We start from the raw sequence: 57671 nt of genomic DNA on the forward strand, positions 1-57671 counted from the left end.
TCATCGGATCGGCCCGCGGTGGAATTCGGCGCGCCAGCGGCGTACCCCGCTCTGGTCCTGGATCTCCTCGACCCGCAGCGGCGCGAGCCCGGCACCGCCGAACGCGTCGATCTCGGCGCGGGTCAACGGCCACGGCGGCGCGACCGGCGTGGGCTCGTCGTCGGCGCGGCCGGCGGCGATCACCAGCAGCGTGCCGCCCGGCGCGACCAGCTCGCCCACCGCGTCGATCGCGGCGGCCCGGATCTCCGCGGGCAACGCCTGCACGGTCATGCTCTCCACCACCAGGTCGAACGACCGTCGCCAAGCCTCCGGCGGGGCCAGCAGGTCGGCGGCGCGGTAGTCGACCGCCGAGACGGGGTGCCGGTCCCGGGCGGCGGCCACCGCGGTGGGCGAGATGTCGAAGGCCACCGTGGCGAAGCCCAGCCCGGCGACGTGCTCGGCGTCCCGTCCGTACCCGCAGCCGACCACGACCGCCCGTCGGCCGGCCCCAATCGGGCCTCGCTCGGCGGTCCACTCGGCGAGCAGGCCGTGCGGGGCGTCCCGGTCCCACGGGACGACCGCCTCGCCGCGCCCCGCCTCGGTGTAGAGCCGTTCGAACCAGCCCGTCGGGTCGCCGGCGGCCAGCGACGCGGCGGCCAACCGCCCGGTCGCCTCGTCCTCGTCCATGACGCTCCCGCCCCGCGCCGGCGCGTGCCGGCCGCGATCGCCGGTAGCGTAGCGGCTGAACGTCCCGTCCGTGGCCCCGTGATCACCGCCGGCCGTCCCGTCGGGGCTGGCGACGGGCTGTTCGCTGGCTCACGACGCACGGCGGGTCGCGTAGGTCCTCCGGGAGTTGTCTCAGCCTCGGGCTAGGCTCGCTGCGGCGCGCCACGCCGGCTGATGTCGCCGGTGACCGGTAGCACACCGCCGAGACCGGGGAGTACGACCAGTTGACCGCAGAGCCTGACACCCTGTACGGGGCCGATGACCTCACCCACCTTGAGGGGCTGGACGCTGTCCGCAAGCGGCCCGGCATGTACATCGGTTCCACCGACAGCCGTGGCGTGGGTCACCTCGTCAACGAGATCCTCGACAACTCCACCGACGAGGGTGTCGCCGGTCACGCCACCAACGTCGAGGTCACGCTGCACGCCGACGGTTCAGTGCAGGTCGACGACGACGGCCGGGGCATCCCCACCGACGTGCACGCCAAGTCCGGCATCTCCGGCGTCGAGCTGGTGCTCACCCGGCTGCACGCGGGCGGCAAGTTCGGCGGCTCCGGCTACAAGACCTCCGGCGGCCTGCACGGCGTCGGCGCGTCCGCGGTCAACGCGCTGTCCCGCCGGTTCGACGTGACCGTCCGCCGGGCCGGCAAGATCCACTCGATGTCCTTCCGGCACGGCGTGCCGGGGATCTTCGACGGCGACGGGCCGGACGCGCCGTTCACCGCCGGCCCCGGGCTCCAGGTCGTCGGCGCGATGAAGCGCAGGCAGTCCACCGGCACCTCGATCCGCTGGTGGCACGACGCCCGCTACTTCGAAACCGGCGCGGCACTCGACGTCGACGCGGTCCGGATGAAGCTGCGCAACACCGCCTTCCTGGTCCCCGGTGTGCAGTACCTGCTGCGCGACCTGACCGGCGAGGCGCCCGCCGAGGAGAAGTTCCACTACCCCAACGGGCTCGGCGACATGGTGGAGTTCCTGGCACCGGCCGGCGACCGGCCGGTCTCCGGCACCCTGCTGGTCACCGGCGAGGGGACGTACCGGGAGAACGCCGCCGACGCCAACGGCGTCATGCAGTCCAACGTGCAGCGCCGCGCCGAAGTCGAGGTGGCGTTCCGCTGGGGCACCGGCTACGAGCGCACCGTCGAGTGCTTCACCAACACCATCCGCAACGCGCACGGCGGCACCCACCGCAAGGGCTTCGAGCGGGCCCTGGCACGCACCCTCGCCGATGCCATCCGCAACACCCGTGGGTTGCTCAAGGCCAAGGAGGAGCCGCCCACCCTCGACGACGTCCTGGAGGGGATGACCGCCGTGGTGCACGTGCGGATCCCCGAGCCGCAGTTCACCTCCCAGACCAAGGACGAGCTCTCCACCACCGGCATCACCAAGGTGATCCACACCCTGGTCGAGGCGCACATCAAGTCTTGGCTGGAGGACCGGCGCACCAAGGCCGAGGCGCGCACCGTGCTCCAGAAGATCGTCGACGCGGCGCGGGTGCGGCTCACCCAGAAGCAGCAGAAGGACGCCGCCCGACGCAAAACCGCCCTGGAGGGCGCGTCGATGCCACCGAAGCTGGTCGACTGCCGCGCCACCGGCATCGACCGCAGCGAGCTGTTCATCGTCGAGGGCGACAGCGCCCTCGGCACGAGCCGCATGGCCCGCTCCTCGGAATACCAGGCGCTGCTGCCGATCCGAGGCAAGATCCTCAATGTGCAGAAGGCCAACCTCCAGCAGGTGCTGGACAACGCCGAGTGCGCGGCGATCGTCCAGGTCCTCGGCGCCGGCTCGGGGCGCACCTTCGACCTCTCCGCACTGCGCTACGGCCGCGTGCTGATCATGGCCGACGCCGACGTGGACGGCGCGCACATCCGCACTCTGCTCATCACCCTCTTCGCCCGGTACATGCGCCCGCTGATCGAGGCCGGCCGGCTCTACGCCGCGATGCCACCCCTGCACAAGATCACCACCAAGGGGCGCAACCCGCAGACCACCTACACCTACACCCAGGCCGAAATGGAGGCGACGGTCCGCAAGCTGGAGAAGTCCGGCAAGCAGATCGTCACCCCGATCCCGCGCTTCAAGGGTCTCGGTGAAATGGATGCCGACGAGTTGTGGGACACCACGATGAACCCAGCCACCCGCGCCGTCCGCCGGATCACCCTCGACGACGTGGACGCCGCCGAGCGGATCCTCGAACTGCTGATGGGGGAGAAGGTCGAGCCGCGCCGCAACTGGCTGATCGACTCCGCCGACCGCGTCGACCGCGAGGCGATCGACGCATGAGCACGCGTACCGTCCGAGGGGAAAGCTGAGTCATGGCACGCCGCAAGGAAAACAAGGTCGATCTCTCCTCGTTCGACCAGGCCGGCGCGCGGGTCTTCGACAACCCGCTGGTCACCGAGGTCTCCGACTCCTACCTGGAGTACGCGTTCTCGGTCATCCACTCCCGCGCCCTGCCCGACGCCCGCGACGGCCTCAAGCCCGTGCACCGGCGCATCCTCTGGTCCATGTACGAGCAGGGCCACCGCCCCGACCGTGGGCACGTGAAGTCCGCCCGCATCGTCGGGGACTGCTTCGTCGCCGGCACCCTCGTCTCAACGCCCGAGGGTCTGCGGGCCATCGAGGAGATCGAAGTAGGTGACCGTGTGCTGGACGGCGCGGGAGCCGCCGTGCCGGTAACCACCGTGTATCGCAACCCGGTGTCCGATCTGGTACGCGTGACCTGGAGCAATGGGCACACGATGCTCGTCACCCCAGGGCAGCGCTTCCGTGTCGTCGCCGATGACCTCTCCGTCCGCTGGGTCGCAGCTCGGGATCTCCCAGGGCAGCTCACGTTGGCGTATGGCAGTCGCCGTCGAGCGGTTTCGGCACCCGCTGGTGACGTCTACGACTACGTCCGCGGGCTGGTCGTGGCCGAGGGGTTCGCCGTGGACCGGTCGCGGGATGCGGACGGTCGAGTACGGATCCACATGTGTGACGTCGAGCCGCTGGATATCGCCCATGGCTGGGCGATCGCCAATGATCTCAACGTTTCCCGAGGTAAGCGCGAGGCTCGTAACCCTCGCCATCGGGACCAGCACATCCTGACCTTCAGTCGACATGACGGGCTTCTGAAGGCCGGTCAGCCGCTCAGTCGCGACAAGCATGTGCCGAGCGACGTCATCAGGAACCGGTCAGCGTGGGCGCCGTTCCTCGCCGGCTTCTTCGACGGCGATGGCTACATCCGCAAGCGCTTTAGAGAGATTGTCTTCGTCAGCACCAGTGACGTGTTGGTGCGGCAGATCTACGCCATGCTTGCCGATCTCGGACTGCACGGGCATCACTGGACCAGCGGCCGCAACTCCAGGCACCGCCTGCTTCGGGGCCTCTCTATCTCCGGGCGAGATGCTGCCGAGCTTGCCCGGCTGCTGCTGCCGTGGGTGAGGATCGGGTACAAGCACGATGACTTGCAGCGGGTTGCCGAGATTGGCTACCAGTACGGCGGCAAGCAGGGCAATGATCGTTTGCCGTGCGGCCCGGTAATGGCGGAGTTCACTGCCGCACATCAGGGCGGCGGTTGGTTCCGGGACAAGGAAGGACGAGCCTTCCGCGACTCGCTCTCGGCCAACGGTGGTCCGAAGGTGCGATACGGCAAGGACCGCAATGGCGTCCTGCTCGCGGAACGGTCGTTCCAGTTGGAGCGCGCGGTCCGTGACGGCTGGATCCGCAAGCTTCACCGCCTCGACTCACCACTCGCTGCTCGGCTGGACGCGTTGGTCGGTGCTTCTTTCCTGAGGGTTACCTCGGTTGAGGCGGTGTCGCCCGACGTCACGTACGACATTCAGGTCGGCAGTGACGAGCACGCATTCGTCGCCGAGGGCTATGTCGTGCACAACTGCATGGGTAAGTACCACCCGCACGGCGACACGGCGATCTACGACGCCATGGTCCGCCTCGCGCAGGACTTCTCGCTCAACGTGCCGCTCATCGACGGGCATGGAAATTTTGGATCCTCAGACGATGGACCGGCAGCGGCGCGCTACACCGAAGCGCGGATGTCGCGCGAGGCGATGCTGCTCGTCGGTGAGCTTGGCGAGGACACCGTCGACGTCGAGCCCAACTACGACGGCTCGCTGATCCAGCCGACCGTGCTGCCGGCCGCCTTCCCGAACCTGCTGGTCAACGGCGCGTCCGGGATCGCGGTCGGGATGGCCACCAACATGATCCCGCATAACCTGGCCGAGGTGGTCTCCGCCGCCCGCTGGCTGATCAACCACCCGGACGCCACTCTGGACAAGCTCATGGAGTTCGTCCCCGGCCCCGACCTGCCCACCGGCGGTGTGCTGCTCGGCTTGGACGAGGTGCGCCGGGCGTACGAGACCGGGCGCGGTGTGGTGCGGATGCGCGGCAAGGTGGAGATCGGCCCGCTCGAGGGCAGCCGGGGGCGCCAGGCGATCACCGTGGTCGAGTTGCCGTACGGCGTCGGCGCGGAGAAGGTCATCGCGGCGATCACCAACGAGGTCACCAAGACCAAGCGGCTGACCGGCATCGCCGACGTCAAGGACCTCACCGACCGGGAGAGCGGCACGCGGCTGGTCATCGAGTGCAAGGTTGGCGTCAACCCGCAGGCCCTGCTCGCGGACCTCTACCGGCTTACCCCGCTGGAGCAGTCGTTCGGCGTCAACAACCTGGTGCTGGTGGACGGGCAGCCCCGCACGCTCGGGCTGAAGGCGCTGCTGGAGGTCTTCCTGGCTCATCGGTACGAGGTGGTCACCCGGCGCAGTTCGTACCGCCGTCGCAAGCGTCAGGAGCGGCTGCACCTGGTCGACGGTCTGCTGATCGCCCTGCTGGACATCGACCGGGTGGTCCGGCTGATCCGGGGCAGCGACGACGCGCAGGCGGCCAAGGACGGGCTGATGAGCCAGTTCGGCCTGTCCGACATCCAGGCCACCTACATCCTGGACACTCCGCTGCGCCGCCTGACCAAGTACGACCGGATTGAGCTGGAGGCCGAGGAGGAGCGGCTGCGCGGCGAGATCGCCGAGCTGTCCACCATTTTGGACGACGACAAGGTGCTCAAGAAGCTGGTCTCCGACGAGCTGGCGGCCGTGGTCAAGCAGTTCGGCACCGAACGGCGCACCACGTTGGTCGACGGTGACCTCAAGGAGGTGCTGGCCGCGTCCGTGCCGGCCGGGCCGTTGGAGGTCGCCGACGACCCGTGTCAGGTGATCCTCTCCGCGACCGGGCTGGTTGCCCGGACGGCGGCCGAGTCGGAGGAGAGCGCTGAGGGGCGTCGTCGCAACGGCCGGGTCAAGCACGACACGGTGCGTGCGATCGTGCACTCGACCGCCCGTGGTCGGGTGCTGCTGGTGACCAGCGCCGGCCGGGCCTTCAAGATCGACGTGCTGCCGTTGCCGGTGCTGCCCGAGCAGGCCGGCACGGTGTCGCTGCGGGGCGGCATGTCCGCCGCCGAGTTGGTGCCGCTGGAGGCGGGGGAGACGGTGGTCGGCGTGGCTCCGCTGGGCGGGCCGGCGGACGGTTCGCCGGGGCTTGCGCTCGGTACCCGGCAGGGCGTGGTGAAGATTTGCGCGCCGGAGTGGCCGGTGCGCTCGGACGAGTTCGAGGTGATCGGCCTGCGGGACGGCGACGAGGTGGTTGGGGCGACCTGGCTGACCGACGGCGCCGAGACGCTGACCTTCGTCACCTCGGAGGCGTCGCTGCTGCGTTTCGCCGCTGGGCTGGTCCGGCCGCAGGGTCTCAAGGGTGGCGGCATGGCCGGCATCAATCTGCCGGCCGGAGCGCGGGTGGTCTTCTTCGGCGCGGTGCGTACCGACGACCCGGGGCACGGCGAGCCGATGGTGGTCACCTCCACCGGGGCGACGGTCAAGGTGACGCCGTTCAAGGCGTACCCGGCGAAGGGGCGGGCGACCGGCGGTGTGCGTGCGCACCGCTTCCTCAAGGACGAGACGGATGTGGTCGTGGCCTGGGTGGGGCCGCGGCCGGTGGGCGCTACCGGCACCGGCGAACCGGTCGAGCTGCCCGCCGCCGACCCGCGCCGTGACGGCTCCGGCTTCGCGGTGATGCTGGGCCCAACCGTGGTAGGTCACGTCATCGAACGCGACTGACCCCCGACCCGTCCCGCCCGGCCCCGCCTGCCCTCGTTGATCATGAAGTTGTTGCGGCGACACGCCGACGTTGTCGCAACAACTTCGTGATTGAGCTGGCTCGGGCGCGGGTGGGGCGCGGTATGGTGAGCGCTCTGTTGTCGGTGAGGGCCCGGGTGCGCCGCTAAGCACCTCTCACATGATCTTTCTTCTGTCCGGCGGAGTCGCTGGCGCGGCGTGAGCGCCGCCATCCGGGTTCGGCCGCCGCGGGAGTTGCGCGCTGCTCGTCGGTCCCGGCCGCACCGCTGCTGGGGTCATCTGATCGCCGCCCCGCTCTGGCCGCTGCATGGCGCGAACCTGGGTACCCTGCTGCGCACCTGCGACGCGGTCGGCGCCTGCCTCGCCGTGCCGCCGTTCCGCTGGGTGGACGAGGCCGTCGCTCGGGGCAACACCCTGCGCCGGGCGGGTTGCGTGCACCGGGTCGGCAGTCCGCTGCGCTGGCTGGCCGCCGAACGGGCCGCCGGTGCCCGGATCCTCGGGGTGGAGCTGGCCGACGAGGCCGTCCGGCTCGGTGATCTGCCCGCCGCTCGGGGTCGCACCGTGGTGCTGCTCGGGCATGAGGCGACCGGCATCCCGTCCGAGGCGCTCGACCACCTGGACGCGGCCGTGGAGATTCCGATGGTCGGGCACGGCCACAGCCTGAACGTCGCCGTCGCCGGGTCGCTGGTCCTCTACAAACTCGCCGGCTTCCTCTAGGGCGTCGGGCGGGGGTGGGGAGGGGTGGGGGTCAGGCGACGTTGATGGGGCGGAACTGGACGCTGACCCGGGGGCCGACGGGGCGGGTGGTCTTCGGGATGGCGTGTTCCCAGGTGCGCTGGCAGGAGCCGCCCATCACGATCAGGTCGCCGTGGCCGACGGGGAAGCGCAGGCTGTCGCCGCCGCCCCGGGGGCGCAGCAGCAGCGGCCGGGGTGACCCGAACGAGACGATCGCGACGACGGTGTCGGTGTGCGCCGAGCGGCCGATGGTGTCGCCGTGCCAGGCCACGCTGTCGCGCCCGGAGCGGTAGAGGCACATGCCGGCGGTGACGAACGGCTCGCGCAGCTCGGGGGCGTAGTGCCGGGTCAGCGCCGCCCGTGCCGCCGTGAGCACCGGATGCGGCAGTTGCCGGTCGCCGTCGTACCAGCAGAGCAGGCGGGGCACGTCGACTTCGCTGTCGTACATGGTGCGCCGCTCGGCCCGCCAGGGCACCTCGGTGAGCAGGGTGTCGAGGACCGCGTCGGAGCCCCGGACCCAGCCGGGGAGGTGGTCGACCCAGGCGCCCCGGGTGAGGTGGTGCCGGCGGATCTGGCCGGGCAGCGGCCCCAGGGTCGGCCCGGCGTCGGCCAGGTCGAGCATCGACGGCTGGTAGGCGGCCTGCGTCATGGGGCCACCCTAGCAGCACTTTCGTACACCCGTGCCAATTGGTGTTCGCGGTCCGGATGGGCCAAGATCAAGCGGTGAGCATTCGTGATCTCCTGCGCGGCCTACCGGTCTTTGCCCGGCCGCTACCGCAGTTCGCCCCCGGTGACGCCCCGGATCATCCCGACGACCTGTTCGTGTCGTGGCTCGGCGAGGCCATTGCCGCCGGGGTGGTGGAACCGCACGCGATGACGTTGAGCACGCTCGACGTTGACGGGGTTCCCGACACTCGTGTCCTTCTGCTGAAGGATGTCGATGACAGGGGCTGGCAGTTCGCCACCGACGCCGGCAGCGCGAAAGGCCGACAGGTTGCGGGCCGACCCGATGCCGCCCTGGGGTTCTACTGGCGTGAGCAGGGCCGACAGGTCCGCGTCCAGGGGAGTGTCAGCCCGCTCGATCCGCAGACCTCGGCCAGCGACTTCCTCGCCCGGCCCGTCGGCTCCCGGGTGGCGAGCCTGGCCAGCAGGCAGAGCGAGGTGTTGAGTGATCCGACGGACCTCGAACACGCCCTCGCCGCGGCGGAGGACGCTGTCCGGGAGAACCCCGACTTGCTCTCTGCGAGCCACACGGTCTACGCGGTGACGCCCAGGACGGTGGAGTTCTGGCAGGGCCATGCCGAGCGACGGCACGTGCGTCTGCGGTACCGCCGAGTCGGCGACGCCTGGATCAAGGAACTGCTCTGGCCGTAGGGCGGGCGGTCAGTCGGTGGCCGGGCGTACGGCGTCGAGCACCGCGTCCACGACCCGTGCCCGGCCCCGCCCGTCGACGGTGGACCAGGCCCGCGCGGCAAGTGCCGTCCTCCGCTGCGGTGAATTGAGCAGCCCGTGCAGCGTCCGCGCGGCCGTCGCGCGGGCGGCCCGCCCGGCGACCCCGGCGCCGGTCAGCTCCGGCAGTTCGCCGAGGCCGGCGGCCACACCGTGCCGCACCACCCGGGCGTACGACTCGCGCTGGTTGTCCACCACGCAGACCAGCGCTGCGGGTGCGCCGAGGCAGCAGAGCTCCCAGGTGGACGTGCCGGCGGCGCTGACCACCAGGTCGGCCGCGGTGATCAGCGTCGGCAGCGAGCCGGTGGGCGGGACCGGTCGGAGGATCTGCCCCCGCCCGGGGGTGATCTCCTCCAGCTCCGTCTCGATCTCCGGCCGGCCGACGATGACCGTGAGGTCCATCGGATGTCCGGTGGCCAGCAGCACCCGGGTCAGCACCGGGGCCGCGCCGACGGCGTCGGTGCCGCCGAAGAAGGCCAGCACCCGGGGCCGGCTGACCGCGGTGGCGGGCCGGGGCGCCGCCGGTCGGGCGGCCACCACCGAGTCGCGCAGCAGGGCGTACCCGCTGCCGGCGAGCAGCTGTCCGGGCAGCGCCGGAGCCTGCGCCCCGAAGTTCTGATCGAGGTAGAGGTCGGCGTCCTGGCCACGGCTGTCGCCGTCGATCACGGCGAGGGTGAACACGCCGGCGGCGCGGAGCGCGCCAGCCCCGGCCGGGTCCAGCTCGTACGAGTCGAGGATCAGCACGTCCAGCTCGTGGCGGCGGGCCGCCTCGACCAGCCCGGCCGGCGAATCCGGGCCCGGATGCAGGGGGATTCCCCGCGCGGCCAGCTCCGCGGTGGCCCAGGCCAGCCGTTCGACCGCGCCGAACACCGCGACCTGGGCGCCCCGAGCCTGGAACTCCTCGGCCAGCGCCAGGCAGCGGACGAGGTGGCCGACGCCGCGCCGCGGCCCGGCGTCGCAGCGCAGTCCGACCCGTAGCGTGCTCAGGACTCCTCCAGCCGCTTCTGCCGTACGTCGGCGTTGAGCGCGCGCAGCCGCGGCTGCCCGTCGAGCCAGTCGGCGAGCTTCGCCAGCGGCACGCTGACGTCGCCGAAGTGGTCGGTCACCGCGCGGACCAGCGCCCAGTCCTGCTCGGTGTCGAGGGTCAGCCGCAGCGGGGAGCGGTTCGGCGTGAGTGTCACCCCGAGCACCCGGAACAGCTCCGGATGGGTGTACGCGTACGAGGTCACGTGCACCCGGTGGTGACCGGTGGCGAGCCGGTCCAGGGTACGCAGCGTCTCCGCGCGGATGATCTCGACGTCCAACCCCCGGGGCAGGGTGCGGGCGATCGACGTGCTCGCGTAGTCCAGCCCCGGCACCGCCCGGTACACCGAGGCGACCAGCGTGATGATCTCCGGGTCGAGCAGTGGGCAGTCGGCGGTGAACCGCATGACCGCGTCGCCCGGGTGTGCGGCCAGCGCGCCCACGAACCGGCCCAGCACGTCGTCGACCGGCCCGCGGTGGCAGGGCACGCCCAGCCGTGCGCACTCGGCCACGACCGCGTCGTCGGCCGCGTCCGTGCTGGTCGCGACCACCAGGTCGGCGAGGACGCCGCTGTCGCGGGCGGCGCGCACCACCCGGCCCAGCACGGAACGCCCGGCGAGCGGGCGGAGCACCTTGCCGGGCAGCCGGGACGATCCCATCCGCGCCTGCACGATGCCGACGATCCGCGGTCCACCGGCCGTGCCCGTGGCCCCCGTCAGCGCCGGGCCGTGCTCCGGTACGGCGTTGGGTGCGGCGGTCGCGCGCTCGTCGACCGGCGCCGCGCGCTCGTCGACCGGCGCCGCGCTGTCGTGACCGCTCATCGCCGCTTCTCCTGCCTCGAGGCGAGCGCCGTGCGAGCCCGGCGCTTGGCCGCCCGGGCGCCCCGCTTGACGAGCCGGGCCGGGGTGATGGCGAGTCGACCCACCCGGTAGCTGAGTGAACCGCTGAGCAGGCCGATCTTCGCCTCCGCCCGGCGCAGCGCCCGTTCCCGCGAGGTGAGCAGCTCGTCGGTCCACCTGGTCAGTGCGGTGAGCCGGCTGATCTCCTCGCGCTGGCGCAGCCACGCCTCCCGCAGCTGCTGGTAGCTGTGGGCGCCGACCGGCGGGTCGGTCGGCTCGACGGCGTGCAGCTCGGTGGCGAGGCTGACCCGGCCGTCGGTGTCCAACCCGTGCAGCGCCCCGGTGATCGCAGCCTCGGCCTCCACCGCCTGCGCCACGGTCTCCCGGTTCACGTCGTGGCCGGCGAGCCCGCCGAGCACGACGGTCAGACCCGCCACGTCCAGGGTGGACGACCATGGGTGGGCGTACCCGCCGGTGAGCAGGCCCGCCGCGAAGCGCCACAACCCGCGCGCCAGCACCACGTCGCCGGGCAGCGCGTCGGTGGCCCGCCAGCTCGGGTCGAGCACCGCGTAACGGTCGCCGGCGACCACCACGTTGTCGGTGCTGGCCAGCGCCGCCGCGCCGGCGATCCGGCCGTCGGCGCCGGCCTGGTCGGCGAGCCAGCCCGCGTACCCCTGCAGCAGGGTGCGCAGCGCCGCGAGGTCGCGGCGCAGCGCCGCGTCGAGCAGCAGGGTACGCAGCAGCCGCCCAGCCGGCACCGGCCCGGTCAGCGCGCCCGGGTCCCGGTACGCGGCCTCGCGGCTGGCGAACGGCGGGGCGGCCAGCACGCTCGCGCCGGTCGGGGCGGCCAGGTTCCACCGCCAGCCCGAGGGACCCTCGAGCACCTCGAGCACGCCGATACCGGGTTGCCCGGTCTGCGCCAGCGCCACCGGCAGGTTGCCGTCGGTGGTCGGCTCGGCCCGGTCCTCGGAGCCAGTGGGCCGCCGGGCCAGCATCAGCCAGCCCGGCGCGAGGTCGGCGGCGCGCCCGGCGTGCAGCGCGTCCACCGCGAGCCGGGCCGGGTCCTGGAGCACCGTCCCGGTGGCGAAGCCCCCGGCGCAGGCGCCGTGCAGCACCGCGTCGAACAGTCCGGAGCCGGCGCCCCGGTCGAGCTGGTCGGCGTCGAGCAGCGCCGTCACGGTGCTGGTGTCGGGGTATCCGGCCCAGCAGGCGGTCGGCCGCAGCCCGGCGTCGGTGAGCCGCTCGCGCAGCTGGTCCCGGTTGGCGGGGCGGGCCCGGTCCAGCACCCCGTCGATCACCCAGGCAGAGTCGTCCCGGCCCGCGTACCAGGGGGTCGTGGCGACCAGCCGGTGCAGCCCGAGCGGGTTGTCCAGGCGCAGCAGCAGCGCCCCACCCGGCCGTACCGCGGCGACCAGTCGCGCCAGCACCCCGTTCCAGCCCAGCCGGGTGCCCTCCACCGACTCCACCGGGTCCAGCCCGGCGCCGGCGATCACCACGTCGTACGTTTCGTCGGTGGGCAGCCCGGCCGGGCCACCCACCACGACGCGGGTGGCCCGCTGGGCCAGCGCCACCGCGTCCGGGTGGCTGCGCAGCAGGCAGGTGACCTCGGCGTGGGCGAGTCGGTCGAGCAGCGCCGGGTCGTGCGGCCCGGCCAGCAGGACCCGGGCACCGGCCGGCACGATCCGGGCGGCCAGCGCAGCGAGGGGCCCACCGTCGGCCAACCGCGTTTCCGGCAGGTCGGACCAGGCCAGCATCTCGCCGCCCGGCAGGGTGATCCGGTCGGCGGGTGCCGTCTCAGTCGTCACTGTCCTCTTCTTCCTGGAGGTTCGCCCAGCCGAGCAGCTCACGCAGCTCGCCCGGCGTGCAGCGGTGGTCGGTGCCCAGCTCGGCGCGGGCGATTCCGACCGTGGTGGGCAGGTCGACCGCGGCGCCGTGCAGCTGCGGCCACTGCCGCCGGATGCGGGCGGTCCCGCCGAAGGTCGGGTCCTCGTTGGACAGGATCATCGGGTCGCCGTAGACCGCTGGTTCGCAGCCGGCCGCGATGCCGTAGAAGATCGCGCTGGTCAGCCGGTTGGATGCCACCCGGCGGTGCCGGCGCAGCTCGGTCAGTTGCTTGTCGAGGAACTCCGGGTCGGTGTCCTTCCACCAGTGCCCCCGGTAGCCGTGGCAGATCACCCGGAACCCGGCGCGCTCGTAGAGCCGGCGGACGTGGCGCATCCCGTACTCGTGCCAGTAGAGGCAGACCGTGACGGGGCCGGGTTCGGTGTCCCGGATGCGGGCGATCAGCTCCCGGTGGTCACCCTTGACGTGCTGGCCCTCCCAGCCGTGGAACGGGTACCAGATGGTGCCGTCCCGCTCCTCGACCGGTGGTTCCTCGGGCCGCATGGCCAGCAGGTAGACGAACGGGGCCCCGATGACGACCACGTTGCGCCGCCCCACCGACCAGGCCCGGCGGCGGGTCTGCTCCGACCAGAGCAGGCTCGGGGTGCGATCGGCGTACGGATGGCCGGGAGCCAGGCCGTCGCCGATGTTCCAGCCGTGCTGCACGTACCCGTTGATCCGCGGCGGATGCCGGTCGCCGAGGCCGGCGTAGCGGGCCAGCACGTGCGCGTGGCCGTAGAAGTGGTTCGCGTGGTGCATCAGGTTCCCATCAGGCGGCGGAACGCACCGAGCCGGCCCGCAGGGCCGTGGCCAGGGCGTCGATGACGCGGTCCTGGTCGGCGTCGCTGAGTCCCGGGTAGAGCGGCAGCGACAATTGTTGGGAGTAGAACGACTCCGCGACCGGGCAGGATCCGCGCCGGTAGCCCAGGTCGGCGAAGGCCGGGTGCCAGTGCACCGGAATGTAGTTGACCTGGACGCCGATGCCGGCGGCGCGCATGCGGTCGTACACCTCGCGGCGGCGCCCGTCGAGCACCCGGATCGGGTAGAGGTGCCAGGCGGGTCGGGCCCAGGCCCGCCGTCCCGGGAGCCGGATGCCCGGCAGGTCGGCGAGGGCCTCGTCGTAGCGGGCCACCAGGTGATCGCGGCGGGTCAGGAACTCGCCCAGCCGGCGCAGCTGGCTGCGGCCCAGCGCGCAGAGCACGTCCGGCAGCCGGTAGTTCAGCCCGAACTCGTGCACCTCCTGGTGCCAGCCGCCCTCGTCCGGCCAGCGCTGCTCGTCGCGCTCGCGCACCACGCCGACGCCACGGAACCGGCGGGCCCGCTTGAGCAGCTCCGGGTGGGGGGAGACCACCGCGCCGCCCTCGGCGGTGGTGAGGTTCTTGGTGGGGAAGAACGACAGCGTGGTCAGATCGGCCAGCGAGCCGACCGGCCGGCCCTTGTAGCTGGCGCCGATGGAGTGCGCCGCGTCGGCGAGCAGCAGCGCGTCGTGCCCGCCCAGCGCGGCGCGTAGGGCGTCGTAGTCGGCCGGGTGGCCGGCGTAGTCGACGGCGGACACCACTCGGGTACGCGAGGTGGTCCCGGCGGCGGCCGCCGCCGGGTCGAGGGTGAAGGTGTCCTCCTCGACGTCGGCGAAGACGACCTTCGCGCCGAGCGCGACGGCGCTGCTGGCGGTCGCCACGAAGGTCATCGGCGGCACGATCACCTCGTCGCCGGGGCCGACGCCGGCCGCCGCGTACGCCACGTGCAGCGCCGCGGTGCCGTTGGAGACGGTGGCGCAGCCCGCGCCACCGGTCCAAGCGGCCAGGTCGGCCTCGAACGCCTCGACCTGCGGCCCGGTGGTGAGCCAGTCGCCGCGCAGCACGCCGGCCACCGCGGCGATGTCGTCCTCGGTGACCGAGTGCCGGCCGTACGGAAGCATTGCCGTCATGCGGTGATGCCGAGCATGTCGCGTAGCTCCTCGACGCTGAGCCACTCGTCGTTGGTGTCCGACTGGTACGCGAAGCCGTCCGGCACCGGCTCGCAGTCGACCGGCGGGTGGTAGCCCCAGCCGGCGATGGTCGGCTGGACGATGTACCGGTCCTTGGCGCGCAGCGTCCGCCGGCTGTCGTCCGGCGCGATCATCTCCTCGTGCAGCTTCTCGCCGGGCCGGATACCGATCTCGTGCGTGGTGGCGTCCGGTGCGACGGCTCCGACCAGGTCGAGGATGCGCATGCTGGGGATCCGCGGTACGAACAGCTCGCCGCCCTGCATCTGGTCGAACGAGTCCACGACGAACTGCACGGCCTGCTCCAGCGTGATCCAGAACCGGGTCATCCGCATGTCGGTGATCGGCAGGCTCTTGCCCTCGGCGGCCAGCCGGCTGAACAGCGGGACCACGGAGCCACGGCTGCCCACCACGTTGCCGTAGCGGACCACCGAGAACCGGGTCGGGTGGTGGGCCGCGTAGTGGTTGGCCGAGACGAACAGCTTGTCGCCGACCAGCTTGGTCGCGCCGTACAGGTTGATCGGGCTCGACGCCTTGTCGGTCGAGAGCGCGATGACCTTCCGGACGCCGGCCTCGATCGCGGCGTCGACGACGTGCTGGGAGCCGGTGATGTTGGTGGCGATGTACTCGGAGGGGTTGTACTCCGCGGTGTCCACCTGCTTGAGGGCGGCGGCGTGCACCACGTGGTCCACGCCGTGCATCGCCCGGGTGAGGCGGTGCCGGTCCCGGATGTCGCCGATGAACCAGCGCAGCCGGGAGTCGTCGCCGAGCTGCTGGCGTAGCTCGTACTGCTTGAGTTCGTCGCGGGAGAACACCACCACCCGGGCGGGGTCGGCCTCGGTGAGGATGTGCCGGAGGAACGCCCTGCCGAAGGAACCCGTTCCCCCGGTGATCAGAATGGACGATCCATTCAACTCACTCAATTTGGTTCTCCCGTGATCGTGGATGAACGGGCGGCCCTCGGCCGGCCGACCGGGGTGAGACGCTAACCGTGGCGGGTTAACGGGCCGGCGTTCGCGGGTGAACCGGTCGCCCTGCTCCCGTGAATGCCAGGCACCGGGTAGGCGAACACTTGCGGCCATCCGGGAAGCGGCCTGACCAGGCCGGATCGGGCCGTTACAGTGGCCGCGCGAGCGACCCGGCCGCCTCTGTGCGCCGCCGGTTCCCGCGTTCACCCGACGTTCGTGCCGCCGTGGCGCGAGCGTTTCGCCCTGCGCGTCACCGGCCGCACCGGCGTGCCCACACGCCCGCGCGGGCCCGGACCGGTCGGCAATTCAGGAGGCGTTGATGGCATCCGGCAGCGACGTGATGGAACGGCCGGCGGTCCCGGTCGAGACACCGCCTGTCGCACCCGCGCGGCGCTGGCTGGTGCCGCTGCTGCTGCTCGTCGGATGGGTGCTCGGCGTCGCCTGGCGGATGTGGCTGTCCCGGCACATCGGGCTGCCGATCGCGCACACCGACGAGGACAGCTACCTGAACACCGCCCGTGCGCTGGCCGGCGGGCCGGGTGGGTTCAGCAGCGAGAACGACCTGCTGCGCCGGGTCGGTTACCCGATGCTGATCTCGCCGGCGTTCCTCGGGGACCGGGATTTCACCGACAGCTACCGCCTGGTCCAGCTGATCAACGCGATGGTGAACTCGGCGCTGTTGCCGCTGGCGTACCTGCTCGGGCGGCGGCTGCTCCAGCTGCGCCGGTCGTATGCCCTGCTCGGGGCCGTGGTGGCGGCGACCCTGCCGGCGACCGCCTTCTACGCCGGCGTCGCCATGATCGACACGGTGATGGCGCCGCTGGTGATCGCCTGGCTGCTGGCGGTGCACCGCTGGATCGAGCGGCCCGGCCCGCTCGCCGCGGCCACCGTCGGCCTGCTGGTCGGCGCGTTCCACCTGCTGCACTCCCGCGGCCTGGTGATCGTGGCGGTGCACGCCGGGCTGGTCCTGCTGCTGCTGGTCCGTCGCCGGATCACTCCGGCCGGGGTGCTCGCGGCGCTGCTGCCGGTGCTCGCCCTGGTGCTGGCCAACGAGGCCGTCATCCGGCTGCTCGGGAACAAGGTCTACCTGCTCGGCAGCACCCCGGGCGGCAGCATGGTCGAGGCGGTCGCCTCCGGCCCGGGTGTGGTCCGCGTCGGCGCCGCTGTCGCCACCCAGCTCTGGTACCTCGTGGTGATCACGTTCGGGATGGCCGGGGTGGCCTGGGCCGCCGCCGTCCGGGAGCTGTGGCGTCCCCGCAGCGGTGACGCCACCCGCTGGACGATGGGCGTGGCGCTGGTGGTGAGCGTCGGGGTGGCCAGCGGCGCGTCGGTGATCCTGGCCGGCATCACCGGCAAGCCGCTGGACGCGATCTACGGCCGCTACGTGCAGATGCTGGCGCCGTTCTGGCTGCTCGTCGGGCTCGGGGTGCTGCTCACCGCCGGGCGCCGGGTGTTGCTGCGCCGTGCGGCCGTCGCGACGGCCCTGCTCGTCGCGGGCGGCGCGCTGATCGCCGTCCGGTTGGCGTACGTGGCCAGCCGGGGGCACTCGCTGCGCTACGGCGGCTTCGGCGCGCCGGACCTGATGGCGCTGACCGGCGGTTGGCAGGAGATGCGGCCGGTGGTCGGGTCGCTGGTCGGCGTCGCCGCGTGCCTGCTGCTCGTCGCGGCGGCGCAGGTGCCCCGGCTGCGGCTGCCACTGCTCGGCGCCCTCGTCGTGGTCAACCTCGTCACCATGCAGGTGATCGATCAGCGGCTGGTGCGGCCGATGGCCGCGAGCAGCGCGCCGACCCCACGGGTGGCCGACCTCGGGGTGCGTCCCGGCGAGCAGGTGTGGTCCTCCACCGGCGTGCACTACATCCTGCGGCTCAACCTCAGTCATCAGGTGACCTGGACCGACGTGCGGTGGTTCCGCGAGCAGCCGCCGGCCGCGGCGCAGGTGGTCTTCACCCGGTGGGCGCCCGGCGAACCCGACGACTGGGACGGCGCGAAGTACGGCTTCGTCCGGCTGGGCGGCAACGCGGACCAGCACTGGGCGGCCTGGCGGCGGGCCTGACCCGCGCCGCCCCGCGTCCGGTGGACATCAATTTTCGTAAACGGGGGATGTCCACCGGACGCACGGGCGGTTAATGGTGTCGGGCCATTGCGGAATGCGCGCCGGCCATCAGCGCCGGCGGCGGTCCTGCCGGCGCAGGGAAATGGGGATGACGGTGATTTCCCGACCGTCGGACATCTCCTGTCGCGGAGTGCCCTCGACGAATCGGAAACGCCGGTTCATCTGCCGTACGACGGTGTTGTGCGCGAGCACCTCCCCGTCGAGCCGGTCCAGATGCAGCCCGTCGAAGGCGTACTCGACGGCCTCCCGCATGACCGCCAGCCAGGCGGGCAGTGTCTCGTCCCGCCCGGCCAGACCCTCGGCGTCCAGATAGAAGCCCAAGGCGCCGGTCCGGGGCTCGTCCAACCTCAGGTCGAAGAAGGTGACCACACCGCAGGGCCGGTCGTCGCGGACGTACACCAGCACCCGCCGGGACGGGTCGTTCCGCACCGCCGACCACCACCGGGCGTGCTCGTCGGCGGTGATGTCGTGACGAGTCTTGCTGACCTGACGATTGGTTTCCTGATTACGCCAGGACAACATCAGGTGAACATCGTCCACCGTCGCTTCGCGCAGCACGTACCTCTCGCTTTCCTGACTGTTCACGTCCGGTCCCGGAACCCTACCCGGACGTACCGGGAAATCAGATATCCATTCGTTGGGCTGTAGACTCCGACGCATGAACGAATTGAGTCGCGCGCAGATTCGCGACCTCATGGCTCAGGTGTTGAAGAACCAGGACAAGGAGCTGCCGGCGCACGACGCTGCGCAGCTGCGGGAGATCGGCTTCCGGTCGCTGGACTTCTCCGAGCTGGCCCTGCGGGTGGAGGACGAGACGGGGGAGGAGCTCAACTTCGACGCCCCCGGCCTGCGCCGCATCGCCACCGTCGGCGACGTCCTCGACTTCCTCGTCGAGCTTCAGCGGCAGTGACCAGCGCGACAGCTCACCCCCGGGGCGCCGGGTATCCGGAACCGGCCGGCGTCGACAACCGGCTCGTCGTCGGGGGCGCCGCGCTGACCTGGCGGGCGCTGCCGACACCGGCGTTGCCCGATCCCGCCGCGGTGCTCGCGCACTCCGCCGGGCACGCGCTCGCCGCCGCGCGGCAGCACGCGGTGTACGGCACCGAGCTGTTGCTCAGCACCGCGAGCCGGGTCGACGCGGCGATGCGCGCGGAGCTGCTGGACGCCGGGTTCACCGTGACGGTCCTCGACGACGACGGCGTGCACCCGAGCGCACCGCCTCGGCCGCGAGCCGCCGAACCCGGCCGGCTCTGGCTGCTGACGTCCGGCTCGACCGGCCGCCCCAAGCGCGTGGGGCACACCCTGGACACGCTGACGACCGTGCGCGCCGACCAGCCCGACCGGACCTGGCTCTGCCCCTACGCCCCCGGCACGTACGCCTGGTGGCAGGTGGTCACCCTGTCGCTGACCCAGCCCGGTCAGCACCTGGTATTGGTCGAGCCGGACGAGCTCGACGAGTGGCCGGCGGTCGCCGCCAGGCACGGAGTCGACGCCGCGTCCGGCACGCCGACCTTCTGGCGGCGCACCCTGTACCGGGACGCCGCCGCGCTGGCGCGGGTCCCGCTGCGCCAGATCACCCTCGGCGGGGAACCGGTGGACCAGGCGATCCTGGACCAGCTACGTGCGCTCTTTCCCGCCGCCCGGATCTCCTGGATCTACGCGTCCTCCGAGGTGGGCGCTTCGATCGTGGTGCACGACGGGCGGGCCGGGTTTCCGGTCGGCTGGCTGGACCGGGCGAGCCCCGGCCGGCCGACCCTCTCCGTCCGCGGCGACGAGCTGGTCGTCACCTCCCCGTACCACGGCGTCGGGCTGGCCGGCCCGGTCCGCACCGGGGACCGGGTGCAGGTGGTCGACGACCGGGTGCTGATCACCGGCCGGCTGGACTCCGACGAGATCAACGTCGGGGGCAGCAAGGTCTCCGCCGGCGTGGTCCGCGGTGTGCTGACCGGGCACCCCGCGGTGGCCTGGGCCCGGGTCACCGGCCGCCGCGCCCCGGTGCTCGGCCGGATGGTGGTCGCCGAGGTGGTCCTGGCCCCCGCCGCCCCGTCCGACCGCCTTGCCGTCCACGTGCCGGACGAGGCCGCGCTGGTCCGCTGGTGCGCCGACCGGCTGCCCGAGCACGCGGTGCCACGCCGGATTCGTGTGCTGACCGAGATCCCCGTCAAGGAGACCCTGAAGAGCGATGTCTGACCTCGCCGACACCCAGCTCGTCCCGCCCAGTTCCGTGGTCCTCGTCTCCGGCGGCTCCCGGGGGCTGGGCCTGGCCATCGTGACCGACCTGCTCGACAAGGGCGTACGGGTGGCCGCGTTCGCCCGCACCGTCACCCCTGAGCTGGAGAAGCTCGCGGCCGAGCACCCCGATCGGGTGTACGTCGGCTCGGTGGACGTCACCGACCTGCGTGCTGCCCAGGGCTTCGTCCGAGAGGTGGAGCAGCGCCTCGGCCCGATCGACGGCATCGTCAACAATGCCGCCGTCGGGCAGGACTCCCTGCACGTGCACACCGCCACCGACGACATCGCCCGGATCATCGAGACCAACCTGACCGCGCCGTTGCAGCTGACCCGGCTGGTGGTCCGGCGGATGCTCGGCAAGGGGCTGCGGGGGCGGATCGTCAACATCACGTCGATCTGCGCGCAGCGCGGCTTCCCCGGGCTGGTCGCGTACTCGGCGACCAAGGGCGGCATGGACGCCGCAACCCGCTCACTCGCCCGGGAGCTGGGTGGCCGGATGCTGGTGAACGCCGTCGCCCCCGGCTTCTTCGCCTCGGAGATGTCCGCGGTGCTCGGCCCCACCCAGCTCGACCAGATCGTGCGCCGCACCCCGACCGGGCACCTGACCGAGCCGGCGGAGGTCGTGCCGGTGGTCCGGATGCTGTTGCGTGAGCAGACCAACATCAACGGCCAAGTCATCGTGGTGGACGGTGCCGCCTCCATCTGACCTGCGGCCACGTCCGGGCCGTGCCGGCGGGCCGCGCCTGGTGCCGGGACTGCTGGCCGTCGCCGAGCGCCACCTGCGGATCGGCGCCCCCGCCGTGCTGACCGACGCGGTGACCCGCAGTTACCTCGATGATGGACGCTGCGTGGGCTGGTACGGGCCGCCGACGCCCGGGTGGCGGGTGGCCATCGACGCCGAGCGCGCAGAAGCCCCGGTGCCTCCGGCGCTGGCTCGCCGGTTCGGCGCGGCGGACTTCTGGGCGCGGTGGACCCGGGCCGAGTGCTGCTGCAAGCTGGTTGACATGCCGGTGGTTGCCTGGTGGCGCCGCTACGGGCTGGGTACGCCGGCCGACGGAGCGGCGGTCTGGCGGACCCTGCGGATCGCCGACCTGGTGGTCACCGTCGGCTTCGCCCCGTCGCCCGGCGTCGCCGCGTAGCCCGGTTTCGTCCCGCCGACGCGCCGCGGTGGCTACTGCTCCTGACGGCCGGGGTGCTGCCGCTGTCGTCTGCACCCCTGTAGAGCTGCCCCGCATCTGGGGCAGTGTTCCTGCCGGTCCCATATCTGGGGCAGCTCGACAGGGCGCGCCCACGACAGGGCGCGCCCACGACAGGGCGCGCCCACGACAGGGCGCGCCCACGACAGGGCGCGCCCACGACAGGGCGCGCCCACGACAGGACGGCGGGGCCCGACCGGTGCCGGAGCTACCGCGCGCGGCAGCCCCGGCCCGCTCCGCGTTCGCGGCCGACGGTCAGATCAGGTCCCAGCTCAGGGGAGTGCCGCGCGGGACATCGGTGGCGAAGGTCCGGCCCAGCACCCGGTCGATTTCCACCGGGGCCAGTCCGCCGGCCGGCCGGATGGACCGGACGTTGTGCGTGGTGACCGGGTCACCGGCCCGCACGTCCTCGACCACGAAGAGCGAGCGGCGGAACCGGAGCCCCTCCCGCTCGGCCGGGGTCGGGCCGATCGCGGCACCGCCCAGCGCCGCGTACGCCCGGCTCGACTCGGCGACCAGGGCCGTCAGCTCCGTCGGGTTGAGCGAGAAGTCGGAGTCCACACCCCCGTCGGCCCGGTCCAATGTCACGTGCTTCTCGATGAAGCAGGCGCCGAGCGCCACCGAGGCGACCGCCACCCCGATGCCGGGCGTGTGGTCGGAGAGCCCGACCGGCACACCGAACGCGCCGGCCAGCACCGGCAGTCGGCGCAGGTTGCTGTCCGCCGGCGGGGCCGGGTAGGACGCGGTGCAGGCCAGCAGGACGATGCCCGCCGCGCCGCCGTCGCGGGCGGTCCGCACGGCGGCGTCGATCTCGGCGACCGTCGCCATCCCGGTGGAGATCACCATCGGCTTGCCGGTGCTGGCCACCAACCGGATCAGCGGCAGATCGACCAGCTCCGACGAAGCGATCTTGTACGCCGGTGCGTCCAGCGACTCCAGCAGCTCCACGGCGGTCGCGTCGAACGGTGACGAGAAGACGGTCAGGCCGCGCTGACGGGCCCGCTCGAAGATCGGGCCGTGCCACTCGTACGGGGTGTGCGCCCGCTCGTAGAGGCGGTACAGGTTCTCCCCGCCCCACAGCTCGTGCCCGCTGGAGATGCGGAAGGCCGGGGTGTCGACGTCGATCGTGATGGTGTCCGGGCGGTACGTCTGGAGCTTGAGCGCGTGCGCCCCGCTCTCCGCCACCGCGTCGACGATGGCCAGCGCCCGGTCCAGGTCGCCGTTGTGGTTACCGGACATCTCGGCGACCACGAAGGGCCGCTCGCCGGCACCGACCGCGTGCGGTCCGATCTTGATTGTCGCCGTCATTCCGACCTCTGCTCAGGTACGTCCGCACCGGAGTGCGGTGGTGCTGTCGTCGTCCACCCGGCGGGCGGAGGACCTGGAAAACCAGGGCGCCGGGAGCCGACCCGGCTCCCGGCGTGGTGTGCGGTGCGGGCGGTCACGGCAGGCGGCCCGCGGCCAGCGCGTCGGGCCGGGTCGGTGCCACGTCGCCGCCGGCGTGCCCGTCGCCGGTGCCCGTCGCACCGCCGGCCGGTCGGCCGGGTTCCTCGTCGGCGGCGACCGATCCGGCGCCGCCCGCCGAGCCCGGCCGCCGCAGCCGGCCCGCAACCCGGTGCGCCTGGCGCAGCGCCGAGTACGCCCGGTAGTCGCCGCGCCCGACCAGCCGGTGCTTCAGCCCGGTCACGCCCGCGGGCATCGGGTAGCCGCCGGTGGGCAGGTAGCGGCGGTAGTGCTCGACGACGCGGTCGAAGAACGCCCGCCGCAGGTGCGGGTGCAGGCGGTCGTCGTTGCCGACCACCACCAGGTAGTGGCTGATCATCAGCTGGAAGAGCTCGGCCTGCAACCCCTCGTCCGGGTGCCGCCGGCGGACCCAGTCCATCAGCCGCTCGTACTGCCCGAACGCGTCGAAGTGCCGACCGCTGCGGGTGGAGGTGATGGCGCCCTGCCGACCCTGCCGGTACAGGTAGCACACCCGGTTCAGCACGGAGATCTTCTCCGCGCCGATCAGCAGCGGGTGGCTGAACGGGATGTCCTCGTACCAGCCGGGAAAGAACCGCAGCTCCAGCTCGTCCAGGAAGGCCCGGCGGACCACCTTGTTCCACGCCGTGTGCTGGACGCGCAGCAGCTGCGGCTGGTCGGTGAGGCGGGCCACGGCCGGCATCCCGCGCAGCAGGTGACTGCTCGCGTCGACCTCCCGCCGGCCGTCCTCCTGCACCCGCAGGTGATCCAGCATCAGCACGTCGGGCTGGTGCTGGCGCAGCCGGTCCAGCACCGCCGAGATGGTGCCCGGTGGCAGCCAGTCGTCGCTGTCGACGAACCAGACGTACCGGCCGGTGGCCACGTCGAGGCCGGCGTTGCGGGCCAGACCCAGACCCACGTTGCTGCTCAGGTGCACGACGCGGACGCCGTCGCGGCCGGCGGCGTACGAGCGCAGCATCGCCCCGCAGCCGTCCGGGGAGGCGTCATCGACGGCGATCAGCTCGACCGCGTCCGACTCGCCCGCCGGAATGTCGGCCCGGATCGACTCGAGGCACTGGTACAGGTACGCCTCGACGCCGTACACGGGCACGACGATGCTCAGCAGCGGCGCGTGCGTCGGCTCATTGACCACCCCGCCACCTTCGACGGCCCGGGTGGCCGGCCCCGGAACCTGGCGTGGCGCAAGGAGGTGGAATCCCTGAACTTGCGCGGAGCGGCAGGTTAACGCCGCCCGCCGACCTGCGCGCGGAGCCGGCCCGTTGCGCGTCCGTCACCGGTGAGACACGTCCGGTTCACCCGGTAGTGACCCGGTAGTAGTGTGCCCCGGTGCGGCCCTGCCGGGCCGTCGTGGGCGTTGCCGTCGCGCGCCGTCCGCAGCCGCGCCGGGGAGGAGAGGTACGTGCTGGTGACCCTGCGGAGCGTCGGGATCCCGGCATGACCAGCACCGCCGCTGTGTCGGCGGCCCGGCACGCACCCGCCGCGGCCCGGCTGCCCTCGTTGACCGGGCTGCGCTGGATCGCCGCGTTGCTGGTCTTCGGCTTCCACGCCGCCACCATGCGGATCATCGCCGAGCCCGACTACAAGGCCGTGATCGACGGGCTGTTCGCCCTCGGCCTGTCCGGGGTGCAGTTCTTCTTCGTCCTCAGTGGATTCGTGTTGGTCTGGTCGGCCCGTCCCGGCGACTCCCGGCGGACCTTCTGGCGGCGTCGGATCGCCAAGATATATCCGAACCACCTGGTGCTGTGGGCGGCGGCGCTGCTGGTCGCCTGGTGGTTCGCCGACCCGGTGCCGCCGGCCGCCGCGCTGGAGAACCTGCTGCTGCTGCAGGCCTGGGACCCCCGGCCGGGCTGGTTCTACAGCATCAACACGGTGAGCTGGTCGCTGTCCTGCGAGTTCTTCTTCTACCTCTGCCTGCCGTTGGCCCTGCCGCTGCTGCGCCGGACACGACCGGCGCTGCTCTGGACGCTGGTCATCGCCCTGCCGCTGCTGATCCTCGCGCTCTGGCCGGCCCAGCAACTGGTGCCGGAGGTCAGCCGCTGGTGGTTCACCCAGATCTTTCCGCCGGCGCGTTCGCTGGAATTCTGGTTGGGTGCGGTGGCGGCCGAGCTGATGCGCCGGGGCCGGTGGCGCGGCCCCGGGCTGACCGGAGCCAGCGTCATCTTCGTGGCTACCTGGGTTGCCGCCGTGCAGTGGATCCGCGCCGAGTTGTGGACGACGCTGCTCGCGGTGGCGTACCTGCTGGTGATCACCGCGGCGGCGGACGCGGACGTGCGGGGCCGGCCCTCGCCGTGGCGTTCCCGCCCACTGGTCTGGCTCGGTGAGGTCTCCTTCGCCTTCTACCTGGTGCACGTCCTGGTGATGACGACCGTGCTGCGCTGGACCGGGGACTGGGGGACCGGGTTCGGCGGTTGGCGCGGCCCTGCGGTGGTGCTCGGCTTCCTGCTGGTCAACCTGGTCCTCGCCGGGCTGCTGCACCGCTTTGTCGAAACCCCGATGATGCGCCGGCTCGCCCCGCGCCGCCCGGCCCGACCGGCGGTCGTCCCCCGGCAGCGCGCCGGCGGCACCGAGGCCCGCAACACCGAGGTCGACAACGCCGAAGCCGGCGGCACCGAGGCCGGCAACGCCGGAGCCCGCACGGCCGGGCGGGCGGGCGAGCGATCGACGTACGCCGACTCGCGCTGACACCGTCCACCCTGGTCAGCGGGCTTGGCGCGATCGGCGCGGCGTGGGTCGACACGCCCGGCACCGATGCGCTCGATCGGCCGCGGCGGTAGCGTGGGAACGTGCTTCCGGCCGCGCTCACCTGTCCGCTGTGGTGGGTGGCGCGCTGGGCGGCACGCGTGCTGGCCAGCTTCGCCGTCGTCGCCGCCCTGGCGCTCGGCGCCGGTCAGGCCCCGGCCTCGGCCGCGTCGTCGGTGGCGCCGGCCGCCGCGCCGTCGGCGTTCACCCCCGGTCCGCTCGCGCCGTCGTGCCGGTCCGCCGCGGTGGATGACGCGGAGCACGCGACCGCTGAGTGGGCCGCCGAGACGGCGTCCACGGAATGGTCGGCCGACCCGCAGCCGGTGCCGCCCGGCGTGCTGACCGTCGTCCCCGCTGCTCCGACCGGCGCGACCCGGGTGCGCGACGCCGGGGCCGACCCGCTGCCCCGCACCGACGGCCGCGCCAGCCGAGCGCCCCGGGCCCCACCCGCGCGCTGAGCCACCGGGACGAGCGTCCCTCCCGCCGCGCCTGTCGAGCCGTCAGCTCCGCACGCCGCCGATCCGTGGCTCCGCCACGACCGTGCGGTTCCCATCGCACAGCTCTCACCCCGAGGTGCCGACCATGGAGACCGTCGTCTTCTACCAGTTCCTGACCGAAGTGCCCCAGGCCGCCGCCATCTGGTCGGCACTGTTCCTGCTGGCGCTGACCGTGCTCACCGTGCTGGTCGCCCGCCCGGAGCGGGACCAGCCGGCCGTCGACCCGACCCCCGCGGCGCCCACCGCCCGGGAGGCCGCCGCGGCCGAGGCCGCCGACCTGCGGCGGTACGCCGAGGAGGTGGCCGTCGCCGCGGCGGGCGCGGCGCAGACCGCCCGTCGACGGCGCGCCGACTGGCTGGCCGCTCAGGAGCAGGTGGAGCGGGCGTGGGCCGCGTACGACGAGGCGGACACCGCCGCCCGTCGGTTCGCCGGCGCCGGGGCGCTGCCCACCCCGCGTACCCCGCGCACCCCCGCCGAGTACGCCGGCCGGGAGCGCTACCTGCACCGCGCGGCGATGGCGGCGCACTGGCGCGGGGACCTGTCCATGCGGCAGCTCGGTGACGTGTTCACGCATCGGCACGGTTGGGATCCCCGCCGGCACCCGGTCGAGCAGGAGGTGCTGCTCAGTCGGGCGGTGCGGGACGCGAGGCTCGCCGACTACCGGGCGGCCGCCGGGCGGGAACGGTCGGCCTGGCGCGACGCGGAGCTGGCCGCCGAGTCGGCCCGCGTCCTCGCCGAGGAGGCGTACGCGGCGGCGGCCCGGCTGCGGCCGAACCTGGCGCCGGCCCGCCGGACGGTGACGGCGGCGTTCCGTCCGGCAGCCGCGACGCGCTGGCGTCCGGCCCGCGTGGGCTGACCTTCCGAATTGGCGGGTGAGCCCGGTCACACCGGCGGGAAATCGGGCGCACGTCGCGTTCGGACGAATTTTCCCCGCGAATGCCGTGCCGTTGTCGACGGCCTGTCCGCTTGTCGCCCAGCATCGCCGCCGTAACCGGTTGTCCCATCGAGTCACGTCAGTGGCAATACGCGCAGAAATTAGCGCTCGATTTCAGGTTTACGCAGGTGAACCTGGCTTGGCAGGGATTGAACAGGCCAGTAGTGTCGTCCCGTCCGGTGCGGTAACCGATCGCAAGAGGCGACGCCGCGCCGACCCGCTCAATCGTGATCAACGAACCGGGGACCCATCAGTAAGTCCGGGGTGAATCCGCGAGCCACGGCCCGCGGTAGGGCGATCTTCCCGCCCGAATCCGTCAGCTAACCCGGTAGGCGGTGTCGGAAGGAGTTCCATCCTCGTGCAGCACCTCTCCACTCCTCGGTTGTTCCCCTGCCTCCACGGCGCCGCGGTGCCCCCGCTCATCCGTCCGGTGAGCTGACCCCCGGGTCACCGCCTCTCCCACCCGGCCACGCCGGGCAATCCCCTGAGCGGTTCACCACCCGCGGACCACGGTCCGCGCGCTGGCGCCTGCCCGGATATCGGTCCGGCCCGGTGTGCCGCTCTCCCCCCCATCCGTGGAGGACCCCGTGAAGCACACCCTGAAGCGTCAGCTCCGTCGTCTCGCCACCGAGCGCCCCTACCAGATCGTCGCCGCCTCCGCCGCGGCCTTGGCGCTCGCGACCACCACCGGCGCCCTGATCGCCGGCGCCGACGACGCCCCGGCCAGCCAGCACACCGCGACCACGGTCGCCGAGATGCGTAGCGACACCATCGCGTCCCGCGGCGAGGCGCGCGTCGCGGACCCCTCGGCCAGCACCTCGCCGAGCACCGCCGCCCCGACGGCCAGCGCCGCGTCGCCCGCCGCCAAGGCCAGCGGCAACCCGGATCTGACCCGTAAGCCGGCCCCGCCGAAGCCGCCCGCGACCAAGGTGCTCGACTACGACTACCAGGCGCAGAACACGTACTACAACTGTGGACCCGCGGCTACCCGCAACGCGCTCAGCGCCACCGGTATCGACCGCACCCAGGACGAGCTCGGCGGCGAGCTGGGCACCACCGAGATGGGCACCAACTCGGCCCTGGACACCACCCGGGTGCTCAACGCCGAGGTGAAGGGCTCCCCGTACCGGACCCGGATGTTCGCCGGCACGCCCAGCCCGGCCCAGATGGACCAGCTCCAGGCCGACGTGGTCGCGGCGATCACCGCCGGCCGCGGCGTGGTGGCCAACGTCGTCGGCGACGCCACCGACACCGATGGTGGCTGGCACTCCTACGGCGGCGGGCACTACATCGCCGTGGTGGGCTACAAGGACAACGGCCGGACCGTGCGGATCGCCGACTCGGCGAACGCCGCCGACCCGTCGTACTGGATCACCACGATCGACCTGGCGAACTGGATCGCCACTCGGGGCTACTCCGCCTGACCCGGGCGCAGCCGCCGCGGGCGCCGTCCCCCACAAGGGGCCGGCGCCCGCGGCGTTTCTCCGTGCGGTCAGTAGCCGATGAAGCCGTACAGCGCGAGGTGGTTCGACTTCGTCCCGCTGACCGTGTGGTCGATGCTGGACGGTTGCACGCTGCCCTCCACGAAGAGGTAGTCGATCTTGCTGGAGCCGCTGGTGGCCTTCGATCCGTAGCCGGTCATGCCGTACCCGCTCAACGTGCTCGGCGCGATGCCGGTGCGGTTCGCGTCGATCCCCACGATGCGGATCGTGGAGGCGTTCAACAGGCTGGTCGCGTCCGCACCGAGGTGGATGCCGGTGTTGGCGATGCCCCGGTCGCCGTCGCCGGCGCAGGCGTTCTGCCGGTTCTCCTCGGGCAGGTGCATGGTCGCGGCGAACACGCTGGTGCCGGTCGCCTTGATGGTGAACCGGGCCGCGATGGCGCTGCTGCGCTTCCACTTGTAGTAGTCGGTGCTGTCCGGGTCGCTGTTCGGCGGCTTGTACAGCGTGCACCCGGCGCCGTTGGAGTACGCCGTGCCCGGCTTGAGCCAGCCCGCGCTCCAGTACTTCGAGATGTCGCCGGCGGCGAGGCTGAGGGTCCTGGTGTTCCAGATGATCCCGTTGGTCTGCTTCTTCTTGAGGTCGCCCAGCGACTGCGAGCTGCACTTGTGCGTGCTGCCCCACGGCTCCGGGTCACTCCAGGCCACGATCGCCCGGTAGGTGCCCGCCGGGTAGCCGAACTTGGCCGACAGTTGATCGGCGTACGCCTCGGCCTGGCCGGTGCCGCGCACCTGCTGGACGATCAGGATGTCCGGTGCCACCACGCCACTGGTGCCGGTGCGGCCGGCGTCGTCGACCAGGATCGAGGTCAGGTGGTCCGGCCCGGAGATCCGGGTGCAGGTCCCGTCGGAGTTGTTCACCACCAGGTTCTCGATGTTGTTGTTGTAGACCCGCAGGACGCGATCGGCCGCCGCCACCACGTCGGCACCCGATGCGGGGACGCTCGGGGTGGTGGCGAGCGCGGGGGCACTGGGCGCCGAGCCGAGTGCGACGGCCGCCAGGGCCGCCACCAGTGCTGATCGTTGCCTCGTGAGCTCGGTGGACTCCTCTCCCCAAGGGATCGACAGATGACTCTGCCCTTCCAGGCGGCGAACTCTACAGTGGATCTCCATCGATCGGTGTCCCCCCGCGTGCCGCCGACCGGGACTCTCGTACCCGTCGCCGAACCGTGGGAGACTGCGGCCGTGGTGGATGAATCGGGTGGTCAAGCCGGCCGCGGGCCGGTCCTGCTGCTGCTGCACGGAATGGGGGCGACCGGCGACGTCTGGCTGCCCTGGGCGCCGCTGCTGGAGCAGCACTGGCCGGGGCGGTGGCTCGCACCGGACCTCGCCGGTCACGGCTGGTCGGCGCCGCTGCCGTCGTACTCGTTCGCTGGCTTCGCCGAGCGGATCGCCCACGGCCTGGCCCCCGACGACCGGATCGTCGTGCTCGGACACTCGCTGGGCGGGGTGGTCGGCCTCGCGCTGGCCGCCCGCGCCGCCGGCCTGCCGGTGGACGCGGTGGTCGGGCTGGGCATCAAGGCGGTCTGGTCGCCCGACGAGCTGACCCGCGCCGCCGAACTCGCCGCCCGACCGATCGCCTGGTTCGCCAGCCGCACCGAGGCGGCTCGCCGCTACCTGCGGGTCTCCGGGCTGTCCGGCCTGATCCTGCCGGACCATCCCGTGGTCGACGCCGGGCTGCGCCAGGTCGACGGCCGGTGGCGCCTCGCGATGGACCCGGCCGCGTTCGCTGTTGGCGAGCCGGACCTCGCCGCTCTGCTGGCGGCGGCCGACGTGCCGGTGGTGCTGGCCCGCGGCGAGCACGACCCGATGGTCACCGACGCGCAGCTCAAGGAGTTCGGCGTACCGGTCGCCACGCTGCCCGGGCTCGGGCACAACGCGCACGTGGAGGACCCCGCGGCGGTGCTGGCGTTGCTGGACGCGTACCGCTGAACCCCGGAAGGTGGGGCCACGGACTGATGCGCAGTCCCGAGTCGGCCCTGATCGTCAGCGTGAGCCTGAATGTCGTCGATGACCGCCTCGACGAGGCGATGCGTCGATGTCGACCGCTCGTCGCCTCGCTCGGGGCGGGAGGCCTGACAGCGGCCCGCACCGATCCCGGTGGTGCTCGTGTTCGGGCGTGCGGACGCGTGGTCCTTTGACCTCCGGCCGCTGGCGGCCGAGGGTGGCGCTGTCTGGGGTTTGTCCATGCTCCTGGTGCTGCGTCCAACCGGGTTGTCACCGCAAGCCCTCGTCGGGCCCGCGGTGCGTGCCCTGGAGGGCGGGCCGGACGAGGCCGAGTTGATCGGCACGATCGCGGAGGCGTTGCGTGACGCGGCAACTCCCTTGGCTGACCCGGTGGTCCGGATCAGGCCAGGGGGGAGAGCTGCGCCGGCACGCTCGCCGCGCGGTCCGGCGCCGGCGCCAACTCCCGGCGGGCGGCGGCCAGGAACGCCTCGGCGTACGACTCGACCGGGAAGTCACCCAGGTAGTGACGCCGGGTGACCCAGCGCTTCTCGGCCGCCGGGTCGGTGTCCAGCAGCGCGGTCAGCACCTCGTCCACATTGGACATGTCCCGGCGCAGTACGTAGCCCGCCCCGGCCAGTGGGAAGTGCTCCACGAACCGCTCGCCCTCGTCGCCCATGTCGGTGACCGCGTACGGCTTGCCGGAGTAGAGGTAGTCCGAGATCACCCCGGACACGTCGGAGATCAGCGCGTCCGACCGGTTGACGCACTCGGTGAGGCTCAGCTCCCGGGCCGCCGCGCCGACCACGTGCTGCCGCCCGGAGCGGGCCCGGTCGGCGGCCAGCAGCTCGGTCAACCGGCCGAGCTGCCGGGCCGAGGCCGGGTTCTGCGCGGTGTACGGGTGGGCGCGCAGGATCACCGTCGCGCCGCGTTCCAGCAGCCGGCGCAGCAGGTCGTCGGCGACGGGCAGCGAACAGTAGTCGGCGTCGGCGTGGTGTCCGGTCCAGGTCGGGGTGTAGAGCACGGTCGGGTGTGCCAGGCCGCGCACCGGCTCCGGGCGTACCTCGATCGACTCGACCTGCGGGCGGCCCACCACCACGAACTTCTCGGCCGGGATCTGCACCCCGGCGCGGGTGTACCGGTCGATCGCCGCCGGGCCGGCCACGAAGATCCGGTCGAAGATCCCCGACACCGGGTTGGCGCTCGGCGCCTTGTCGCTGTCGCCGTGGTGCAGCTGTACGTGGGTGAGCTCGGTGAACCGGATGCAGTGGCTGTTCTTCGCCCCGTGGTTGACGTAGAACGCCGCTCGCAGGCTCGGCACCAGCGCCTCGTCCATCGCCCGCAGGGTGGGGCAGTAGACCACCGGTGCGTCGGTGGCCGCGGCGATCGGCGCCAGGAACTCCGGCTCGCGCAGCACGACCATGAACGGCCGGCCGATCCGCTCCAGGTACGGCAGCCACATGGTGACCTGGTACTCCGAGCCGGGTGGCGCGGAGAAGTAGAGCAGGAACTCCGGCTGGTGCCGGCGCAGCGCCCGGGCCACCGCCCCACCACGGGCGGTCGGCCGGAACCGGCGCCGGGCCAGGTCCAGGGCGACCGCACCTGCGCCGACGCCGACCAGCAGGCTGGCGATCAGCGCCACGGCGGCGGGCAGGGCCAACGCGGCGGCCAGGGTCACCGCGGTGAGCAGCCAGAGCAGGGCGGTGCCCAGCTGGTCGGCGATCAGCGGCGTCCAGCCCCGCACCGGCAGGTTGGCCACCCGGATCTCCAGGTTGCCGGCGGTCCGCAGCGGCCCCACCAGCAGCACCAGCCCCAGCAGCACCAGCGCGGTGGCGACCAGCGCCGGGTCGAGCCCGTCGTCCAGGCGCCGGGCGTATCCGACCAGGACGGCGGCGGCGATCAGCGCCGTCTCGGCGACGAGGTCAGCGCCGGGCCGGATCCGCTGCTCGGCGGCCGCCGCGGCCAGCGCGGCGACGGCCAACGCCAGCCCCCATCCGGTGGCGCCGGTCAGCGCCACCACGACGAAGGCCAGCACGGCCAGGCCGGTGCTCAGGCACCGGGCGGCCAGCTTTCGGACCAGGTCACCGCGCATGTCGCTCCGTTCGCCGCCGTCCGGGTTCCGCCGTCGTCGACGTCAGCTCGCGGAGGCCGCACCGGCCGGCGCACCGACCCGGCTCGGCGGGGCCTGGGCCGGCACGGTCGTGGAGGGCCCGTCGCCGGGCGCGCGGCGTACGTCGATCACCTGGCCGGTCAGGTCGGAGATCAGCACGTCCAGCGAGGACTGGGCGACGGCCTCCGCGGCGAGCAGGGTGTGCTCCGGCTCCTCGCCGAAGGCCCGCGTCCGCATCGGGGTGGCGGTCCGCTCCGGGTTGATGCAGTTGACCCGTACGCCGACGTCGGCCCACTCGTCGGCCAGCGCCTGCGTGAGGTTGACCAGGGCGGCCTTGGTGGCGGAGTAGAGCGCGTAACGGGCCCGCCCCCGGGTGTAGGAGCTGGAGGTGTAGAGCAGCAGCTGGCCCTTGGTCTGCTGGAGGTACGGCAGGGACTGCCGGGCGATGGTCACCGGGCCGACGAAGTTGACCTGGAGGAGCCGGTCCATCGTCTCCTCGTCCATCTCGGCGAGGGCGCCCTTCTCCAGGATCCCGGCGGTGACCACCACGTGGTCGATCCGGCCGGTGGCCTCGAAGGCGGTCTTCAGCGCGGCCTCGACGTCCTCGGTCCGCTCCACGTGGGTGCCGGTGGTGGAGCGGCTGAACGGGAAGACCTGGGCGCCGAGGCGCCGGGCCAGCTCGGTCAGCTCGTGGCCGATGCCGTAGCTGCCGCCGAACACCACGATGGTGCGGCCGGTCAGCTCCTCGGTGTAGCTGCGGTGGTCGGTCAGCCGGGGGGCCTGCGCGGCGGCGAGCTGGAAGAGTTTGTCCGCCAGGTGCACGTCGACCGGGTGGGTGACCTTGATGTTCTCGTCCGAGCCGTCGATCACCTTGATCGGGGTGCCCGGCAGGTAGCGCAGCACCACGCCGCAGTCGTCGGTGGCGGCGAAGTCCGGGTCGCCCTCGGCGATCCGGTACGCCTCGCGGATGGTGGGGGAGCGGAACGCCTGCGGGGTCTGCCCGCGGCGCAGCCGGGAGCGAACCGGGATGTCGGTGATGCAGTCGTTCTCGTCCACCTGGATGATCGTGTCGGCGGACGGGATGGCCACGTCCACGGCGGCGTAGGTCCAGAGAGCGTTGACGCACTCGCGCACGATCCGGCCGCTGAGCAGCGGACGCACCGCGTCGTGGAAGAGGATGTTGCAGTCCGCCGGGCCGACCGCGTCCAGCGCGATCCGGGTGGTCGCGTTACGGGTGTCGCCGCCCTCGATCACCTTGGTGACCTTGCGCAGGCCGGCCTTCTCGACGATCTGCCGGGCGTCCTCGACGTGCCCGGTGGCCATCAGCACGATGATCTCGTCGATCTCCGGTGCGGCCTCGAAGACGGCCAGGGTGTGCTCGATGATCGGCTTACCGGCGATCTTCAGCAGCTGCTTCGGGATGCCGAGGCCCAGTCGGGTCCCGGTGCCGCCGGCCAGCACCACGGCCACCGTCCGCGAGGGCCGCCACGGTGCCGGGGTCTCCGGTGTGGCGTCCGGGCCAGTGGTCTGGTCCTGCGTCATTGCCGGATCCTCACTCTCAGGGATGCGTTAGCGGAAGGTTCCGCCCGAGCGGCGACGGAATGAACCTTAACGCGCGAACCGCGTCGCCCCAACGCGGGCGACGCGGTTCATGGCGCCGTGTCGATGCCGGAGGTTCGCCGGCACTCTACTTGCTGTTCGCGTACGCCTCGTATGCCCGGATGACCTCGTTGGTGGGCCCGTCCATCCGCAGGACGCCGGATTCCAGCCAGATGGTCCGTTCACAGGTGTCTCGTACCGAGGAGAGCTGGTGGCTGACCAGGAACACCGTGCCGGCGCCCTCCCGCAACTCCCGCACCCGCTGCTCGCTGCGCTTGCGGAAGCCCTTGTCGCCGGTGGCGAGCGCCTCGTCGATGAGCAGCACGTCGTGCTTCTTGGCGGCGGCGATGGAGAACCGCAGCCGGGCCGCCATGCCGGAGGAGTAGGTGCGCATCGGCAGGCTGGCGAAGTCGCCCCGCTCGTTGATCCCGGAGAAGTCGATGATCCCCGCGGCCTGCTGGGCCACCTCGTCGGGATGCATCCCCATGGCCAGGCAACCGAGGGTGACGTTGCGCTCGCCCGAGAGGTCGTTGAGCAGGGCCGCGTTCACGCCCAGCAGCGAGGGCTGCCCCTGGGTGTGGATCGCGCCCCGGTTGACCGGCAGCAGGCCGGCGATGGCCCGCAGCAGGGTGGACTTGCCGGAGCCGTTGCTGCCGATCAGCCCGATCGCCTCGCCCCGGTACGCGGTGAACGAGACACCCTTCACCGCGTGCACCTCCCGCACGTTCGGCGCGGATGTGCGCTTGACCAGCCGGCGCAGCGCGGCCACCGGCGTGGTGCCGCCGGCGGCACCCTTGTGCACCCGGTAGATGATGTGCGCGTCATCCACCACCACGGTCGGGATCCGCTCCGGCAGCACGGGCAGGGAGACGGTCGCCTCGTCGGCGGCGTGCATGTGATCAACCACGGCCGTACTCCTGTTCGCCGCGCCAGAAGTAGATGAAGCCACCGATCCCGCCCACGACCGCCCACGCCGCCGCCACCAGCCAGAGCTGGGTGAGCGACTCGTTGAGCAGTGGCGGCTGCTCCAGCAGCGCGTACCGGGCCAGCTCGATGTAGACCAGCAGTGGGTTGAACTGGACCAGCGTCGTCGCCCAGCCCGGCAGCCGCTCGAAGAGGCTGACGCTGTAGAGGACGCCGGAGCCGTACATCCAGGTGCGCATGATGAAGGGCATGACCTGCTTCAGGTCGCTGGCCTTGGCGCCCATCCGGGCGACCAGCAGCACCACGCCGGCGTTGAACACCGCCTGGAGCAGCAGGGCGGGCACCAGCATCAGCCAGGTCAGGGTGATCGGCTCCCCGGTGGCCAGCACGATGCCGATCAGCACCACCATCGAGGCCAGGAGCTGCTGGAACTGGGTCACCGTGGTGGACAGCGGCAGGCTGGCCCGGGGGAAGTGCAGCGCCCGGATCAGCCCCAGGTTGCCGCTGATCGACTGCGTGCCGGCCAGCACCGCGCTCTGGGTGAAGTTGAAGATGAACAGGCCGGTGGTCAGGTACCCGATGAAGTTCGGGATCTTGTCCTGCGCCAGCACCACCCCGAAGATCAGGTAGTAGACGGCGGCGTTGGTCAGCGGGGTGAGCACCTGCCAGAGCTGGCCCAGCTTGGCGTTGCTGTACGAGGCGACCAGCTTGGCGTTGGCGTACGCGGCGATGAAGTGCCGGTAGGCCCACAGTCGGCGGCTGTACTCGACGAGGGTGGGCCGCTCACCAGCGACCCGGAGCCCGTGTCGAGCGGCCAGCTGCGCCTGGGTCAGGCCCGTGTCGGGGTCGACCAGCGCGGTGGTGGCCATGGAAATGGCGCTCCGATCTTTCGTGCAGACGGGTTGCTCGCGACGATGGAATCCTAGTGGGAGCTGTGCGCGGAGCGCCGCCTCGTCGCTGCGTGGACAGTAGTCCGAAACACGTCGGGACGCAACCGTACCGTCGTTGCGCTACTCTGGTCGTCGTGACCTGCGAGAAGAGTCCCTGGTGACGGCCGAAAAGAGGCGAGCCCCGGCCGGCGCGGCGGTGCTGCGTGGTGAAATCACCACGGCCATCCGGCGCGCGCTGATGCAGGAGCTCGCCGCGGTCGGCTACGGCCGGCTCTCCATCGAGGCGGTTGCCCGGCGGGCCGGCGTCAGCAAGACGGCCGTCTACCGACGGTGGAGTTCGAAGGTCGACCTGGTGCTGGAGATCGTCGCCGCCGCGGCGCACGGCAAGTTGCCGGTGCTGGACACCGGCACCCTGCGCGGCGACCTCGCGCTGCTCTTCCAGGCGGTCGCGCACGCGCTGCGCCACCCGCTCGCCTCGCAGATCATTCCGGACCTGCTGGCCGAGGCCGCCCGCAATCCCAGCATCGACCAGACCCTGCGCCAGGTGCTGCACGCCCGCCAGCAGGAGATCGGCGGCCGCCTGGTCACCCGCGCGGTGCAGCGCGGCGAGCTGCCGGCCGACACCGACCCGGACGCAGCGACCGACCTCATCGTCGGCCCGCTCTACTGGCGGCTCGCCATCGCCCGCCTCCCGCTCACCGACAGCTACCTGGAAAACCTGGTCGAGTCCGTGGCCGTCGGGCTCGGCGCGGACAGCGCCCTGCCCCGCCCGCGGGCGGCGCCGATCGTCGGCTGACCGGGCACGCGACACCCCGCCGCTCGGAGGACGGGGCCGACTGTCCGCCTCCGCTAGGCTGCCCCCTTGACACCCGGCCGTCACCGTGCCGAGACCCGTGACCCGCCCGACGAGAAGGACGCCCGTGGCCAACGTCGACAGCATCGCCGTCGCGCCCACCGATTCGGACCCGGCGCCGCGGTCCGAGCAGGCACCCCCGCACGCGACCGGTCCCGACCGGGGTCCGGCGGCCCGGGTACGCGCGCTGGTGGCCGCCGCCCCGGCACTGCTCACCGATGGCGCCGTAGTCGCGTTCGCGCTCTGGACCGTGCTCTACCACGCGGCGTTCCTGGGGGATCTTCGCCCGTCGGTGACCTTCCGGGTCTGGTTGGTCGCCTGCGTGCTGCTCGCCGTTGTGGCCCTGCTGCGCGCCCGCCGCCGATCCGCCGGCAGCCACGGCGACAGCGAGCGGCCGGAGCCGTCCGAGTCGACCGAGGCGCGGCCGCCCGTCGACCGCCGTCTGCTGATCGGGGTGCTGGTCGCCGCCGGGGTGGCCGCGGTCACCGCCGGAGTGGCCGGGACCAGCGCTGGCATCGTCTGGTGGATTCCGGCGGTGGCCGGTCTGCTGGCGGCGGTCGGCGCGATCCTGCTGGTGCGCCGGGCCTGGCTGAGCGGCCCGGCGTCCGCGCCGGCCGCGCCGGCGGCCACCGCGGCGCAGTCGGCGTACGCGCTGGTCATCTCGGTGCTGGTCGGGATCTCCTCGTTCTTCCTGGCCCGCAACACCCCGGACGACGTCTACTACGTCGGCAAGTCGGTCTGGATCGCCGAGCGGGACCTCATCCCGCTCAACGACTTCCTGTTCAGCGAGAACGTACTGCCGTCGATGGGCTCACAACCGCCGATCCCCTCGATCGAGGTCTTCGACGGCGCGTTCGCCCGCCTGCTGGGCGTCCACGCCGCCTCGGCCCTCTGGTACGTGCTGCTGCCGATCATGGCGGTGCTCGCGGTGCTGGCGCTCTGGCGGTTGACCCACCGGTGGGCTCCGCGCCGCCCGGTGCTCGCGTTCACCGTGGCCGTCGCGTACCTCTACCTGGTCGCCGGCGGGGACGCCGCACTGGGCACGTTCCACCTGCCCCGGCTCTATGAGGGCAAGGGCATGTTCGTCTCGGCGGTCATCCCGCTGATGTGGCTCTACCTGACCGAGTGGTTCGACACCCGGTCCCGGCGCAGCCTGGTGCTCATCGTGGCGCTGTCGATCACCGCGATCGGCCTCACCACCACCGCCGCGATCATCCTGCCGATGCTGGTCGGCGCCGCCGGCTTCGCGATGCTGCTGGTCGGGCGGTGGAAGGACGCGGTCGTGGCCGGGATCGCCGCCGTCGCGTACCCGATCGGCTCGCTGGTGGTCTCGCGCCTGGTGCTCGGCGGCATGACCGCGTCCGGCGCGGACGACGCCTTCTTCGACGCGGCGCACACCTACCGACGGACCCTGCTGTTCGGCGTGGTCGGGGTGATCTCCGGCCTGGCGCTCTGGTGCGGCCCGCTGCTGGCCCGTCGGCGCACGCCCGCGCTGCTCACCGCCGGCGCGACGCTGGCGTTGAGCGTGCTGTTCGTCCCCGGTGTGCTGGAGACGCTGGGCGCGGTGAGCGGCATCTCGGTGGTGCTCTGGCGGGTGCCGTGGCTGCTCGCCCTGCCGACGCTGATCGGGCTGCTCTGCACCGTGTCCGTGCCGGCCGCCACGCCGGTGCTGCGCCGCGCGACCGCCGGCGGGATCGCCGTGCTGCTGGTCGCGTCGTTCGCGCTCTTCGCCACCCCGATGTGGTCGGCGAAGAGCTGGGTCGAGGTGCACGACCGGCCCACCTGGAAGCTGCCGCAGCAACGCCAGGCGATCGCCTTCTGGATCAAGGGGCTGGACCGGTCGCCGGGCCTCGTGCTCGCTCCAAAGACGATCATGCGGACCTCCCTGGTGGTCACCAGCCAGGTCCGGGTCGTCCTGCCCCGCGACTTCTACCTCGTCGAGTACGACCTCAACTCCCAGTTCGCCAAGGACCGGCTGCTGCTCGCCGGTTTCGCCGACGGCACCGACACCCCTGGGGCGGCCGAGCTGGCACCGGCGCTCGACCGCCTGGACGTCGGCACCATCTGCGTCTACAACGGCAACCGGTACGCCCGCGACCTGGCGCCACAGCTCGGCTACCAGGAGTTCGCCAAGCGTCGGGCACCGGGGGCGATGACGTGTTTCCGGCGGGTCGACTGAGGCCCGTCTCTGTCGAGCAGGCCGGTTCGGTGTGGCGCCCGGCACGCGGGGGTACGGAGCTTTGACCGAAATGGTGCCGGATACCCGAGCGGCACCACCCTGTCCCTTCGCGTTAAGGTCGCAGTCACGCGCTGCCGGCCCGCCACGCGACATCCGGGCCGCAGCCGCCGTGACCCGACGCACTCCTGGGGCGCGGTTGACCATGCGCGACGGGGAGTGACGTCGACCCACCACGGGCCCAGCCCGTCATGGAACTCATAGGGAGCCAACTCGTTGTTCGGCACGTTGACAGGACGCATCGGAGTGGCCGCCCGCAGTGCACTGCTGGTGCTGTCCTACCTGGTCATGCTCGTCGCCGGCGCACTCGGCTGGGTCGGTCTGTTCGCCGTCGCCGGGCTGGCCGCGGTGATCGGCGAGTTCGCCGTCGCCCGCTGGTCACCGCCGTCGCAGGTGCTGCTGGAGAAGGTCGGCCTGCACTGGTCGTACCGGCAGTTGACCCGCGACCTCGCGGCTGTGCTGCTGGTCACCGCGCAGGTCGCGCTCAGCGGCGTCGAGCTGACCTGGTTGCTGGTCCTGCCGGCCGCGGTGTGGGTCGTCTCGGTCTTCGCCGGCGCGCTCTCCACGATGATCGACCGTCGTAACCCGCTCTCCGCCATGGTGCGCAACATCGACCTCGGCCCGCTGCGCTCGGCCCCCCGACCGCCGGCCTGGGCGGCGGCGGTCGCCGGTGACCGGATGCCCCTGCTCAACCTGCTGCTGGTGCCGGCCGCCGTGGCCGCCGCGGTGCAGCACGACCCGACGCCGTTCTTCGTCGCCGCGGCGGTGGCGGTGGCGGCCACCGGCGTGGTGGGCGCGATCATCGCGCTGACCTGGCTGCGCGGCCGGGGCACCGGGCAGAGCCCACTGCTGCCCGCCGTCCAGCGCTGGCTCGACACCTACCAGCCCGAGGTGGCGCTTTACTTCGCCGGCCCGGCCAAGGACGTCTACCAGGCGAACATGTGGCTCGCTCCGACCGAGGCGCTCGAGCAGCGCGCGGTGGTGCTGATGCGTAGCCGCGAGGCGTTCACCGAGCTGGCCGACACGCGGCTGCCGGTCATCTGCGTACCGGCCGGGGTGGACTTCATGAACCTCGAGCTCGGCAGTGTCCGCGCGGCGCTCTACGCCGCGAACGTCGGCGCGAACATCCACATGCTCCGCGAGCCCGGCACGAAGCACGTCTTCGTCGGGCACGGCGACAGCGACAAGCAGGCCAGCGTCAACCCCTACAGCAAGGTGTACGACGAGGTCTGGGTCGCCGGCCTGGCCGGTCGGGAGCGGTACGCCCGGGCCGGGGTGGGCGTGCTCGACTCGGACATCGTCGAGATCGGCCGGCCGCAGCTCGCCGGCGTGCACACCTTCGGCGCCGAGTCGGTGGAGCGGCCCTTCACCGTGCTCTACGCGCCCACCTGGGAGGGTTGGCTCGACGACGACCCGTACCACACCTCGCTCGTGCTGATGGGCGAGCGGATCGTCAAGGGGCTGCTGGCCACGAACCCCCGCGTGCGCCTGATCTACAAGCCGCACCCGCTCGCCGGGTCGCGGTCCAAGGCGGCCAAGGCCGTGCACGAGCGGGTGGTGCAGGCCATCCGCGTCGCCGGCGGCAACCCGGACGCGGCCTCTCTGGACGGCACCGCGCACCTGGTGGTCACCGGTCGCACGCCGGCGCTGTTCGACTGCTTCAACCAGACCGACCTGCTGATCAGCGACGTGTCCAGTGTGGTCTCCGACTTCGTGCAGAGCCAGCGGCCGTACGTGGTGGCCAACCCGGCGGGCCTGTCCGAGGACGAGTTCCGCCGGGAGTACCCGACCGCGCGGGCCGCGTACCTGCTCTCCACCGACTGCGGTGAGCTGGAGAAGATCGTGGCGGTGACCCGGGCCGGCGACGACCCGATGACCGAGGCGCGCCGGGAGCTGAAGACCTACCTGCTCGGCCCGGCCGAAGCCAACCCGATGGACCGGTTCCAGGAGGAGATCGCCCGCCTCTGCCGCTGAGCCGCCTATCGCCGATCCGCGCCCGGCCCGACACCCGTCGGACCGGGCGCGGTCGCGTCAGCTCAGCAGGGCGGCGACCGCGTCGGCGACCGGGGCGTCCGCCGGCAGCGCCCGCGCCGCCACCACCGCCACCACCGGCAGCGGGCCGTACAGGTGGGGGAAGAGCTGCCCGCCACGCGACGGCTCCCACCGCAGCGCGTCGCCCAGCCGCTCCTCCTCGACGCTGAGCAGGGTCAGCCCGGTCGCCCCGGCGAAGTGCCGCCGAGCGGTCTCCACCACCTGGTCCGGACCGGAGAGGTGGATGAACCCGGATTCGTGGTCCATCGCCGTGCCGGCGAAGGTGCCGGCGGCCAGGGCGTCGTTCCACTCCGCGCTCGACAGCAGTTTGTAGATCACAGCGGCAGCCTACGGGGGCTCCGGCGCCGCCCGGTTTTCGCCGGTACCGCCGCGGTCGCCGCCCCCCAGCGGGCATGCTCAGGTGGAGCGGCCGCGGAGGGATGGGCGATGGCGAGTTACGACGACGACTGGACCGACAGCCAGCGCGGGCTGTACGACGAGTGCTACCGGGCTGGCGGCGAGTGGGCCGAGGACCCGGACACCCCGTCCGATGACGTACAGCACGTGATCAACCTGGCCGAGGCGGACGACGACGCCTTCACCGACGCCGAGATCGACTACCCGCCCCTGGTCGACGCGGTTACCCAGGCCAGCGGGGTCAACGTCACCAGCGTGCCGGCGCGCCACGACGATCCGGGCTTCCGGGGCTTCGTGGACGGCGTCCGGGACGCCGTCAACGACGACGTCTTCGGCCTCTAGGACGCCGCCGGGGGAGGCGGCCCTCCCGCTCGCGCCACCCTTCTGCCACCATTCGCAGGACGGCACTGCGATGGACGGGGGCACGGGTGCGGATCCTGCTGGTGGAGGACGACCGCCGGGTGGCCGCCGCGCTCTCCTCCGCCCTCACCCGCCGCGGGTACCAGGTCGAGCACGCTGCCACCGTCGCCGCCGCGCTCGCCGCCGCCCCGTGCGACCTGGTGCTGCTCGACCTGACCCTGCCCGACGGGGACGGCACCGACCTCTGCCGGGAGCTACGCCGGCGCAGCAGCCAGCTCGGCATCATCGCGGTGACCGCCCGGGGGGAGGAACGCGACCGGGTGCTCGGCCTTCGCCTCGGCGCGGACGACTACGTCGTCAAGCCGTTCTCGATGGTGGAGTTGCAGGCCCGCATCGAGGCGGTGCTGCGCCGGGCCGCGAACGCCGCACCGGAGCGGCACCTGATCGAGGCCGGCGCGGTGCGCATCGACGTCGCCGCCCGGACGGTGACGGTGGACGGCCGGGCGGTCACGCTCACCCGCAAGGAATTCGACGTGCTGCTCTCGCTGGCCCGCCAGCCCGGGGTGGCGGTGCCACGCGACCGCATCCTGCTCGACGCCTGGGGCACCACCTGGACCGACCGGCACACCGTCGAGGTGCACGTCGGGTCGCTGCGCGGCAAGTTGGGTGACGCCCGCCTGGTCGAGACCGTACGCGGGGTCGGTTACCGGCTGCGCGATGCGTGAGGGGTTGCCGTGCGCCGTCGACTGGTGATCAGCTATCTGCTGCTGATGGTGCTCGTCCTCATCGCTTTGGAGACCCCGCTGGCCGCCACGCTGGCCAGCCGCGAGACCGAACGGGTCCGCGCCGACCGGCTCGCCGACGCCACCCGGTTCGCCTCGTTGGCCGGGCCGGCGCTGCGCGGCGGCGGATCGGGCCCGCTCGAGGCGGAGCTGCGCAGCTACGACGAGCTGTACGCGATCGGCGCCGTGGTCGTCGACCGGGAACGGGGCACCCTGGTCGCCTCGGCGAGCTGGCGGCCGGCTGCGGGGACCACCACGGCGCTGGACATCGCGTTGTCCGGGCAGCAGACCAGCGCCCCCGAGTCGGTCCTGCCGTGGACGGCCGCCGCGGTGGTGGTGGCGGTGCCGATCAACGACGGCGGCGAGGTCCTCGGAGCGGTGGTGATCGTGAGCCCGGCCGGCCCGATCCGCCGGGCCGTCACCATGTGGTGGCTGCTGCTCGCCCTGGCCGGCCTGCTCGCCGTGCTCGCCTGCGTGCTCACCGCGTTCGGCCTGGCCGGCTGGGTGCTGCGCCCGGTCACCGAGCTGGACGCGGTCACCCACGAGATCGCCGAGGGTGACCGGAGGGCCCGGGTGCTGCACCGGCTCGGCCCGCCGGAGCTGCGCCGGCTCGCGGCGAGCTTCAACCACATGGCCGACGTGGTCTCCGACGTGATGGACCGGCAGCGGGCGTTCGTCGCGCACGCCAGCCACCAGCTGCGCAATCCGCTCACCGCGCTGCGGCTGCGGGTGGAGGAGCTGGGCCCCAGCCTCACCGACCCCGACGGGCGCTCCGAGCACCGGCTGGCGCTGGAGGAGACCGACCGGCTGGCCCTGGTGCTCGACGCGCTGCTCACCCTGGCCCGGGCCGAACGCGAGGAGAACGAGCGGGTCACCGTCGACGCCGCCGCCGTGGCCGCGTCCCGGGTGGCCGCGTGGGCGCCGCTGGCCCGGCACCGGTCGGTCGCGCTGCGGCTCGCCACGACCGACGGCCCGGCGTACGCCCGGACCGTGCCGACCGCCGTCGACCAGGCGCTGGACGCGCTGATCGACAACGCGGTGAAGTTCAGCGGCGCCGCCGGGGCGGTGACGGTGACGGTGACCAGCCGCGACGACGGGGTGGCCCTGGAGGTACGCGACACCGGCCCGGGCATGACCGAGAGCCAGCTCGGCCAGGCCACCGAACGGTTCTGGCGGGCGCCGGACGCCCAGAACGTGGACGGTGCCGGGCTCGGCCTGACCATCGCCGCGGTGCTGGTGGACGCCTCCGACGGGCGACTCACCATGCGCGCTGGGGAGCCGCGCGGACTGGTCGCCGGCCTGTGGTTCCCGGCGCCTGAGCCCCGTCCCGCAGCGGAGCCGGCGGCCGACCAACCGCTCGTCGACCTACGCTCCACCCTCGCCCGGTAGCGGGCCAGGCGTCATGGCTTGGCCGCGCGGTACCAGGCTGCGGCACCCGGGTGCAGCGCCAGCGGCGCGGTGGCGATGGCCGAGCGGGGGCTCATCCGCCCCGCCGCCGGATGCGCGGCGCCCAGCTCGGCCCGGCGCTCCATCAGCAGCCGGGTCACCTCCCGCACCAGCCGCTCCGGAAGGTCGGCCTGGACGATCAGGTAGTTCGGGTTGGCCACCGTCGTCACCGGGTCCACGCCATACACGGAGCGGGGGATGTCCCGGGAGACGTAGACCTGGCCGTAGCGGGCGCGCAGCGGCTCCGTCCACTCACCGAGGTCCACGACCCGGGTGGCGCTGCGCCCGGCCAGCTCCTTGATGCCCCGCACCGGCAGCCCGCCCGAGAAGAAGAAGGCGTCGATCCGCCCGGCGCGCAGCGCCGTCACCGAATCGTCCAGCCCGAGCCGCTCCTGGCGCACCCCGACACCGCCGAGCCCGGCCACCTCCAACAGCCGGGTCGCGGTGATCTCGGTGCCCGATCCGGGCGCGCCGACGGAAACCCGCCGGCCGCGCAGGTCGGCGACCGTGCGAACCGACCCGCCGCCGGTGGTCACCAGGTGCAGCTGGTCGTCGTACACCCGGGCGACGGCCTCGACCGTCGGACTGTCCGTCGTGGTGGTCGGCAGCACGTCGGCCTGGGTGAAGCCCAGCTCGGCCGCGCCGGAGCCGACCAACCGGACGTTCTCCGCCGAGGCGGCGGTGATGACCACGCTGGCCCGCACGCCGGGCAGCTCCCGGTTGAGGATGGTCGCCAGGGACTGCCCGAAGGCGTAGTAGACGGCGGTGGGGCTGCCCGTGGCGATCCGGATCGGCAGCGGCTCGGCCGGGGCGTCCCGGCAGCTGGCGACCCCGGTCAGGGTCGCGGTCAGCAGCAGCGTCAGCAGCGCCACCGCCCCGGGACGGCGGTGACCGGGCCGGCTGGGCGAGGTACGACTCACGCGGTGCACTGTGCGCCGTCGGACCGGTGCGCGCAAGCCCGTTCGACCGGGCCGGCCGCGGCTGCCGACCGGGCACGGGTCAGCAGGCGGGGCGGCGCTCCGGCTGCGACGCCGCGGTGCGGGCCGGCTCCATGACCGCGGTGCGGGCCGGCTCCATGGCCGCTGTGCGGGTTGGCGGCTCCATGGCCGCGGTGCGACCCGGCTCCATCGCCGCGCTGCGCAAAATCCGCTCCCGGTCCGGGCCGTCGGCGACGCTGACCAGGAAGCAGCCGGTGCCGGGACGGAGCAGGGCCGGCACGTTGAGCACGGCCGCGCCACGGATCAGCACCGCAGCCAGTTCCCGGTCCGTGAGCCGCACGCCGAGGATGTGCCGACGAACGTGCCGCCCGCCGGCCAGCAGCGCCGAACGCCACGCCGCCGCGGCGAGCCGAGACACCCACCGGCGGCGGGCCGGCGAGGCGCCGGGCAGCGGACCCCCGAGCAACTCCCGGCGCCCCTGCCACCACCCGGCATCCAGCATCCGGGCGTACGCCCCACGGTGCTCCCGGGGCACCCAGAGCCGGTGCAGTTCGTAGCGACGGCGCAGGCCGCCGACGGCCACCTCGTGGGTCACCGGGATGTCCAGCCGGGCGAGCAACTGCCGCATCCGCTCGGCGGCGTCCTCCCGGTTGAACTCCACTCCCGGCGAGTGCGACGACAGCGCCACCGCCGGCCGTGCGGCGGTCGGCCGTGGCGTGCAGCGCAGCAGGCAGGCTGCCTCGAACGCATCACCCAGGGTCAGCCAGTCCAGCGGAGGTGGCGTCGCCGGGGAGGGGGGCCGGTCGAGCAGGGCGGGTTCGCGGACCAACGGGGGTGCTCCCTTGTCGGAGTCTGGGTTCCCCTACCGTGGCCCCTGCGCCGCCGTTGCGGAACCGGTCCCGCCCAGCCTTGAGGAAATCTTGCGGCTGCACGCCCCTAAAGCTCAGTGACCACCAGATCCACCTGCCGCGGCCGGCCGGGGACGGCTGCTTGCTCCACGACGGTGTGCTTGAGGTCGCGCAGCGTGCCGATCAGCTCCCCGGCGGTACGCGGCCGGACCCCGGCGACCAGCAGGTCACGGACCAACCACCCCTTGGTCGCCTTGTTGAAGTGGCTCACCACCGAGCGGACCGGCACTCCGTCCACCTCCCGCTCGTGCAGCACCCGGAGCGTCACCGTCCGCTCGGCCAGCTCCCCGCGCGGCGTCCAGGTGGCCGCGTACGCGCCGGAGCGCAGGTCGAGCACCGGCCCGGAGCCCGCCGCCGCGGACAGCACCGGCGCCAGCACCGGCCGCCAGTACGCCGAGAGCGCCCCCACACCGGGCAGCCGGGCGCCGATCGGGCAGCGGTACGGCGGGATCCGGTCGGCGAGCCGCACCGCGCCCCACAGACCGGAGCTGATCAGGATCGACCGCCGGGCCGCCCGCTGCGCCGCCGCCGGCAACGAGGCCAGGTCCAGCGCCTCGTAGAGCACCCCCGTGTAGACCTGCGCGGCCGGCGCGGTGGCCGCCACCCGCAGCCGGGCGTTGCGGCGCAGCTCGCCGCGCTGGCCCTCGCTGAGCCCGAGCGCGACCCTCGCCGCCTCCTCGTCCGGCCCGGCGCTCAATGCCACGAGCGCGTCGAGCACCCGCTCCCGGGCCGGGTTCAGCTCGGGCAGCGCGAGCCGGTCCGGGGACCACCGTCGACCGGTGCCGGCGTCGGCCTTCCCCTCCGAGGGCGGCAGCAAGATGAGCATCGGGGACTCCTCGACGGGCGGACGGCGGCGGCCCGGCCAGCGTACGACCCGCCGCTACCGCCAGGGCCGGACCGGGGTGTCGGGGTGGTACACGCGATAGCCGCCGACCTCGCGGACCGGTGCGGCGTCGGGCCGGTCGGCGAGCAGCCGGCGCAGCCGCCGCTCCATCGGCGAGTCGACCTCCACCACGTAGCCCGGCCGCTCGGCCCGGCCAACCTGTCGCCAGTACGGCAGGTAGCGGTTCCGCCCGGGGGACAGGTCGCCGTCGAGCACACCGCAGACCACCGTCTCGTCGGCGTTGAAGATCAGCCGGTTGCAGGTCCAGTAGTCCCCGTACACCTCGTGGGGGCCGTTGGCGCGCAGCGCGCCGGCCAGCTCCCGGGCCTGGCGCTCCTCGGTCCGCGACGCCCTGACGCCGGTGGTCGCGAAGAGCACGGTGATCACCAGCGTGGTCGCGGTCAGCGCGGCCAGCACGGCGGTGGCCAGCGCGCCGGTGAGCCGGCCGAGCGCGCCGACCGTGCCCCGCCAGCAGGCGACGGCGGCCACCCAGAGCGGCCAGAGCACCGCCGGCAGCGACAGTTGCAGCACCGACAGGTAGCGGGCGTTGTCCAGCGGGCTGGTCGCGGCGAGCGGGGTGCGCACGTACGACAGCAGGGTCAACGCGGCGCCGGCGACCAGCGCGAGCTGCACCACCGGCCGGGCCCGCTCCCCGCGTGACGCCCCGGCGGCCCGGCGGTAGGCGACCACCGCGAGCACCGCGGCGACCACCAGCAGCACCGGATAGAGCAGCCCGAACCACTGCTGCCAGCGACCGCAGCCGTCCACCGGGCAGAGCCCGTGCGCCAGCGGCACCCCTTCCAGCAGACCACCCCGGATCCGCTCGGACCACGGCGGCAACGGGCCCGCCTTGGTGCTGACGGCGCGGAACACCGACAGCGAGTCCGCACCCGGCGGCGCCCGTAGGTTGTCGTAGATCATCGGCGCCGCCCCGACCACGAAGCCCGCCACCAGCAGCAGGCCGGACCAGCCGAGGAGTTCCCGCCGTACCGCCCACAGCAGGGCCAGCCCGGCCACCGCCAGGTACGGCAGGATCAGCCAGTCCGACCAGGCGGCCAGCCCGACGAGCAGGCCGAATAGGGCGATGGCGAGCCGCCGGCGGTGGACCGTGCCGGCCGCCAGACCCACCGTGATCAGCAGCATCAGCAGCACCGCCGGCTTCACCTCGGGCCGTCCGCCAACGACGGTGAGCTGGTCACGCACCACCCGTTCCGGTCCCAGTGCCAGCAGGCCGACGACGAAGGCGGCGAACCACGGCGCGCAGAGCCGACGGGTCAGCCGATGGATCAGGTAGAGGAAGACCGCGTACAGCGCGAGCATCGGCAGCCGCAGCGCCGGCCAGCTCGGCCCGGCCACCGCGACCAGCGGCGCGGCCAGGTACGACTCCAGCATTCCCATGTAGTGCTGGCCGTACAGGAAGACCGGTCGTTCCCGGCCCTGCGCGATGTGCAGCGCGGCGAGACCGAACGTGGCCTCGTCGCTGTTCGACACCGGCACGGTGTACAGCGTCAGGATCAGCCGATATCCGACGCCGGCCAGCCCGAACAGCAGCGCGACGAGCGCCGGCCGGTCGAGTCGCGGACGCCATCGCCCACGGTGCTGCTCTGGATGCGACACGACCACGCCCCCGTCGTCGTCCCGACCGGAGTGTTTCACGGACGGCGGGCCGGCCGGGGTGGTTCGGAGGAGCCGGCGTCGCTCGCGTGGCCGTGGCCGTCGACGTGTGGCAGGGTTGGCGGGTGCCACCCACTCCCGCCGGCCAGCTGGCCGTTCCGAACCTGCACCGGGCCGCGCGGATCGAGGACGCCGTGCACCAGCTCGTGGAGCGTCGGCTGCGGCGCACCGGCTGGCGAATGAACATCATCGCGTACACCGGCTACGGCTCCCCGGGTTGGGTGCGGGTGATGTGCCGGGTGCTGCTGGGCCGACCGGATACCCGCCAGCGGGGCCGGCTGGACAAGGTCCGCGGCTGGCGTAGCTTCACGACGCTGCCGGCCAAGCACGTCACGGTGACGATCGAGGCCGGCGGTGTGCGCTGCGAGGCGCGGGCCGACCGCAGTGGCTTCGTCGACACCCTGGTCGAGGCCGACCTGCCGCCCGGCTGGGGGACGGTTCGGTTGACCGTGCCGGACGCCGAGCCGGTGGACGCGCCGGTGCGCATCCTCGACCCGGAGGTCCGGTTCGGCATCCTCTCCGACATCGACGACACGGTGATGGTGACCGCGCTGCCCCGGCCGCTGCTCGCCGCGTGGAACACCTTCGTGCTCGACGAGCACGCCCGCGCCGCCGTGCCCGGCATGGCGGTGCTCTACGAGCGGCTGGTCACCGCGCACCCTGGCGCCCCGGTCTTCTACCTTTCCACCGGCGCGTGGAACGTGGCGCCGACGCTGACCCGGTTCCTGTCCCGGCACCTCTACCCGGCCGGGCCGCTGCTGCTCACCGACTGGGGCCCGACCGCCGACCGGTGGTTCCGCAGCGGCCGCGAGCACAAGCGGGCCACCCTGGCCCGGCTGGCCCGGGAGTTCCCCGAGGTGCGTTGGCTGCTGGTCGGCGACGACGGGCAGCACGACCAGGAGATCTACCGGGAGTTCGCCGCCGCCCACCCGGAGAACGTGGCCGCGGTGGCGATCCGTCGGCTGTCCCCGACCCAGTCGGTGCTGGCCGGCAGCCTGCCCGCCCCGGCCGGGGAGCGCGAGTCGGCGGGGCGGGTGGGGCAGAAGTGGCTCTCCGCGCCGGACGGCGCCGGCCTGTGGACGCTGCTGCGCGACGCCGGTCTGGTCTGACCCGTCGGCTGGCCCCGACGGCTAGTCCTGGCGGAGCCAGATGACGCCGAGTGGGGGGACCTGGAGGGCGGCGGAGGCGACCATCCCGTGCCACGGCACGTCCTCGGCGTGCACCGCGCCCAGGTTGCCCACCCCCGAGCCGCCATAGTGGTGGGCGTCGGTGTTGAGCACCTCCGTCCAGGTGCCACCGGCCGGTAGGCCGATCCGGTAGTCGTGCAGCGGCAGGGCGGAGAAGTTCGCCACGCAGACCAGCGTCGAGCCGTCCGGAGCGATCCGGATGAACGACACGGTGTTGTTGGCGACGTCGTCGCCGGCGATCCAGCGGAAGCCGGCCGGCTCGGTGTCCTGCGCCCAGAGCGCCGGGGTGGCCCGGTAGATCCGGTTGAGGTCGCCGACGAGGCGCTGCACCCCGGCCCGGGCCGGGTCGTGCAGCAGGTACCAGTCGAGGCCGCGCTCCTCGCTCCACTCCCGGTCGTCGGCCAGCTCGGAGCCCATGAAGAGCAGCTGCTTGCCCGGGTGCGCCCACATGTACGCCAGCAGCGCCCGGACGTTGGCCAGCCGTTGCCAGGTGTCGCCGGGCATCTTGCCGGCGAGTGAGCCCTTGCCGTGCACGACCTCGTCGTGGCTGATCGGCAGGACATAGTTCTCGCTCCAGGCGTACGCCAGGGAGAAGGTGAGCTGGTGGTGGTGATGCTGGCGGTAGATCGGGTCCTTCGAGGTGTAGAGCAGGGTGTCGTGCATCCAGCCCATGTTCCACTTGAAGCCGAAGCCCAGCCCGCCCTCGGCCGTGGACCGGGTCACTCCGGGCCAGGCGGTGGACTCCTCGGCGATCAGCACCACCCCGGCGTGGTGCTTGTAGACGGTCGCGTTCACCTCCTGCATGAACGCGATGGCCTCCAGGTTCTCCCGGCCGCCGTACTGGTTGGGGGCCCACTCGCCGTCCTTGCGCGAGTAGTCCAGGTAGAGCATCGAGGCGACGGCGTCCACCCGGAGTCCGTCGACGTGGAACTGGTCGCACCAGTAGAGCGCGTTGGCGACCAGGAAGTTGCGGACCTCGCGGCGGCCGAAGTCGAAGACGTAGGTGCCCCAGTCGGGGTGCTCGCCGCGCCGCGGGTCGGGGTGCTCGTAGAGCGGGGTGCCGTCGAAGCGCGCGAGGGCCCACTCGTCCTTGGGGAAGTGCGCGGGCACCCAGTCCAGGATCACGCCGATGCCGGCGGCGTGCAGCTGGTCGACGAGGTGCCGGAACTCGTCGGGGTCGCCGAACCGGGAGGTCGGTGCGTAGTAGCCGGTCACCTGGTAGCCCCAGGAACCGCCGAACGGGTGCTCCATCACCGGCAGGAACTCCACGTGGGTGAAGCCCAGCTCGGTGACGTACGCGGTGAGCTGCTCGGCCAGCTCGCGGTAGCCGAGCCCGGGCCGCCATGAGCCGAGGTGCACCTCGTAGACGCTCATCGGCTCCTGGTGCGGTTGTCGCTCGGCCCGCCGGGCCAGCCAGTCGGCGTCGGACCACCGGTACGTCGAGTGGTGCACCACCGAGGCGGTGGCCGGCGGCACCTCGGCGTACCCGGCGAGGGGGTCGGCCTTGTCCCGCCATTGCCCGTCGGCGCCGAGGACGCGGTACTTGTAGCGGGCCCCGACCCGGGCGTTGGGGACGAACAGCTCCCACACCCCGCTGGAGCCGAGCGAGCGCATCGGCCAGCCGTCGTCCGGCGACCAGCCGGTGAAGTCGCCGACCACCCGCACCCCGCGGGCGTTGGGTGCCCACACGGTGAACGCGACCCCCTCGTCGAAGAGCCGGGCGCCGAGCGCCTCCCACAGGCGCTCGTGCCGGCCCTCGCCGATCAGGTGCAGGTCCAGCTCGCCGAGGGTTGGCGGGTAGCGGTACGGGTCGTCGTGGGTCGCCCCGTCGACCTCCACCCGGTAGTCGAGGACCTCGCCGGGCAGCACCGCCTCGAACACGCCCGCGTCGTGCACCCGCTTCATCGGGTGCCGGTCGCCGTTCATCAGGACGGCCGCGTCGCCGGCCCCTCGGCGCAGCGTGCGGATGGTGGTCCGCCCGTCGGCGGGGTGCGCGCCGAGCAGCGCGTGCGGGTCGTGCGTCGCGCCGGTGATCAGCTGGTCCATCGAGGATCCTTCGGGGCGGGAGCGGTCGGCGCGGTGCCGCCGGAGAGCTCGGCGGGGACGTCCGCGACCGTGAGGGTGGCCGGGACCGTTGCGACGGGCGCCGGCGCGGCGGGCGGGATCGGGCGGCGCACGGTCAGCACGTGCGCCGGTTGCAGGTACGGGTCGAGCCGGACCGCGTTGCGCTGACCCCAGTCGTAGCTGGTGCCGGTGAGCTCGTCGTGCACGGTGAACCGCTCGTGCCAGTCAAAGCCGAGCGCCGGCATGTCCAGCGTGGTGTTGCCCCACTGCACCGCGCGCGGGTCGAACGAGCAGATCACGATGACCGTGTTGCCGGTCTCCGGGTCGTGTTTGGACCAGCAGAGCAGCGCCGGGTTGTCGATCTCGTGGAAGCGCAGGTTGCGCAGCTGGTGCAGGGCCGGATTGTCGCGGCGTACCCGGTTGAGGGTGGCGATGAACGGGGCCAGTGAGCGGCCCTGCGCCTCGGCGCCGGCCCAGTCCCGGGGGCGCAGCTCGTACTTCTCGTTGTCCAGGTACTCCTCGGCGCCGGGGCGGGCCACGTGCTCGAACAGCTCGTAGCCGGCGTACGTGCCCCAGGAGGGGGAGAGCAGCGCGGCCAGCACCGCCCGGATCTTGAACATCGGCGGGCCGCCGTGCTGCAACGACTCGTGCAGGATGTCCGGGGTGTTCGGCCAGAAGTTGGGTCGCATGTAGTCGGCCGCGGCGAGCAGTTCCTCGCAGTACTCCCGCATCTCCGCCGCCGACGTGCGCCAGGTGAAGTAGGTGTACGACTGGGTGAAGCCGATCTTGCCGAGGCCGTGCATGATGGCCGGCCGGGTGAACGCCTCGGCGAGGAACAGCACGTCCGGGTCGACCTTCTTCACCTCGGCGATCAGCCAGTGCCAGAAGTCGAAGGGCTTGGTGTGCGGGTTGTCCACCCGGAAGATCCGGATGCCCTCGCCGACCCAGTGCAGCACCACCCGCAGCACCTCGGCCCGGATGCCCTCCGGGTCGTTGTCGAAGTTCACCGGGTAGATGTCCTGGTACTTCTTCGGCGGGTTCTCCGCGTAGGCGATGCTGCCGTCGGCCCGGGTGGTGAACCACTCCGGCTGCTCGGTGACCCACGGGTGGTCCGGCGCGCACTGCAACGCCAGGTCCATGGCCACCTCCAGGCCCTGCGTGACCGCGGCGTCGATGAAGGCCCGGAAGTCTGCCGGCGTACCCAGATCGGGGTGGATGGTGTCGTGGCCGCCCTCGGCGGCGCCGATCGCCCACGGCGAGCCCACATCGTCGGGCCCGGCGGTGAGCGCGTTGTTGGGGCCCTTGCGGTTGACCCGGCCGATCGGGTGGATCGGCGGCAGGTAGAGCACGTCGAAGCCCATCGCGGCGACACCGGGCAGTCGCTCGGTGGCGGTGGCGAAGGTGCCGGATCGGCCGCCCGCTGCCCCCTCGGAGCGGGGGAAGAACTCGTACCAGGCCGAATAGAGGGCCCGCTTGCGGTCAACCCAGAGGGAGTACGTGTCACCGACGGTGACCAGCTCTCGCACCGGGTGCGCCCAGAGCAGGTCGGCCAGGGCCAGCGCCGGGTCGACCCGCTGCGGCAGCGGCAGGTCGGTGTCGACCAGCGCGGTGAGGGCGTCGGCGACCCGGGGCCGGTCGGCGGTCGGCACCAGCTCCCGGGCGGCGGCGAGCACCCGCGCGCCCTCGGCCAGGTCGTTGGCCAGATCAGCTGGCCCCTGCCCGGCGGCGATCTTCTTGGTCACCGCGTTCTGCCAGGTCAGATAAGGGTCCTGGAACGCCTCGACGGCGAAGGTCCAGGTGCCGACGGCGTCCGGGCGGATGGTGGCGTGCCAGCGGTCCTGGCCGGGCTCACCGGGACGCATCCTGGTGAACGGCCTGGTGGCGCCGTCCGGGCCGGTCCACACCACGTTGCAGCCGAGCGCGTCGTGCCCCTCCCGGTAGGCGCGGGCCGACACCGGAACCGGCTCGTCGACCACCGCCTTGGCCGGGTACCGCCCGCACGAGACGACGGGGGAGACGTCTTCGATCGGGAACCGTCCAGTCACCCCGCCAACCTACTGTGCGAGATCCCCTCGCGCGCGCCAAGCAACCGACGTTGGCGAGCTGTGCGTCAGGAAGGGCCCCTCCTCTACCGGAGGCGTTAACACGGGGCCCCTCCTCACATCACCGACCGGTAGACCTCCAACGTCTGTTGGGCGACGGCGTCCCAGGAGAAGTGCTCGACCGCACGCCGTCGACCAGCCAGTCCGAACTCGGCCGTGCGCGCCGGATCGGCAAGGAGAGCGTTGATCGAGGCGGCCAGGTCGGCGACGAACTTCTCCGGCTCCAACGGGGTCCCGGACCCGTCGGTGGCCTGCTCGATCGGCACCAGCAGGCCCGTCTCGCCGTCGGCCACCACCTCGGGAATGCCGCCGGTGGCGGTCGCCACCACCGCCGTCTCGCAGGCCATCGCCTCCAGGTTGACGATGCCCATCGGCTCGTACACCGACGGGCAGACGAAGACGGTGGCATGGGTGAGCACCTGGATCACCTCGGGCTTGGGCAGCATCTCGGCCACCCACACCACCCCGGAGCGGTTGGCCCGCAGCTCGGCGGCCAGCTCCGCCACCTCGGCGGCGATTTCCGCGGTGTCCGGCGCACCGGCGAGCAGCACGAGCTGGGTGTCCGCCGGCAACTCCCGGGCGGCCCGCAGCAGGTAGGGCAGCCCCTTCTGCCGGGTGATCCTTCCCACGTACGCCACGCTGGGCCGGGCCGGGTCGATGCCGAGCCGGTCCAGCACGTCGGTGCCGGTGTCCGGGGCGTACTGGACGGTGTCGATGCCGTTGTAGACGACCCGGACCCGGTCCGGGTCGACCTGCGGGTAGGCGGTGAGCACGTCGTTACGCATCCCGCCGCTGACCGCGATCACCGCGTCCGCCGCCTCCACCGCCGTGCGCTCGCACCACGAGGAGAGCGCATAGCCGCCGCCGAGCTGCTCGGCCTTCCACGGCCGCAGCGGCTCCAGACTGTGCGCGGTCATCACGTGCGGCACCCCGTGCAGCAGCTTCGCGGTGTGCCCGGCCAGGTTGGCGTACCAGGTGTGGCTGTGCACCACGTCGGTGCCGGCCGTGCCGGCGGCCATCTCCAGGTCCACGCCCATCGTGCGCAGCGCGGCGTTCGCGCCGGTCAGGCCCGGCGGTTCGGCGTACGCGGTGACGCCGGGCTCGGTGCGCGGCAGACCGAAGCAGTGCACCCGCACGTCGGCCAGGCGGCGCAACTCCCGGGCCAGGTACTCGACGTGCACTCCGGCGCCGCCGTAGACCTCCGGCGGGTACTCACGGGTCAGCAGATCGACGCGCAGGGATCCGGTGGCCGGGGAGGAGTCGGTCATGTGCGCACCCTAGTGCAGAAGTGTCCCCGTACGAGTGGTGAAGTGGGACGAGGGTGGATAGCGTCTGGGCATGGCTGCCAAGGTGCTCGCGATCGTCCTGGCGGGTGGGGAGGGCAAGCGCCTGATGCCACTCACCACGGACCGGGCCAAGCCGGCCGTCCCGTTCGGCGGGATGTACCGCATGGTCGACTTCGTCCTCTCCAACCTGGCCAACGCCGGCTATCTCAAGATCGTCGTGCTGACCCAGTACAAGTCCCACTCCCTCGACCGGCACATCACCAAGACCTGGCGGATGTCCACGCTGCTCGGCAACTACGTCACCCCGGTGCCGGCGCAGCAGCGTCGCGGCCCCTGGTGGTTCGCCGGCTCCGCCGACGCGATCTACCAGAGCTTCAACCTGATCAACGACGAGCAGCCCGACTACGTGATCGTCTTCGGCGCCGACCATATCTACCGGATGGACCCGCGGCAGATGGTGGAGGACCACATCGCCTCTGGCGCCGCCGTGACCGTCGCCGGCATCCGCCAACCGCTGTCGATGGCCGACCAGTTCGGCGTCATCGAGGTCGGCGAGGACGGCCGACGCATCCGGGCGTTCCGGGAGAAGCCCACCGACGCGGTCGGCCTGCCCGACGCGCCGGACGAGATCTACGCCTCGATGGGCAACTACGTCTTCACCACCCGCGCGCTCTGCGAGGCCGTCGAGCGCGACGCGGAGGACAAGACCAGCAAGCACGACATGGGCGGCAGCATCATTCCGATGCTCGTCGAGCGGGGCGAGGCGAACGTTTACGACTTCCGCGACAACGAGGTGCCGGGCAGCACCGACCGGGACCGCGGCTACTGGCGCGACGTCGGAACGCTCGACTCGTTCTACGACGCGCACATGGATCTGATCAACGTGCACCCGGTGTTCAACATGTACAACTTCGACTGGCCGATCTACACCGAGCAGCCGCCGTGGCCGCCGGCGAAGTTCGTGCACCAGTGGGGGGAGCGGGTCGGCCGGGCGGTCGGCTCGATGGTCTCCCCGGGCGTGGTGATCTCCGGCTCGCTGGTGGAAAATTCGATCGTCTCGCCCAAGGTGCGGGTGCACTCCTGGGCGCACGTCGAGGGCTCGGTGCTGATGGAGGGTGTGGAGATTGGCCGGCACGCGGTGGTCCGGCGCGCCATCCTGGACAAGAACGTGTTCGTCCCGGAGGGCGCCGAGATCGGTGTCGACCTGGAGAAGGACCGGCAGCGCTACACCGTTTCCGACAACGGCATCGTGGTGATCGGCAAGGGCCAGAAGGTCGAGTTGTGACCCGGGTTCGCCCGTCGTCCGTCGCAGTACCGAGGAGGTAGAGCCCCGTGACCCATCCCCGTGCCGGCCAGCCCGCCGAGCCCGCCGACCTGGTCGACGTGCCGCGCCTGGTGACCGCCTACTACGCCGAGCATCCGGACCCCGCGGACCCGGCGCAGCAGGTCTCCTTCGGCACCTCCGGCCACCGGGGCTCCAGCCTGCGCAACGCGTTCAACTCCGACCACATCCTCGCGGTCACCCAGGCGCTCTGCGACTACCGGCGGGAGCAGGGCCTGGACGGCCCGCTCTTCCTCGCCCGGGACACCCACGCGCTCTCCGCGCCGGCCGCGGTGGACGCCCTGGAGGTGCTCGCCGCCAACGGGGTCACCGTGCTGGTGGACAGCCGCGACGGCTACACCCCCACCCCGGCGCTGTCGCACGCGATCCTCACCCACAACCGGGGGCGCACCAGCGGGCTCGCCGACGGCATCGTCATCACCCCGTCGCACAACCCGCCCGACGACGGCGGCTTCAAGTACAACCCCACCAACGGCGGGCCGGCCGACACCGACGTCACCCGGTGGATCCAGGACCGGGCCAACGCGATCCTCGCCGCCGGGCTCAAGGAGGTCTGCCGGATCACCTACGCGCGGGCCCGGGCCGCAGACACCACCGGGGAGTACGACTTCCTCGCCAGCTACGTCGACGACCTGCCGGCCGCGATCGACATCGACGCCATCCGCGACGCCGGGGTCCGCATCGGCGCGGATCCGCTCGGCGGGGCGAGCGTTGCGTACTGGGGCGAGATCGCCGATCGGCACCGGCTTGCCCTGACCGTGGTCAACCCGACGGTCGACCCGACCTGGCGGTTCATGACGCTGGACGGCGACGGCAAGATCCGGATGGACTGCTCCTCGCCGAACGCGATGGCGTCGCTGATCGCCGCCCGCGCCGACTACCAGATCTCCACCGGCAACGACGCCGACGCCGACCGGCACGGCATCGTCACCCCGGACGCCGGCCTGATGAACCCCAACCACTACCTCGCGGTGGCGATCAACCACCTGTTCCGCACCCGCAGCGACTGGGGCCCGGCCGCCGCGGTGGGCAAGACCCTGGTCTCCTCGTCGATGATCGACCGCGTCGCCGCCGACCTGGGCCGGCCGCTGCTGGAGGTGCCGGTCGGCTTCAAGTGGTTCGTGCCCGGGCTGCTGGACGGCGCGGTCGGCTTCGGTGGCGAGGAGAGCGCCGGCGCGTCGTTCCTGCGCCGTGACGGCTCCACCTGGACCACCGACAAGGACGGCCTCCTGCTCTGCCTGCTCGCCGCCGAGATCCTGGCCAGCACCGGGCGCAGCCCGAGCGAGCACTGGGCGGAGC

General features: G+C 72.6%; 47 protein-coding genes, 2 pseudogenes and 1 riboswitch (1 of these 50 cut by a window edge). Of the genes and pseudogenes, 25 read left to right on the forward strand and 24 right to left on the reverse strand.

All coding sequences use genetic code 11. The annotated features are described in order from the left end of the window. A complete protein-coding gene (locus BUS84_RS33490; RefSeq protein WP_074318364.1) occupies positions 1 to 666 on the reverse strand; it encodes a class I SAM-dependent methyltransferase in 666 nt (221 codons plus the stop codon). A gap of 263 nt (positions 667 to 929) precedes the next feature. On the opposite strand from BUS84_RS33490, the gene BUS84_RS33495 reads away from it, so the two are divergent. The 5 genes and pseudogenes from BUS84_RS33495 (at position 930) to BUS84_RS33515 (ending at position 7543) form a co-directional block, all read left to right on the forward strand. Further along, positions 930 to 2987 (forward strand): DNA gyrase/topoisomerase IV subunit B, encoded by a 2058-nt coding sequence (locus BUS84_RS33495; RefSeq protein WP_074318365.1) that lies wholly within the window; start codon positions 930 to 932, stop codon positions 2985 to 2987. A 32-nt stretch (positions 2988 to 3019) separates the two neighbouring features. Beyond that, positions 3020 to 3274, forward strand: a pseudogene (locus BUS84_RS40990) (DNA gyrase subunit A); the annotation flags it as partial. After that, a pseudogene (locus BUS84_RS40995) lies at positions 3248 to 4084 on the forward strand (LAGLIDADG family homing endonuclease); the annotation flags it as partial. The pseudogenes BUS84_RS40990 and BUS84_RS40995, both read left to right, overlap by 27 nt. A 141-nt stretch (positions 4085 to 4225) precedes the next feature. Further along, entirely contained in the window at positions 4226 to 6808 is a 2583-nt protein-coding gene (locus tag BUS84_RS37905; RefSeq protein ID WP_342199621.1) for a DNA topoisomerase (ATP-hydrolyzing), read from the forward strand. A 216-nt stretch (positions 6809 to 7024) separates the two neighbouring features. Then, complete coding sequence (locus BUS84_RS33515; RefSeq protein WP_074318366.1) at positions 7025 to 7543, forward strand: TrmH family RNA methyltransferase; 519 nt, start codon at positions 7025 to 7027, stop codon at positions 7541 to 7543. Positions 7544 to 7574: 31 nt separating this feature from the next. On the opposite strand, the gene BUS84_RS33520 is transcribed toward BUS84_RS33515, so the two are convergent. Next, positions 7575 to 8210, reverse strand: coding sequence for an alpha-ketoglutarate-dependent dioxygenase AlkB (locus BUS84_RS33520; RefSeq protein ID WP_074318367.1), 636 nt, complete (start codon positions 8208 to 8210; stop codon positions 7575 to 7577). Positions 8211 to 8284: 74 nt separating this feature from the next. Here BUS84_RS33520 and BUS84_RS33525 point away from each other — a divergent pair, with 74 nt between their 5' ends. Beyond that, a complete protein-coding gene (locus BUS84_RS33525) occupies positions 8285 to 8935 on the forward strand; it encodes a pyridoxine/pyridoxamine 5'-phosphate oxidase (RefSeq protein ID WP_244298806.1) in 651 nt (216 codons plus the stop codon). A gap of 9 nt (positions 8936 to 8944) precedes the next feature. Here the strand turns inward: BUS84_RS33525 and BUS84_RS33530 are convergent, their stop codons facing one another. Genes BUS84_RS33530 through pseB form a run of 6 tightly spaced genes read right to left on the reverse strand, consistent with a single transcriptional unit; the run spans position 8945 to position 15660 of the window. Further along, complete coding sequence (locus BUS84_RS33530) at positions 8945 to 9997, reverse strand: PseG/SpsG family protein (protein ID WP_074319306.1); 1053 nt, start codon at positions 9995 to 9997, stop codon at positions 8945 to 8947. Beyond that, complete coding sequence (locus BUS84_RS33535) at positions 9994 to 10854, reverse strand: cytidylyltransferase domain-containing protein (protein ID WP_084757712.1); 861 nt, start codon at positions 10852 to 10854, stop codon at positions 9994 to 9996. Before BUS84_RS33535 ends, BUS84_RS33530 begins: the two co-directional genes overlap by 4 nt. Beyond that, positions 10851 to 12677, reverse strand: a complete 1827-nt coding sequence (locus BUS84_RS33540; protein ID WP_074318368.1) for a hypothetical protein — start codon at positions 12675 to 12677, stop codon at positions 10851 to 10853. Before BUS84_RS33540 ends, BUS84_RS33535 begins: the two co-directional genes overlap by 4 nt. Beyond that, positions 12667 to 13512, reverse strand: a complete 846-nt coding sequence (locus tag BUS84_RS33545) for a hypothetical protein (protein ID WP_074318369.1) — start codon at positions 13510 to 13512, stop codon at positions 12667 to 12669. Before BUS84_RS33545 ends, BUS84_RS33540 begins: the two co-directional genes overlap by 11 nt. Before the next feature lie 10 nt (positions 13513 to 13522). Continuing rightward, positions 13523 to 14680 (reverse strand): DegT/DnrJ/EryC1/StrS family aminotransferase, encoded by a 1158-nt coding sequence (locus tag BUS84_RS33550; RefSeq protein ID WP_074318370.1) that lies wholly within the window; start codon positions 14678 to 14680, stop codon positions 13523 to 13525. Beyond that, positions 14677 to 15660, reverse strand: coding sequence for a UDP-N-acetylglucosamine 4,6-dehydratase (inverting) (gene pseB / locus BUS84_RS33555; RefSeq protein WP_074318371.1), 984 nt, complete (start codon positions 15658 to 15660; stop codon positions 14677 to 14679). The genes BUS84_RS33550 and pseB overlap by 4 nt, the downstream gene beginning before the upstream one ends. Positions 15661 to 16024: 364 nt before the next feature. Here pseB and BUS84_RS33560 point away from each other — a divergent pair, with 364 nt between their 5' ends. Then, on the forward strand, positions 16025 to 17758 hold the full coding sequence (locus BUS84_RS33560; RefSeq protein ID WP_143728599.1) for a C-type lectin-like domain-containing protein: 1734 nt from the start codon (positions 16025 to 16027) through the stop codon (positions 17756 to 17758). Between the two features lie 108 nt (positions 17759 to 17866). Here BUS84_RS33560 and BUS84_RS33565 read toward each other — a convergent pair whose 3' ends face one another. Then, positions 17867 to 18403 (reverse strand): GNAT family N-acetyltransferase, encoded by a 537-nt coding sequence (locus tag BUS84_RS33565; protein WP_244298807.1) that lies wholly within the window; start codon positions 18401 to 18403, stop codon positions 17867 to 17869. A 73-nt stretch (positions 18404 to 18476) separates the two neighbouring features. Between BUS84_RS33565 and BUS84_RS33570 the strand changes: the two genes are divergently transcribed. From BUS84_RS33570 to BUS84_RS33585, 4 genes are read left to right on the forward strand one after another with little or no spacing between them, the layout of a single operon-like run. Beyond that, positions 18477 to 18728, forward strand: coding sequence for an acyl carrier protein (locus BUS84_RS33570; RefSeq protein ID WP_074318374.1), 252 nt, complete (start codon positions 18477 to 18479; stop codon positions 18726 to 18728). After that, positions 18725 to 20008 carry an AMP-binding protein gene (locus BUS84_RS33575; protein ID WP_074318375.1) on the forward strand — a complete coding sequence of 428 codons (1284 nt, stop codon included), beginning with the start codon at positions 18725 to 18727 and terminating at the stop codon, positions 20006 to 20008. The genes BUS84_RS33570 and BUS84_RS33575 overlap by 4 nt, the downstream gene beginning before the upstream one ends. After that, the gene (locus tag BUS84_RS33580; RefSeq protein ID WP_074318376.1) at positions 20001 to 20756 is read left to right on the forward strand and encodes an SDR family NAD(P)-dependent oxidoreductase; all 756 of its coding nucleotides are present in this window, start codon (positions 20001 to 20003) and stop codon (positions 20754 to 20756) included. Before BUS84_RS33575 ends, BUS84_RS33580 begins: the two co-directional genes overlap by 8 nt. Continuing rightward, complete coding sequence (locus tag BUS84_RS33585; RefSeq protein ID WP_244298808.1) at positions 20740 to 21189, forward strand: hypothetical protein; 450 nt, start codon at positions 20740 to 20742, stop codon at positions 21187 to 21189. Before BUS84_RS33580 ends, BUS84_RS33585 begins: the two co-directional genes overlap by 17 nt. A 312-nt stretch (positions 21190 to 21501) precedes the next feature. On the opposite strand, the gene pseI is transcribed toward BUS84_RS33585, so the two are convergent. Next, entirely contained in the window at positions 21502 to 22554 is a 1053-nt protein-coding gene (gene pseI / locus BUS84_RS33590; protein WP_074318378.1) for a pseudaminic acid synthase, read from the reverse strand. A gap of 133 nt (positions 22555 to 22687) precedes the next feature. Next, entirely contained in the window at positions 22688 to 23860 is a 1173-nt protein-coding gene (locus BUS84_RS33595) for a glycosyltransferase family 2 protein (protein ID WP_074318379.1), read from the reverse strand. Positions 23861 to 24162: 302 nt separating this feature from the next. Here BUS84_RS33595 and BUS84_RS33600 point away from each other — a divergent pair, with 302 nt between their 5' ends. The 4 genes from BUS84_RS33600 (at position 24163) to BUS84_RS33615 (ending at position 28322) form a co-directional block, all read left to right on the forward strand. Then, the gene (locus BUS84_RS33600) at positions 24163 to 25410 is read left to right on the forward strand and encodes an acyltransferase family protein (RefSeq protein ID WP_143728600.1); all 1248 of its coding nucleotides are present in this window, start codon (positions 24163 to 24165) and stop codon (positions 25408 to 25410) included. Positions 25411 to 25511: 101 nt separating this feature from the next. Beyond that, the gene (locus BUS84_RS33605; RefSeq protein WP_074318380.1) at positions 25512 to 25925 is read left to right on the forward strand and encodes a hypothetical protein; all 414 of its coding nucleotides are present in this window, start codon (positions 25512 to 25514) and stop codon (positions 25923 to 25925) included. Positions 25926 to 26049: 124 nt separating this feature from the next. Beyond that, a complete protein-coding gene (locus BUS84_RS33610) occupies positions 26050 to 26820 on the forward strand; it encodes a hypothetical protein (protein WP_074319308.1) in 771 nt (256 codons plus the stop codon). A gap of 286 nt (positions 26821 to 27106) precedes the next feature. After that, a riboswitch (cyclic di-AMP (ydaO/yuaA leader) is annotated at positions 27107 to 27248 on the forward strand. 225 nt (positions 27249 to 27473) lie between these two features. After that, positions 27474 to 28322 (forward strand): C39 family peptidase, encoded by an 849-nt coding sequence (locus tag BUS84_RS33615; protein WP_208869792.1) that lies wholly within the window; start codon positions 27474 to 27476, stop codon positions 28320 to 28322. Between the two features lie 68 nt (positions 28323 to 28390). Here the strand turns inward: BUS84_RS33615 and BUS84_RS33620 are convergent, their stop codons facing one another. Further along, positions 28391 to 29407: a hypothetical protein gene (locus BUS84_RS33620; RefSeq protein WP_208869793.1), complete on the reverse strand. Its 1017-nt coding sequence runs from the start codon at positions 29405 to 29407 to the stop codon at positions 28391 to 28393. 174 nt (positions 29408 to 29581) lie between these two features. Here BUS84_RS33620 and BUS84_RS33625 point away from each other — a divergent pair, with 174 nt between their 5' ends. After that, complete coding sequence (locus BUS84_RS33625) at positions 29582 to 30328, forward strand: alpha/beta fold hydrolase (protein ID WP_074319311.1); 747 nt, start codon at positions 29582 to 29584, stop codon at positions 30326 to 30328. Positions 30329 to 30743: 415 nt separating this feature from the next. On the opposite strand, the gene BUS84_RS33630 is transcribed toward BUS84_RS33625, so the two are convergent. The 4 genes from BUS84_RS33630 to BUS84_RS33645 form a co-directional block, all read right to left on the reverse strand. Beyond that, positions 30744 to 32432, reverse strand: coding sequence for a CDP-glycerol glycerophosphotransferase family protein (locus BUS84_RS33630; protein ID WP_074318381.1), 1689 nt, complete (start codon positions 32430 to 32432; stop codon positions 30744 to 30746). Positions 32433 to 32474: 42 nt separating this feature from the next. Continuing rightward, positions 32475 to 33992, reverse strand: a complete 1518-nt coding sequence (locus BUS84_RS33635; protein WP_074318382.1) for a bifunctional cytidylyltransferase/SDR family oxidoreductase — start codon at positions 33990 to 33992, stop codon at positions 32475 to 32477. A gap of 145 nt (positions 33993 to 34137) precedes the next feature. Next, positions 34138 to 34944 (reverse strand): ABC transporter ATP-binding protein, encoded by an 807-nt coding sequence (locus BUS84_RS33640; RefSeq protein WP_074318383.1) that lies wholly within the window; start codon positions 34942 to 34944, stop codon positions 34138 to 34140. Between the two features lie 4 nt (positions 34945 to 34948). Beyond that, the gene (locus BUS84_RS33645; protein ID WP_074318384.1) at positions 34949 to 35842 is read right to left on the reverse strand and encodes an ABC transporter permease; all 894 of its coding nucleotides are present in this window, start codon (positions 35840 to 35842) and stop codon (positions 34949 to 34951) included. Positions 35843 to 36059: 217 nt separating this feature from the next. On the opposite strand from BUS84_RS33645, the gene BUS84_RS33650 reads away from it, so the two are divergent. The 3 genes from BUS84_RS33650 (at position 36060) to BUS84_RS33660 (ending at position 40926) form a co-directional block, all read left to right on the forward strand. Further along, positions 36060 to 36659 (forward strand): TetR/AcrR family transcriptional regulator, encoded by a 600-nt coding sequence (locus BUS84_RS33650; RefSeq protein WP_074318385.1) that lies wholly within the window; start codon positions 36060 to 36062, stop codon positions 36657 to 36659. A gap of 124 nt (positions 36660 to 36783) precedes the next feature. After that, complete coding sequence (locus tag BUS84_RS33655; protein WP_074318386.1) at positions 36784 to 38895, forward strand: DUF6077 domain-containing protein; 2112 nt, start codon at positions 36784 to 36786, stop codon at positions 38893 to 38895. A 273-nt stretch (positions 38896 to 39168) separates the two neighbouring features. Further along, complete coding sequence (locus BUS84_RS33660; RefSeq protein ID WP_074318387.1) at positions 39169 to 40926, forward strand: CDP-glycerol glycerophosphotransferase family protein; 1758 nt, start codon at positions 39169 to 39171, stop codon at positions 40924 to 40926. Positions 40927 to 40983: 57 nt separating this feature from the next. Here the strand turns inward: BUS84_RS33660 and BUS84_RS33665 are convergent, their stop codons facing one another. Continuing rightward, positions 40984 to 41322 carry a DUF952 domain-containing protein gene (locus BUS84_RS33665; RefSeq protein WP_074318388.1) on the reverse strand — a complete coding sequence of 113 codons (339 nt, stop codon included), beginning with the start codon at positions 41320 to 41322 and terminating at the stop codon, positions 40984 to 40986. A 108-nt stretch (positions 41323 to 41430) separates the two neighbouring features. Between BUS84_RS33665 and BUS84_RS33670 the strand changes: the two genes are divergently transcribed. The 3 genes from BUS84_RS33670 (at position 41431) to BUS84_RS33680 (ending at position 43931) form a co-directional block, all read left to right on the forward strand. After that, on the forward strand, positions 41431 to 41742 hold the full coding sequence (locus BUS84_RS33670; RefSeq protein ID WP_074318389.1) for a hypothetical protein: 312 nt from the start codon (positions 41431 to 41433) through the stop codon (positions 41740 to 41742). An 86-nt stretch (positions 41743 to 41828) separates the two neighbouring features. Beyond that, positions 41829 to 42485, forward strand: a complete 657-nt coding sequence (locus BUS84_RS33675) for a response regulator transcription factor (RefSeq protein ID WP_074318390.1) — start codon at positions 41829 to 41831, stop codon at positions 42483 to 42485. Between the two features lie 9 nt (positions 42486 to 42494). Beyond that, the gene (locus tag BUS84_RS33680; RefSeq protein WP_074318391.1) at positions 42495 to 43931 is read left to right on the forward strand and encodes a sensor histidine kinase; all 1437 of its coding nucleotides are present in this window, start codon (positions 42495 to 42497) and stop codon (positions 43929 to 43931) included. A gap of 11 nt (positions 43932 to 43942) precedes the next feature. On the opposite strand, the gene BUS84_RS33685 is transcribed toward BUS84_RS33680, so the two are convergent. From BUS84_RS33685 to BUS84_RS33700, 4 genes are all read right to left on the reverse strand, one after another. Next, the gene (locus BUS84_RS33685; RefSeq protein WP_244298809.1) at positions 43943 to 44908 is read right to left on the reverse strand and encodes a TAXI family TRAP transporter solute-binding subunit; all 966 of its coding nucleotides are present in this window, start codon (positions 44906 to 44908) and stop codon (positions 43943 to 43945) included. 79 nt (positions 44909 to 44987) lie between these two features. Next, a complete protein-coding gene (locus tag BUS84_RS33690) occupies positions 44988 to 45755 on the reverse strand; it encodes a hypothetical protein (protein ID WP_244298810.1) in 768 nt (255 codons plus the stop codon). A gap of 107 nt (positions 45756 to 45862) precedes the next feature. Beyond that, on the reverse strand, positions 45863 to 46660 hold the full coding sequence (gene yaaA, locus BUS84_RS33695; protein WP_074318393.1) for a peroxide stress protein YaaA: 798 nt from the start codon (positions 46658 to 46660) through the stop codon (positions 45863 to 45865). Positions 46661 to 46714: 54 nt separating this feature from the next. Next, positions 46715 to 48340: an ArnT family glycosyltransferase gene (locus BUS84_RS33700; RefSeq protein WP_425293479.1), complete on the reverse strand. Its 1626-nt coding sequence runs from the start codon at positions 48338 to 48340 to the stop codon at positions 46715 to 46717. A 116-nt stretch (positions 48341 to 48456) separates the two neighbouring features. On the opposite strand from BUS84_RS33700, the gene BUS84_RS33705 reads away from it, so the two are divergent. Beyond that, complete coding sequence (locus tag BUS84_RS33705; RefSeq protein WP_143728677.1) at positions 48457 to 49500, forward strand: App1 family protein phosphatidate phosphatase; 1044 nt, start codon at positions 48457 to 48459, stop codon at positions 49498 to 49500. A 21-nt stretch (positions 49501 to 49521) separates the two neighbouring features. On the opposite strand, the gene glgB is transcribed toward BUS84_RS33705, so the two are convergent. From glgB to glgA, 3 genes are all read right to left on the reverse strand, one after another. After that, positions 49522 to 51624, reverse strand: coding sequence for a 1,4-alpha-glucan branching protein GlgB (gene glgB, locus BUS84_RS33710; protein WP_074318395.1), 2103 nt, complete (start codon positions 51622 to 51624; stop codon positions 49522 to 49524). Next, positions 51612 to 53687 (reverse strand): alpha-1,4-glucan--maltose-1-phosphate maltosyltransferase, encoded by a 2076-nt coding sequence (locus BUS84_RS33715; RefSeq protein ID WP_074318396.1) that lies wholly within the window; start codon positions 53685 to 53687, stop codon positions 51612 to 51614. Before BUS84_RS33715 ends, glgB begins: the two co-directional genes overlap by 13 nt. 113 nt (positions 53688 to 53800) lie before the next feature. Further along, positions 53801 to 55012: a glycogen synthase gene (glgA, locus tag BUS84_RS33720; protein ID WP_074318397.1), complete on the reverse strand. Its 1212-nt coding sequence runs from the start codon at positions 55010 to 55012 to the stop codon at positions 53801 to 53803. A gap of 70 nt (positions 55013 to 55082) precedes the next feature. On the opposite strand from glgA, the gene glgC reads away from it, so the two are divergent. Continuing rightward, on the forward strand, positions 55083 to 56315 hold the full coding sequence (glgC, locus tag BUS84_RS33725; protein WP_074318398.1) for a glucose-1-phosphate adenylyltransferase: 1233 nt from the start codon (positions 55083 to 55085) through the stop codon (positions 56313 to 56315). A gap of 47 nt (positions 56316 to 56362) precedes the next feature. After that, positions 56363 to 57671, forward strand: the 5' portion of a protein-coding gene (gene pgm, locus BUS84_RS33730) for a phosphoglucomutase (alpha-D-glucose-1,6-bisphosphate-dependent) (RefSeq protein ID WP_074318399.1). 335 nt of this gene lie beyond the right edge of the window; only the first 1309 of its 1644 coding nucleotides appear in the window; it begins with the start codon at positions 56363 to 56365; its stop codon lies off the right edge, out of view.

Source organism: Micromonospora cremea, assembly GCF_900143515.1.
In the GTDB taxonomy this organism is placed as follows: domain Bacteria; phylum Actinomycetota; class Actinomycetes; order Mycobacteriales; family Micromonosporaceae; genus Micromonospora; species Micromonospora cremea.

Bases quoted from the DNA above. Each gene is read 5' to 3' on its own strand.
- BUS84_RS33490 (WP_074318364.1), bottom strand. From the start codon at position 666: ATGGACGAGGACGAGGCGACCGGGCGGTTGGCCGCCGCGTCGCTGGCC.
- BUS84_RS37905 (WP_342199621.1), top strand. From the start codon at position 4,226: ATGGCGGAGTTCACTGCCGCACATCAGGGCGGCGGTTGGTTCCGGGAC.
- BUS84_RS33520 (WP_074318367.1), bottom strand. From the start codon at position 8,210: ATGACGCAGGCCGCCTACCAGCCGTCGATGCTCGACCTGGCCGACGCC.
- BUS84_RS33535 (WP_084757712.1), bottom strand. From the start codon at position 10,854: ATGAGCGGTCACGACAGCGCGGCGCCGGTCGACGAGCGCGCGGCGCCG.
- BUS84_RS33545 (WP_074318369.1), bottom strand. From the start codon at position 13,512: ATGCACCACGCGAACCACTTCTACGGCCACGCGCACGTGCTGGCCCGC.
- BUS84_RS33550 (WP_074318370.1), bottom strand. From the start codon at position 14,680: ATGACGGCAATGCTTCCGTACGGCCGGCACTCGGTCACCGAGGACGAC.
- BUS84_RS33560 (WP_143728599.1), top strand. From the start codon at position 16,025: ATGGCATCCGGCAGCGACGTGATGGAACGGCCGGCGGTCCCGGTCGAG.
- BUS84_RS33570 (WP_074318374.1), top strand. From the start codon at position 18,477: ATGAACGAATTGAGTCGCGCGCAGATTCGCGACCTCATGGCTCAGGTG.
- BUS84_RS33580 (WP_074318376.1), top strand. From the start codon at position 20,001: ATGTCTGACCTCGCCGACACCCAGCTCGTCCCGCCCAGTTCCGTGGTC.
- pseI (WP_074318378.1), bottom strand. From the start codon at position 22,554: ATGACGGCGACAATCAAGATCGGACCGCACGCGGTCGGTGCCGGCGAG.
- BUS84_RS33600 (WP_143728600.1), top strand. From the start codon at position 24,163: ATGACCAGCACCGCCGCTGTGTCGGCGGCCCGGCACGCACCCGCCGCG.
- BUS84_RS33610 (WP_074319308.1), top strand. From the start codon at position 26,050: ATGGAGACCGTCGTCTTCTACCAGTTCCTGACCGAAGTGCCCCAGGCC.
- BUS84_RS33630 (WP_074318381.1), bottom strand. From the start codon at position 32,432: ATGCGCGGTGACCTGGTCCGAAAGCTGGCCGCCCGGTGCCTGAGCACC.
- BUS84_RS33635 (WP_074318382.1), bottom strand. From the start codon at position 33,992: ATGACGCAGGACCAGACCACTGGCCCGGACGCCACACCGGAGACCCCG.
- BUS84_RS33640 (WP_074318383.1), bottom strand. From the start codon at position 34,944: ATGCACGCCGCCGACGAGGCGACCGTCTCCCTGCCCGTGCTGCCGGAG.
- BUS84_RS33645 (WP_074318384.1), bottom strand. From the start codon at position 35,842: ATGGCCACCACCGCGCTGGTCGACCCCGACACGGGCCTGACCCAGGCG.
- BUS84_RS33670 (WP_074318389.1), top strand. From the start codon at position 41,431: ATGGCGAGTTACGACGACGACTGGACCGACAGCCAGCGCGGGCTGTAC.
- yaaA (WP_074318393.1), bottom strand. From the start codon at position 46,660: ATGCTCATCTTGCTGCCGCCCTCGGAGGGGAAGGCCGACGCCGGCACC.
- glgB (WP_074318395.1), bottom strand. From the start codon at position 51,624: ATGGACCAGCTGATCACCGGCGCGACGCACGACCCGCACGCGCTGCTC.
- glgA (WP_074318397.1), bottom strand. From the start codon at position 55,012: ATGACCGACTCCTCCCCGGCCACCGGATCCCTGCGCGTCGATCTGCTG.
- glgC (WP_074318398.1), top strand. From the start codon at position 55,083: ATGGCTGCCAAGGTGCTCGCGATCGTCCTGGCGGGTGGGGAGGGCAAG.